This is a genomic window from Bradyrhizobium sp. UFLA06-06 (genome assembly GCF_054820065.1).
In genome coordinates this window covers 1-50,292 of the sequence record NZ_JADFUD010000058.1, presented here as the reverse complement: position 1 = coordinate 50,292, position 50,292 = coordinate 1, and the positions used below count along the sequence as shown (strand labels likewise).

58 protein-coding genes and 1 tRNA gene are annotated in these 50,292 nt (G+C 64.4%); 29 read left to right on the top strand and 30 right to left on the bottom strand.

Going from position 1 to position 50,292, the window contains the following annotated elements; genetic code table 11:
- Positions 1 to 150 precede the first annotated feature (150 nt).
- On the top strand, positions 151 to 576 hold the full coding sequence (locus tag IF803_RS33600) for a hypothetical protein (RefSeq protein WP_304497104.1): 426 nt from the start codon (positions 151 to 153) through the stop codon (positions 574 to 576).
- Positions 573 to 1,994, top strand: coding sequence for an argonaute/piwi family protein (locus tag IF803_RS33595; protein WP_028343463.1), 1,422 nt, complete (start codon positions 573 to 575; stop codon positions 1,992 to 1,994). Before IF803_RS33600 ends, IF803_RS33595 begins: the two co-directional genes overlap by 4 nt.
- Positions 1,995 to 2,075: 81 nt before the next feature.
- Here IF803_RS33595 and IF803_RS33590 read toward each other — a convergent pair whose 3' ends face one another.
- The 6 genes from IF803_RS33590 to mnmA form a co-directional block, all read right to left on the bottom strand.
- Positions 2,076 to 3,008 carry a trypsin-like peptidase domain-containing protein gene (locus tag IF803_RS33590; RefSeq protein ID WP_245288854.1) on the bottom strand — a complete coding sequence of 311 codons (933 nt, stop codon included), beginning with the start codon at positions 3,006 to 3,008 and terminating at the stop codon, positions 2,076 to 2,078.
- A 60-nt stretch (positions 3,009 to 3,068) separates the two neighbouring features.
- Complete coding sequence (locus tag IF803_RS33585; RefSeq protein WP_259244847.1) at positions 3,069 to 3,674, bottom strand: reverse transcriptase family protein; 606 nt, start codon at positions 3,672 to 3,674, stop codon at positions 3,069 to 3,071.
- A gap of 801 nt (positions 3,675 to 4,475) precedes the next feature.
- A tRNA-Met gene (locus IF803_RS33580) sits at positions 4,476 to 4,552 on the bottom strand.
- Between the two features lie 116 nt (positions 4,553 to 4,668).
- Positions 4,669 to 5,034, bottom strand: a complete 366-nt coding sequence (locus IF803_RS33575; RefSeq protein ID WP_461195059.1) for a hypothetical protein — start codon at positions 5,032 to 5,034, stop codon at positions 4,669 to 4,671.
- Between the two features lie 53 nt (positions 5,035 to 5,087).
- Entirely contained in the window at positions 5,088 to 5,726 is a 639-nt protein-coding gene (locus tag IF803_RS33570) for a class I SAM-dependent methyltransferase (RefSeq protein WP_028333443.1), read from the bottom strand.
- A 75-nt stretch (positions 5,727 to 5,801) separates the two neighbouring features.
- Positions 5,802 to 6,998 (bottom strand): tRNA 2-thiouridine(34) synthase MnmA, encoded by a 1,197-nt coding sequence (mnmA, locus tag IF803_RS33565; RefSeq protein WP_461195058.1) that lies wholly within the window; start codon positions 6,996 to 6,998, stop codon positions 5,802 to 5,804.
- Between the two features lie 358 nt (positions 6,999 to 7,356).
- On the opposite strand from mnmA, the gene IF803_RS33560 reads away from it, so the two are divergent.
- The 3 genes from IF803_RS33560 (at position 7,357) to IF803_RS33550 (ending at position 10,254) form a co-directional block, all read left to right on the top strand.
- On the top strand, positions 7,357 to 8,949 hold the full coding sequence (locus IF803_RS33560; protein WP_461195056.1) for a flagellar hook-length control protein FliK: 1,593 nt from the start codon (positions 7,357 to 7,359) through the stop codon (positions 8,947 to 8,949).
- Positions 8,950 to 8,959: 10 nt separating this feature from the next.
- Positions 8,960 to 9,673 carry a flagellar hook assembly protein FlgD gene (locus IF803_RS33555; protein WP_016844363.1) on the top strand — a complete coding sequence of 238 codons (714 nt, stop codon included), beginning with the start codon at positions 8,960 to 8,962 and terminating at the stop codon, positions 9,671 to 9,673.
- Between the two features lie 362 nt (positions 9,674 to 10,035).
- Positions 10,036 to 10,254: a hypothetical protein gene (locus IF803_RS33550; RefSeq protein WP_137483592.1), complete on the top strand. Its 219-nt coding sequence runs from the start codon at positions 10,036 to 10,038 to the stop codon at positions 10,252 to 10,254.
- A gap of 107 nt (positions 10,255 to 10,361) precedes the next feature.
- Here the strand turns inward: IF803_RS33550 and IF803_RS33545 are convergent, their stop codons facing one another.
- The 3 genes from IF803_RS33545 to IF803_RS33535 form a co-directional block, all read right to left on the bottom strand.
- Positions 10,362 to 10,706, bottom strand: coding sequence for a DUF1236 domain-containing protein (locus IF803_RS33545; protein ID WP_028333446.1), 345 nt, complete (start codon positions 10,704 to 10,706; stop codon positions 10,362 to 10,364).
- 114 nt (positions 10,707 to 10,820) lie between these two features.
- Entirely contained in the window at positions 10,821 to 10,997 is a 177-nt protein-coding gene (locus tag IF803_RS33540; RefSeq protein ID WP_461195054.1) for a DUF2934 domain-containing protein, read from the bottom strand.
- A 1-nt stretch (position 10,998) separates the two neighbouring features.
- Positions 10,999 to 11,184 carry a DUF3606 domain-containing protein gene (locus IF803_RS33535; protein WP_137483594.1) on the bottom strand — a complete coding sequence of 62 codons (186 nt, stop codon included), beginning with the start codon at positions 11,182 to 11,184 and terminating at the stop codon, positions 10,999 to 11,001.
- 164 nt (positions 11,185 to 11,348) lie between these two features.
- On the opposite strand from IF803_RS33535, the gene IF803_RS33530 reads away from it, so the two are divergent.
- Genes IF803_RS33530 through IF803_RS33520 form a run of 3 tightly spaced genes read left to right on the top strand, consistent with a single transcriptional unit; the run spans position 11,349 to position 12,076 of the window.
- Positions 11,349 to 11,507 (top strand): hypothetical protein, encoded by a 159-nt coding sequence (locus IF803_RS33530; RefSeq protein WP_196238219.1) that lies wholly within the window; start codon positions 11,349 to 11,351, stop codon positions 11,505 to 11,507.
- Positions 11,508 to 11,729: a DUF6894 family protein gene (locus IF803_RS33525; protein WP_411781244.1), complete on the top strand. Its 222-nt coding sequence runs from the start codon at positions 11,508 to 11,510 to the stop codon at positions 11,727 to 11,729.
- Positions 11,730 to 11,731: 2 nt separating this feature from the next.
- On the top strand, positions 11,732 to 12,076 hold the full coding sequence (locus IF803_RS33520; RefSeq protein WP_369525541.1) for a hypothetical protein: 345 nt from the start codon (positions 11,732 to 11,734) through the stop codon (positions 12,074 to 12,076).
- A gap of 205 nt (positions 12,077 to 12,281) precedes the next feature.
- Here IF803_RS33520 and IF803_RS33515 read toward each other — a convergent pair whose 3' ends face one another.
- Positions 12,282 to 13,259, bottom strand: a complete 978-nt coding sequence (locus IF803_RS33515; RefSeq protein ID WP_461195052.1) for a helix-turn-helix domain-containing protein — start codon at positions 13,257 to 13,259, stop codon at positions 12,282 to 12,284.
- Positions 13,260 to 13,774: 515 nt separating this feature from the next.
- Between IF803_RS33515 and IF803_RS33510 the strand changes: the two genes are divergently transcribed.
- Positions 13,775 to 13,954 (top strand): hypothetical protein, encoded by a 180-nt coding sequence (locus tag IF803_RS33510; protein WP_304497111.1) that lies wholly within the window; start codon positions 13,775 to 13,777, stop codon positions 13,952 to 13,954.
- 122 nt (positions 13,955 to 14,076) lie between these two features.
- Positions 14,077 to 15,297 carry an OpgC domain-containing protein gene (locus tag IF803_RS33505; RefSeq protein WP_461195050.1) on the top strand — a complete coding sequence of 407 codons (1,221 nt, stop codon included), beginning with the start codon at positions 14,077 to 14,079 and terminating at the stop codon, positions 15,295 to 15,297.
- A 118-nt stretch (positions 15,298 to 15,415) separates the two neighbouring features.
- Here IF803_RS33505 and IF803_RS33500 read toward each other — a convergent pair whose 3' ends face one another.
- The 3 genes from IF803_RS33500 to mdcA are packed head-to-tail and all read right to left on the bottom strand — an operon-like array spanning position 15,416 to position 19,149.
- The gene (locus IF803_RS33500; protein ID WP_038382286.1) at positions 15,416 to 16,195 is read right to left on the bottom strand and encodes an alpha/beta fold hydrolase; all 780 of its coding nucleotides are present in this window, start codon (positions 16,193 to 16,195) and stop codon (positions 15,416 to 15,418) included.
- A 35-nt stretch (positions 16,196 to 16,230) separates the two neighbouring features.
- Positions 16,231 to 17,481, bottom strand: a complete 1,251-nt coding sequence (locus tag IF803_RS33495; RefSeq protein ID WP_461195049.1) for a malonyl-CoA decarboxylase domain-containing protein — start codon at positions 17,479 to 17,481, stop codon at positions 16,231 to 16,233.
- A 12-nt stretch (positions 17,482 to 17,493) separates the two neighbouring features.
- Positions 17,494 to 19,149 carry a malonate decarboxylase subunit alpha gene (mdcA, locus tag IF803_RS33490; RefSeq protein ID WP_461195048.1) on the bottom strand — a complete coding sequence of 552 codons (1,656 nt, stop codon included), beginning with the start codon at positions 19,147 to 19,149 and terminating at the stop codon, positions 17,494 to 17,496.
- 80 nt (positions 19,150 to 19,229) lie between these two features.
- On the opposite strand from mdcA, the gene IF803_RS33485 reads away from it, so the two are divergent.
- The 9 genes from IF803_RS33485 to IF803_RS33445 all read left to right on the top strand — a co-directional run bounded on the left by IF803_RS33485 (position 19,230) and on the right by IF803_RS33445 (position 27,057).
- On the top strand, positions 19,230 to 20,090 hold the full coding sequence (locus IF803_RS33485) for a LysR substrate-binding domain-containing protein (protein ID WP_461195046.1): 861 nt from the start codon (positions 19,230 to 19,232) through the stop codon (positions 20,088 to 20,090).
- Positions 20,091 to 20,265: 175 nt separating this feature from the next.
- On the top strand, positions 20,266 to 20,541 hold the full coding sequence (gene sciP, locus IF803_RS33480; protein ID WP_002714638.1) for a CtrA inhibitor SciP: 276 nt from the start codon (positions 20,266 to 20,268) through the stop codon (positions 20,539 to 20,541).
- Between the two features lie 174 nt (positions 20,542 to 20,715).
- Entirely contained in the window at positions 20,716 to 22,344 is a 1,629-nt protein-coding gene (gene fliF / locus IF803_RS33475) for a flagellar basal-body MS-ring/collar protein FliF (RefSeq protein WP_461195044.1), read from the top strand.
- A gap of 1 nt (position 22,345) precedes the next feature.
- Positions 22,346 to 23,431, top strand: a complete 1,086-nt coding sequence (fliG, locus tag IF803_RS33470; RefSeq protein WP_018273552.1) for a flagellar motor switch protein FliG — start codon at positions 22,346 to 22,348, stop codon at positions 23,429 to 23,431.
- Positions 23,431 to 24,054, top strand: a complete 624-nt coding sequence (locus IF803_RS33465; RefSeq protein ID WP_018273553.1) for a FliH/SctL family protein — start codon at positions 23,431 to 23,433, stop codon at positions 24,052 to 24,054. The genes fliG and IF803_RS33465 overlap by 1 nt, the downstream gene beginning before the upstream one ends.
- Positions 24,055 to 24,074: 20 nt before the next feature.
- Positions 24,075 to 24,425 (top strand): flagellar motor switch protein FliN, encoded by a 351-nt coding sequence (gene fliN, locus IF803_RS33460; RefSeq protein ID WP_461195042.1) that lies wholly within the window; start codon positions 24,075 to 24,077, stop codon positions 24,423 to 24,425.
- 54 nt (positions 24,426 to 24,479) lie between these two features.
- Positions 24,480 to 25,865, top strand: a complete 1,386-nt coding sequence (gene flbD / locus IF803_RS33455) for a sigma-54-dependent transcriptional regulator FlbD (RefSeq protein ID WP_028343478.1) — start codon at positions 24,480 to 24,482, stop codon at positions 25,863 to 25,865.
- Between the two features lie 400 nt (positions 25,866 to 26,265).
- The gene (locus tag IF803_RS33450; protein WP_028343479.1) at positions 26,266 to 26,703 is read left to right on the top strand and encodes a hypothetical protein; all 438 of its coding nucleotides are present in this window, start codon (positions 26,266 to 26,268) and stop codon (positions 26,701 to 26,703) included.
- Between the two features lie 177 nt (positions 26,704 to 26,880).
- Complete coding sequence (locus IF803_RS33445) at positions 26,881 to 27,057, top strand: hypothetical protein (protein ID WP_461195041.1); 177 nt, start codon at positions 26,881 to 26,883, stop codon at positions 27,055 to 27,057.
- A gap of 577 nt (positions 27,058 to 27,634) precedes the next feature.
- On the opposite strand, the gene IF803_RS33440 is transcribed toward IF803_RS33445, so the two are convergent.
- Positions 27,635 to 27,790 (bottom strand): hypothetical protein, encoded by a 156-nt coding sequence (locus tag IF803_RS33440; RefSeq protein WP_304497121.1) that lies wholly within the window; start codon positions 27,788 to 27,790, stop codon positions 27,635 to 27,637.
- A 244-nt stretch (positions 27,791 to 28,034) separates the two neighbouring features.
- Here IF803_RS33440 and IF803_RS33435 point away from each other — a divergent pair, with 244 nt between their 5' ends.
- Entirely contained in the window at positions 28,035 to 28,337 is a 303-nt protein-coding gene (locus IF803_RS33435) for a hypothetical protein (RefSeq protein ID WP_461195061.1), read from the top strand.
- 26 nt (positions 28,338 to 28,363) lie between these two features.
- Here the strand turns inward: IF803_RS33435 and IF803_RS33430 are convergent, their stop codons facing one another.
- The 7 genes from IF803_RS33430 to IF803_RS33400 all read right to left on the bottom strand — a co-directional run bounded on the left by IF803_RS33430 (position 28,364) and on the right by IF803_RS33400 (position 35,240).
- Positions 28,364 to 28,954 (bottom strand): flavin reductase family protein, encoded by a 591-nt coding sequence (locus tag IF803_RS33430; protein WP_016844336.1) that lies wholly within the window; start codon positions 28,952 to 28,954, stop codon positions 28,364 to 28,366.
- Between the two features lie 7 nt (positions 28,955 to 28,961).
- Positions 28,962 to 29,801 carry an ATP-binding cassette domain-containing protein gene (locus IF803_RS33425; RefSeq protein WP_461195060.1) on the bottom strand — a complete coding sequence of 280 codons (840 nt, stop codon included), beginning with the start codon at positions 29,799 to 29,801 and terminating at the stop codon, positions 28,962 to 28,964.
- A gap of 8 nt (positions 29,802 to 29,809) precedes the next feature.
- Positions 29,810 to 30,616, bottom strand: a complete 807-nt coding sequence (gene ssuC, locus IF803_RS33420) for an aliphatic sulfonate ABC transporter permease SsuC (protein WP_461195040.1) — start codon at positions 30,614 to 30,616, stop codon at positions 29,810 to 29,812.
- Positions 30,613 to 31,794, bottom strand: a complete 1,182-nt coding sequence (gene ssuD / locus IF803_RS33415) for an FMNH2-dependent alkanesulfonate monooxygenase (RefSeq protein WP_461195039.1) — start codon at positions 31,792 to 31,794, stop codon at positions 30,613 to 30,615. The genes ssuC and ssuD overlap by 4 nt, the downstream gene beginning before the upstream one ends.
- Entirely contained in the window at positions 31,776 to 32,729 is a 954-nt protein-coding gene (locus IF803_RS33410; protein ID WP_461195038.1) for a sulfonate ABC transporter substrate-binding protein, read from the bottom strand. The genes ssuD and IF803_RS33410 overlap by 19 nt, the downstream gene beginning before the upstream one ends.
- Positions 32,730 to 32,769: 40 nt before the next feature.
- Positions 32,770 to 33,720, bottom strand: a complete 951-nt coding sequence (locus tag IF803_RS33405; protein WP_038382278.1) for a sulfonate ABC transporter substrate-binding protein — start codon at positions 33,718 to 33,720, stop codon at positions 32,770 to 32,772.
- A gap of 314 nt (positions 33,721 to 34,034) precedes the next feature.
- A complete protein-coding gene (locus IF803_RS33400) occupies positions 34,035 to 35,240 on the bottom strand; it encodes an LLM class flavin-dependent oxidoreductase (protein ID WP_461195037.1) in 1,206 nt (401 codons plus the stop codon).
- 218 nt (positions 35,241 to 35,458) lie between these two features.
- Between IF803_RS33400 and IF803_RS33395 the strand changes: the two genes are divergently transcribed.
- Entirely contained in the window at positions 35,459 to 36,568 is a 1,110-nt protein-coding gene (locus tag IF803_RS33395) for an ATP-dependent DNA helicase (protein ID WP_038382266.1), read from the top strand.
- A 5-nt stretch (positions 36,569 to 36,573) separates the two neighbouring features.
- Here IF803_RS33395 and IF803_RS33390 read toward each other — a convergent pair whose 3' ends face one another.
- Positions 36,574 to 36,771, bottom strand: a complete 198-nt coding sequence (locus IF803_RS33390; RefSeq protein WP_461195035.1) for a hypothetical protein — start codon at positions 36,769 to 36,771, stop codon at positions 36,574 to 36,576.
- Between the two features lie 50 nt (positions 36,772 to 36,821).
- On the opposite strand from IF803_RS33390, the gene msrA reads away from it, so the two are divergent.
- The 4 genes from msrA (at position 36,822) to IF803_RS33370 (ending at position 38,973) form a co-directional block, all read left to right on the top strand.
- Positions 36,822 to 37,538 carry a peptide-methionine (S)-S-oxide reductase MsrA gene (msrA, locus tag IF803_RS33385; RefSeq protein WP_461195034.1) on the top strand — a complete coding sequence of 239 codons (717 nt, stop codon included), beginning with the start codon at positions 36,822 to 36,824 and terminating at the stop codon, positions 37,536 to 37,538.
- A gap of 146 nt (positions 37,539 to 37,684) precedes the next feature.
- On the top strand, positions 37,685 to 38,098 hold the full coding sequence (gene msrB, locus IF803_RS33380) for a peptide-methionine (R)-S-oxide reductase MsrB (RefSeq protein ID WP_028343489.1): 414 nt from the start codon (positions 37,685 to 37,687) through the stop codon (positions 38,096 to 38,098).
- Positions 38,099 to 38,293: 195 nt separating this feature from the next.
- Positions 38,294 to 38,458 (top strand): DUF3309 family protein, encoded by a 165-nt coding sequence (locus IF803_RS33375; RefSeq protein ID WP_016844323.1) that lies wholly within the window; start codon positions 38,294 to 38,296, stop codon positions 38,456 to 38,458.
- 224 nt (positions 38,459 to 38,682) lie between these two features.
- Positions 38,683 to 38,973, top strand: a complete 291-nt coding sequence (locus tag IF803_RS33370) for a hypothetical protein (RefSeq protein WP_016844322.1) — start codon at positions 38,683 to 38,685, stop codon at positions 38,971 to 38,973.
- Between the two features lie 112 nt (positions 38,974 to 39,085).
- Here the strand turns inward: IF803_RS33370 and IF803_RS33365 are convergent, their stop codons facing one another.
- The 5 genes from IF803_RS33365 to IF803_RS33345 all read right to left on the bottom strand — a co-directional run bounded on the left by IF803_RS33365 (position 39,086) and on the right by IF803_RS33345 (position 43,995).
- The gene (locus IF803_RS33365; protein WP_461195032.1) at positions 39,086 to 39,649 is read right to left on the bottom strand and encodes a DUF4112 domain-containing protein; all 564 of its coding nucleotides are present in this window, start codon (positions 39,647 to 39,649) and stop codon (positions 39,086 to 39,088) included.
- Positions 39,650 to 39,743: 94 nt separating this feature from the next.
- On the bottom strand, positions 39,744 to 40,112 hold the full coding sequence (locus IF803_RS33360; RefSeq protein WP_024582951.1) for a Crp/Fnr family transcriptional regulator: 369 nt from the start codon (positions 40,110 to 40,112) through the stop codon (positions 39,744 to 39,746).
- Between the two features lie 374 nt (positions 40,113 to 40,486).
- Complete coding sequence (locus IF803_RS33355; protein WP_028343492.1) at positions 40,487 to 40,921, bottom strand: DUF5413 family protein; 435 nt, start codon at positions 40,919 to 40,921, stop codon at positions 40,487 to 40,489.
- Positions 40,922 to 41,119: 198 nt separating this feature from the next.
- Entirely contained in the window at positions 41,120 to 42,667 is a 1,548-nt protein-coding gene (locus IF803_RS33350; protein WP_461195030.1) for a hypothetical protein, read from the bottom strand.
- 35 nt (positions 42,668 to 42,702) lie between these two features.
- Positions 42,703 to 43,995 carry an adenylosuccinate synthase gene (locus tag IF803_RS33345; RefSeq protein WP_253590922.1) on the bottom strand — a complete coding sequence of 431 codons (1,293 nt, stop codon included), beginning with the start codon at positions 43,993 to 43,995 and terminating at the stop codon, positions 42,703 to 42,705.
- Positions 43,996 to 44,343: 348 nt separating this feature from the next.
- On the opposite strand from IF803_RS33345, the gene ybaK reads away from it, so the two are divergent.
- Positions 44,344 to 44,826, top strand: coding sequence for a Cys-tRNA(Pro) deacylase (ybaK, locus tag IF803_RS33340; protein ID WP_028343495.1), 483 nt, complete (start codon positions 44,344 to 44,346; stop codon positions 44,824 to 44,826).
- Positions 44,827 to 44,879: 53 nt separating this feature from the next.
- Here ybaK and IF803_RS33335 read toward each other — a convergent pair whose 3' ends face one another.
- The 3 genes from IF803_RS33335 to IF803_RS33325 are packed head-to-tail and all read right to left on the bottom strand — an operon-like array spanning position 44,880 to position 47,117.
- On the bottom strand, positions 44,880 to 45,098 hold the full coding sequence (locus tag IF803_RS33335) for a hypothetical protein (protein ID WP_461195029.1): 219 nt from the start codon (positions 45,096 to 45,098) through the stop codon (positions 44,880 to 44,882).
- A 38-nt stretch (positions 45,099 to 45,136) separates the two neighbouring features.
- On the bottom strand, positions 45,137 to 46,501 hold the full coding sequence (locus IF803_RS33330; RefSeq protein ID WP_461195028.1) for a cytochrome P450: 1,365 nt from the start codon (positions 46,499 to 46,501) through the stop codon (positions 45,137 to 45,139).
- Positions 46,461 to 47,117: an acyl-homoserine-lactone synthase gene (locus IF803_RS33325; RefSeq protein ID WP_080583207.1), complete on the bottom strand. Its 657-nt coding sequence runs from the start codon at positions 47,115 to 47,117 to the stop codon at positions 46,461 to 46,463. The genes IF803_RS33330 and IF803_RS33325 overlap by 41 nt, the downstream gene beginning before the upstream one ends.
- Positions 47,118 to 47,195: 78 nt before the next feature.
- Between IF803_RS33325 and IF803_RS33320 the strand changes: the two genes are divergently transcribed.
- From IF803_RS33320 to IF803_RS33310, 3 genes are all read left to right on the top strand, one after another.
- Positions 47,196 to 47,969 (top strand): helix-turn-helix transcriptional regulator, encoded by a 774-nt coding sequence (locus tag IF803_RS33320; protein ID WP_411784396.1) that lies wholly within the window; start codon positions 47,196 to 47,198, stop codon positions 47,967 to 47,969.
- A gap of 412 nt (positions 47,970 to 48,381) precedes the next feature.
- The gene (locus tag IF803_RS33315; RefSeq protein WP_283068129.1) at positions 48,382 to 48,768 is read left to right on the top strand and encodes a hypothetical protein; all 387 of its coding nucleotides are present in this window, start codon (positions 48,382 to 48,384) and stop codon (positions 48,766 to 48,768) included.
- Between the two features lie 422 nt (positions 48,769 to 49,190).
- A complete protein-coding gene (locus IF803_RS33310) occupies positions 49,191 to 50,123 on the top strand; it encodes a DMT family transporter (RefSeq protein WP_461195026.1) in 933 nt (310 codons plus the stop codon).
- Positions 50,124 to 50,292: the final 169 nt, after the last annotated feature.

The following is a 50,292-nucleotide window of genomic DNA, read 5'->3' as shown; positions in this document are numbered from 1 at the left end:
CTCCCTGCGTCACGAGCCCGGCGAAGCTCTCTCATCCTGATTGACGCTCCACTGTCACCCTGATTGCCGCGCGGCAGATTGCGCTACGAAAGCCAAGAGCGTGGGCTTCTCCGTGAGGCGTTGACCCGCGCGCTGACCCGAACGCATGCGATGACTGCAGATCGTCGCCGAAGCAGCGATCTCTTGACCCCGGCCTCGATCGACGACGCGAAGTGGGGGCCGCTCAAGAAACTGACCGGCAGCCTCGGTGGAACGGTACCGAAGCATCCCGAACTGAGTTGGCGGGAGGGCCTGGGCATCCGGCTGGATTGGGCGGACGAGCGGCTCTGGCTTCTGCTCGAGCCGCGCACCGTGTTCGAAGGCATCACGCAGGGGAACAGAACCGCGGCGACCGATTTTGCCCGCGAGCGCACAGTGAGGCGCTACAATCCGGCGCTCAATGCCCTTCTCTCGTTCTGGTCGACGCTGTTCGCGTGCCCGGAGCGCGATATCCTGGCCCTCGGCATCAGCGCGGGCGTGGATGCGGCCTTCAGGCTCGACGATACGACAGCTTACTCAGGAAGAGGCCGCCCATGACGAGCGAGATATCGCCTCACCTTTTCATCCCGGAAGCCGAGCTCGCATTCCATCCCGAGCGAACATCCGACGTCGACCTGCACCCCCTGCGCGGGCTGTTGCGGTTTGGTCCCTATTCGTCAGGCCTAGTCCCCAACCCCATTCGGATCGCGACGATCGCACCGGCCCGGCAGGGGGCGCGACTCTACGGCTTCATGAAAGAACTCGCGGCCGAGTTCAAGGCGACCGAACGCAAGGACTACCTCCCGGCCTGGCCCGGCTTCCGCAAGGCGTTCAATCTCGATATGCGAGGCGCCGTTAAGGATTGCCACTTCGAGTTGGACGATCGGCTGGAGTTCGAGATGAAGGACTCGGCTAGGCCCCACGTCGTGTTGGCGGATCGGCTGATTCGCGCCATCCAATCTCTCGAGGCGCGTCGGGATGCGTTCGACATTGTCTTCATCTACATCCCGCAAAGCTGGGCCGCGGGCTTCGTGGGGTCCGCCGGCGACGATTTCGACCTCCACGACCACCTCAAGGCGGCGACCGCCGCGCGACGCATTCCGATCCAATTGGTACGCGAAGACCGCGCGCTCGCCTATCCGGACCGCGCAAGCGTCATGTGGCGCATCGGACTTGCGATTTACGCGAAGGCGGGAGGCGTCCCCTGGAAGCTCGCTGACACGGATCCTGAGGCCGCCTATATCGGTCTCTCCTACGCGGTGCGTCCGACCGAATCGGACCGGCCGCGCTTCGTAACATGCTGCAGTCAGGTCTTCGACGCCGAAGGTGCCGGTCTCGAGTTTGTCGCCTACGACGCCCACGAAATCGAAGTTCAGCGAGAAAACCCTTTCATGTCCCGGACCGAGATGTTCCGTGTCATGAGCAGATCGTTGGACCTCTATCGCAGAAGGCACTCGGGCCGCACGCCTCGCAGGGTCACGGTGCACAAGACTACAGAGTTCAAGAAGGAGGAGATCGACGGCTGCATGGAGGCGTTGCATCTCTGCGAGGCGGTCGACTTGGTGCAGGTCGTTGAGGACGTGGGCTGGCGCGGCGTCAGGATCGAACGCGACCGGCAAGGCGGCGCTAAAGGAAAGCCTTTCGGCTATCCAGTTGAACGCGGCACGCTGATCCCGCTCGGGGATCGGGAGTGCCTGCTTTGGATGCACGGCGACGTGAAGGGCGTTGCCGAACGCTCATATTATCAAGGAGGTCGTAGCACGCCGCGCCCGATCCGTCTGGTGCGCCACGCGGGCCATGGTAGTTGGGACGACACGGCGCGTTCGGCTCTCGCTCTCGCGAAGATGGATTGGAACAACGACGCGCTGTACGACATGCTGCCGGTGACGATGGCTTACGCGAAAGTGCTCGCGCGCGTCGTCAAGCGCATGGACGGCCTGGGTTCGACACCGTATCAGTTTCGCTTCTTCATGTAGCGAAATCGCCTAAGTCGTTGTGGGTATCGCCAGGCGCCTGAGTCCGCCCAAGGGCGCCTTGAAGCCATGGTCCGGACATCTCTACGACTTGCTCAGCCAGTCGGTCAGCGCGTTCACGTGCACGGCGAAATCTCTGGCCTCTCCTGGTCCGCCTTTATGATTGACACCGGCGACCGCGCCGTCATCATCGAGCAACGGACCGCCGGACATGCCTTGCGAGAGCTTTTGCGTCACCTCGATCATCGGGACGGCGCTCTTCGTGGGCAACGAGGTTATCGACCCGGATCGGACGTTGATCTTGTCGCCTGGGCCGAAGCTCGGAAATCCAATCGCCGTCGTATTGTCGCCGACCTTGAATGTGCGTTTCGAGATGTCGAACTCGTAGTACTCGGTGACGGGTATTTCGTGTGCGAGCACGGCCAAGTCCCGATGCGCGTCGTTCTTGGCGACCGTCACCTTGAATTTATTCGAAGTCTTGCTGGGGTGATAGACCGCGATCTCTGTCGCCCCCTCCACGCAATGCCAGGCCGTAACGAGACCCACTGACTTCAAGAAGAAAGCCGTGCCCTGCGCGCTGCCTTCCGCTGCGTCATCTGCCCAATGCTCGACTACCCACACCGCGCGCTCCCTGATCTCCAAATTCGTTGGCAGAATTTCGAGTTTCTCGGAAGGGAAGAGCTTGTTGTAGCGCGAGGCCAGACCACGGAAAATCGGGTCCGAAGGTCCCTTGATGTGCCCCACCCAGGATATCCGTCCGCGAAGATGCGACGCGAGCGTCGCTTCGCGACCATACTTGTCTTTGAGAATCTTCTGGGCGACCGCAGCGCCTCGTGTTTCGGTCACGAACAAGGCTGCGCGGGTGTTTCGTACGTATTTTCGGTCGACGTTGACGAACTCGTTGATCTTGAGGCCGGTCACTGTTCGGCGCGAATGCTTGTCGGCGTAGTGGATCTTCTGCGGATTGATCGCGAAGCCGTTGGATCGGAAAGCTCCGCGAAGCCGATCCTTGAGCAAATCGAGCGGGAAATTCCCGGCCGGCGGCGGGGGTCCTTCGAATAGCAAGGTCAGCGGCTGTTAGCTGGAGAAAGTGATATCGTCGGCATACCTGGTGTAGATGCAGCGGCTTTCCTTCGCGATTGTCTGCAATTCCTTGTCCATCCGGAAGCAGATCATGTTGGAAATTACTGGACTGCTAGGCGCGCCTTGGGGCAGGACACCCTCGTTGCAGCAGATCCGCGCCAGGATTTCAGCGACTCGACCGTCGACGCCGAGCGCACCCATTAGGCCGGACACGCGTCCTTCCGTGATGGCCATAAAGAAGCCTTCGATGTCCAAGTTCAACACGAACTTGCTCCGGAGATGAGCCGTAGCGTTCGTTTTGACCGAGCGGCCGTCCACAAAGCCATGAACGGGATTCCGCGGTCTGTATATCGACGCGAGCGAGGACGCGATCTTTGTCTGCAGCATCTTCAATCGGCGGTCCGGTGCGCTTATGACGCGCTTCTTTTGTCCGCCTTTCGAAATCTCGAACTTCTGATACATCCGGCCCCGAAACCACCAAATCTTCTTGAGTTCGGCTGTCGACAGAGCAAGAAACTTCAGCAGCTCGGCTTCGCACGTGAGCTCGTTTGGAACGGTGACCCGGATAGGAGCGCCGAAGAACGATGCAAGGCTGGGCACGAGGTCTCCCTTCCAATCACGCCAGGCATTCAGCGAGCAACGTGGCGCGCACGATCCTTGATTAGACTTTCGCTCTTACGCCGCAGTTACGACAGCGCGCATGCGAGGGGAGACCTCGTAGCATCTTCAATAGCAGCGCATCGCGCTGGCGCCACGTCCTCCTTGGGAAATTCACATGGATATTTGGCCTTAGGTCGCCGACGCTCGCAGATCAACGCTTCCGCCAAATCGGGCTTCGGGATCAGCAGCAGTCTTAGGTGACAGGGAGCATTAGTGACTAATGCCTCCCGCCCAAGGATAGAGAGAGCATGCGGTCGCGACCGCGCCCACGGTAACCATCACCCGGGAACGTTAGCGTGCCACGTCCTCGATTTGTAGGAATCGAAATTCCGACTCTTACCTTCCTGCACGATGACCTGGGCATAAGACGGCATGCAGTGCGCTTCGCTTGGAGCAAGTGCGCCCTCCGCCAACTTCACGAGCTCAGATCCCCGCCCATCTAACCGATGTAGGAGAAGAGAGTGAGCTCCCACGATAGCACGATCAACGCCGTCGATTTGCCCGCCTGAAAAACGGTGCCCATGCCTGTCGCTACCTGCAGCTGCTGCAATGACTAAAGGACGGATGGCGGCGATAAGCCGCCGCCGCTAGGGCGGCACGTTGATCTTGAGCGGCGTTATGTCGTGCGGTGGGTTGGGCCGTGGAATTTGATCAGCGGCCGCTTCGGATGTATCAATGAGACTCCCTCGCGTCGAAACTTCCATCGGCCAAGTCTGGGAAATCAAGGGGTTATGCTGGATCTGGTAGCGGGGGAGGGACTCGAACCCCCGACCCCAGGATTATGATTCCCGTGCTCTAACCAGCTGAGCTACCCCGCCATGAGCTCGCGATCGGCGGCTGGTGAGCCGCGGGTGCGAACGCGCGGCATATAAAGAGTGGCATGCGCGCCTGTCAAGCAAACCCGGACGGGGCAGCAACTTATTGCAGACAGAGGCTATTTCGGCCTCACCGATTGGTCGCCGCCGGGGCTGCCGGGCGGTGGAATCACCGGCGTGTTGCCGCCTTGCGGGGTCGGCGCACGCATTTCGGGATCGACCCCGGCCGGCGGGCACAACACCCCGTCGGATTTGGCGAGCTTGTCGCCCAGCGGCTGGCTGCTCTGCCCGGTGGTGGTTCCTTCCGGAACCACAGCACCGGGATGCGAAGGCTGCTGCGGCGCGCAATTCACGGCGGTGCGCGACGGCGCCGGTGGCGCGGTCTGGGCCGGCGGTGTGGCTGATGTCGGCGGCGCCTGCGCCACGGCCACAGCGGGTGCCATCATCAGCACACAGGATAAAGCGAGTGTTCGATTGATCCTCATGACGAGAAAACCGTGACGGCGCGCCGATGTTCCACGTCAAAATCGCCGCAATCTCACGATTTGCGGAAGCGGATCAGCGAGAAATGCCCCATCGGCGGCATCGGCCGGCGCTCCGCAAGGCTGACCCCGCCATGCTTCGCCGCCCAATTGGTCAGCCGCTCCCATGGAAATTCCGGACGCCAGCCGAGCCGCCGCGCCAGCGGCGCGAAAGCGAGCTCGAAGACGCGGCGCGGGCCGCTCTCGGCGCCGATGTGATTGACCAGGATCAGTTCGCCGCCGGGCTTCAGCACACGGATGAAATCGTCGAGCGTCGCCTCGGGATCCGGCACTGCGGTGATGACATATTGCGCGACCACCGCGTCGAAGAACGCATCCGGAAACGCGAGATTCTTGGCGTCCATCACCGCCAGCGCCTCGACATTGCTGAGGCCCTGCGTGCGCACGCGTTTGAGCGCCCGCCGCAGCATTGGCTCGGATATATCGACGCCGCATAGCTTTGTGGTGCGCTTGTATTCCGACAGCGACAGCCCGGTGCCGACGCCGACGTCGAGCACGCGGCCGCCGATCCGGTCGGCTTCCGCGATCGTCGACTGACGGCCCTGATCGAACACCTTGCCGAACACCAGATCGTAGATCGGCGCCCAGCGGCCATACGCCTTTTCGACCCCTTCGCGGTCGATGTCCCCAGCCATTCCCCTGCCCCGAAGTTACTCTTGTTTGCGCATGATCGTCGCGGAAAACCGGTCCCCACTTTTCCGGATCATGCGCTATCCGCGAACCGCTTCTGCAATCGGCGCCATCGCATCCTGCGTCGCGGCCCGTATTGCGCGGCTTGCGCTTGCACTCCTGATGAAGCCGCCGCCGAGCACACGCGCCTGCCCGGAGGCTGCGTCGTAGAACACGCAGGCCTGGCCGGGCGACACGCCCTCCTCGCCGGCGACGAGCTCGACCTCATAGCCGCCATCGACGGCGCGCAACCACGCCGGCTGCGGCGCGCGCGTCGAGCGCACCCGGACATAGATCTCGATGCCCTCGCCGATCACGCGATCCAGCGCGCCGTCGCCGATCCAGTTGACGTCGCGCAGCGCGATGCGATCCATCCGCAGCGCCTCGCGCGGCCCGACCACGACGCGGCGCGTCGCCGCATCGAGCTTGACCACATAGAGCGGGCTGCCGGAGGCAATGCCCAGCCCCTTGCGCTGGCCGACGGTGAAATGAACGATGCCCTGGTGCTGGCCGATCACATGACCGTTGAGATCGACGATGTCGCCCGGCGCGATCGCGTTCGGCTTCAGCCGTCCGATGATGTCGGTGTAGCGGCCGGTCGGCACGAAACAGATGTCCTGGCTGTCCTGCTTGTCGGCGACCTCGAGATCGAAGCGCCGCGCCAGCTCGCGGGTCTGCGGCTTGGTCATGTCGCCGAGCGGGAAGCGCAGGAAGTCGAGCTGCTCGCGCGTGGTCGCGAACAGGAAATAGCTCTGGTCGCGATCGGCATCCGCGGCGCAAGTGAGCGAGCGCGATCCGTCGGCAAGCCGCCGCGAGGCGACATAGTGGCCGGTGGCAAGCGCCTGCGCCCCGAGCTCGCGCGCGGTCGCGAGCAGATCGCGAAACTTGACCGAACGGTTGCACTCGATGCACGGCACCGGCGTCTCGCCGAGCGCGTAGCTGTCGGCGAAATTGTCGATCACCGATTGCTTGAAGCGGCTTTCGTAGTCGAGCACGTAATGCGGGATGCCGATCCGCTCGGCGACATTGCGCGCATCGTGGATGTCGCGGCCGGCGCAGCAGGCGCCCTTGCGATGGGTCGCGGCGCCGTGGTCGTAGAGTTGCAGCGTGATCCCGACCACGTCATAGCCCTGCGACTTCAACAGCGCAGCCGTCACCGACGAGTCGACGCCGCCGGACATGGCAACGACGATCCGTGTGTCTTCAGGGCGGCCTTCGAGATCCAGACTGTTGAGCATCTTTAAGCGGTCATTGGTCACTGTCGCGGCGAGCTTATGCGCTCCGCGACGATATTGGAAAAAGCCTTTTGTCCAGAGAGCCTTAGAACACGTCCAAGCCGGCTCGGTCGGTTCGGACGCGTCGGAGGCCACCTTTAATATAGGCCGTATTCCGGTGAGGCAATCCGGCGCAAGCTGTGCCGTGCCGCGCGTGGACGGCAAATCTTGCCGCCGGGCAAAAAGGAGACCCGCCGGGAACCCGCTCCAGCCGGCCACGACAGCCAGCAACCCTCTGAAATAACTCATTATTTATTACCATCCGTGGTTGGCCCACTCCTTGCTGACAAAACGCCGGAAGTCTCATTTGCGAGGATTGGCAGTGGTCAGCGTCACGTCGGAAGCATTGGCAGGCCGGTCTTTTCAGGGCGCGACGCAGCGGTCGTCGCGGCCCGATCCCGCTTCGCAGGCGGGGAACGACGGCTTTGCCGCGCTGGTCGACAGCAACACTGCGTCCACAAACGACAGCCGCTACGACTCCCAGCCGGCGCCCTCGCGCCGGTCCGACGATCCGCCCTCGACGACCGAGGCGCGCCCCCGCGACACCAACCCGGGCCCCGACAAGACGTCGCGGGATTCCGGCAGTTCGCGGGACGACAACAAGATCGACAGCGACAGCGACGCGCCGCCCAAGACCAAGTCGAAATCGAAATCGGACGACTCGAAGTCGAGCACCGATACGCAGTCCACCGATGACAAGACGTCTGCGACCCAAGCCGCTGCGCAGCCGGACACATCCGGGGCCACGACTGTCAATGCCGTGATCGCGGCCGCGGCCACTACACCGGCGACCGCTCCGACCGCGACAACCGCCGCGCCGTCGGACCAGCCCACAGCACCACTGGCGATCGCGGCTGCGGCCATCGCGGCAAGCTCCGCCATCGCCGGCGCGGGTGCCGCTGCCGGCAGCGGTGCGCCTGCCGGCGCCGACACCGCTACCGCGGCGACCGCCACGGCGAATGCCGACAAGGTCGCCAAGGCGGCCGGCGTCAAGACCGAGGCGCAAGTCATCACCACCACCGATGCGACGACAGTTCCGGGCGCCGCAACCGCGACCGCCGATGCGACACTCGCCGCTACCGTCGCCGCCGGAACGCCTGCCACCAAGACGACGCCGCAAGCCAAGACACAGGTCGCAGCGAAGGACGCGGCTGCGACGGCGCCTGCCGATCAGGACGGTGCGGCCCAGGGCAGCAACAACAGCGCGCAGGCTGCTCCGAACAACGTCGTTCCTGCAGTCGCGCAGTCGGCCGCGGTTGCCGGCAAGGCAAAGGCCACAGCGGGCGACGCAGCCGATGCCATCAAGGCCGATGCGAAAGGCGACGGCAACGCCGCGCCGACGGTTGGCGGCCAGGCGGCTGCGCAGGCCCAGCTCGCGGCGCCCGATCCCAGCACGCAGGCCGCAAATCCATTCCAGGCTCAATTGACGACCACCCAGACGACGCCGTCAGCGACCACGCAATTGACCGTGACCAACGCCGCGCAAAGCGCCGCCGTGCCGCTCAGCGGGCTTGCGATGCAGATCGCCGCCTCCGCCAAGAGCGGCAAGAGTCGCTTCGAGATCAGGCTCGACCCCGCCGAGCTCGGCCGCATCGACGTCCGCATCGATGTCGATCGCAACGGCCAGGTCACCTCGCATCTCACCGTCGAACGCCCGGAAACGCTGTCGATGCTGCGCCAGGACGCCAACCAGCTGCAGCGCGCGCTCGACAATGCCGGCCTCTCGACCGGCAATGGCGGATTGCAGTTCAGCCTGCGCGACCAGTCGCAGTCGGGCCAGAACAACAATGGCCAGTCCAATCCGAACGCCCATCGTTTGATCGTCACTGAGGAGGACAGCGTTCCCGCCGCAGCGGCGGGCCGCTCCTACGGCCGTGCAACCGGCGCCCTCGGCGGCGTCGATATCAGAGTGTAAGGAGTTCACCATGGCAGTCGATGCAACCATGCCGACGCCCGTCGTCTCTGCACCGGGCACCAGCAACGGAACGAACTCTGGAAGCAGCAGCGGCAGCGGCCTGACGACCTCGTCGCAGGGCATCGCCGACAATTTCCAGACCTTCCTGACGCTGCTGACCACGCAGTTGCAGAACCAGAACCCGCTCGACCCGCTCGACACCAACCAGTTCACCCAGCAGCTGGTGCAGTTCGCCGGCGTCGAGCAGCAGCTGAAATCCAACGATCAGCTGAAGTCACTGATCGAGATCGAGAAGAGCGCGCAGTCCACCCAGGCGCTGGTCTATGTCGGCAACACGGTCGCGGTCGACGGCAGCAAGACGCAGTTCGACAAATCCGCGACCTGGAATCTGGTGTCCCCGCAAGCCACCAGCGCCACCATCACGATCACGAGCGCGACGGGCCAGACCGCCTATTCCGGCAATTTCAGTCTGAAGCAGGGCAATGCCAGCTTCGTCTGGGACGGCAAGGGCAACGACGGCACGCAATGGCCGGCCGGCACCTACACGCTGACCGCCACCGGCAAGGATTCCAAGGGCAACCCGATCGCCATCTCGACCGAGGTGCAGGGCGTCGTCGATTCCGTCGACCTGACCGCCTCCCCGCCGCTGCTCTCGATCGGCGGGCAGACCTACACCACCGACAAGATCAAGCGCGTGGTGCGCGGGGCGACTGGCTCGAGCTGAGCACATTACCACGATCCGTAGCTGCGCGTTGAGCGGGCGACCGCGCTCACCACAATCACCAATGTCGTCCCTGCGAAAGCAGGGACCCATACGCCGCGCGGGTGTTGAGAAGGGGACTCGTCGTCCCAGCATCGTTCAACAATCAGCATTTGTGGTTATGGGTCCCTGCTTTCGCAGGGACGACACCGAATATGTGGTTCGGCCGGTGAGTCAAACATCCGCATTCTCGCGACATGATTTGCCCGAGCTTTGCTGTTCGTTCCGCCTTCTCTGTTGTAGAGGGCGCAGGGAAAGCCGGGTGCCGATCGCGACGGTTCCATGCTATAGCCATATCAATTGGCTGCTTGCTGTGGGGCTCGACAATGCCGATCAATCGCTTGCTGAAGACGGGCGAATACACGCCGGAGCAAATCGATCTCTTCAACAGGGCGTTCAGCCTGGCGCTGCATTCGATGGGTCTGGTTGATCGGAACGATCCGCTTTGCGAGATCGTGGCCCGCAAGGTTATCGAGATCGGCAAGACCGGCGCCCTCGACGCGAAGGGGATCGCGCAAGCGGCTGTGGCCAGCATCGGTCTCTGATCGCGGCCGACGCGGTCGATGGCCGCTGACCGAACGGCGCTTGCCCTCAGGCGTTCCGGCTGAGCGCGGGCCGCCGCCGTTCCCGGCGGCCCGCCGTCACAGCGGCCTCACTCGACTTCCTGCACGACCGTACGGGTGTCGGGATCGACCAGCATCACGCGCTGGCCGGTATAGACATAGCGATATCTGGTGAGCGACGGGCCCCAATCGGCAGGCACCGCTTCAAGCTCGACCTCGCGCGGCACAGGCGAGCCGACGACGATCCTCTCCCGCGTCTCGACGGGACGGATCTTGTGTTCGGTCACATAGCTGTGGATTCGCGTACGGTACTGCGGCTCGATCTGCACGGTGGCGGCATGTCCGGCGCCGGTCGTGCCGACAATCGTGCTCTGGGCGAAAGCGCCGGTCGACGCCAATACGGCGGCAACAGAAATCAGAACCAGCTTTTTCATAACGTCCTCCTCACCGCTCCATGCGGCGTTTCGAGAACCGCGACAGAATGGCAATGTTCCTAATGGAGGAGCCCGATCAATCGCGCCGCCGGCACGCCCCTCGCGCCAAGGCGTTCATCCGGGAATGGTCGTCTTGTTCGGCTGGTCCGGTGTTGGCGCGTCCGGACTTTCGCTCTCCGCATTCAGCTCGACCTCGGCCGCGTGCCAGAATTCCTTGTCCCTGCCGTCGGGCTTTCCGGCCTTCTCCCAGAGCTGCCGCGCGAAATTCCGGATTTGCTGTTCGGTGGCCATGTCATTCCTCGGGAATTCCGAGCTCCTTGCGAACCGTCACGGCGGAGTCACCGACCTTCTCGACGGCTTTACGCAGCTGTTCGCGCGACACGCCGAGGACATGCGTCCAGCATCTCACCTGACGCAGATCGTGCATGTTGATCTTCGATCGATCGAACTGCTCTTTCCTGGTCAGGCGTTTCGTCACCGGACTTCTCGCGTCAGCCGCTCGGCCCGAGCTTCGGCCGTTGCTGGCGATCCAATCTTCCGGACAGTTATTTGTTCCTTTTCCGGATGGGTGGGCTGTCACCCCTCGGAGGAACATTATTCGCGAGCGATACTTCAGTCGTGAGAGATGAACAAAGGTGAGCCATGACAAGCATTGCAGACAGGATCGGCGGACGGGTCAAGCAGCTCATCGCCGAGATCATCAACGATGGCAGGCTTGCCGAGGAAGGCGCGCAGCAGATCAAGAAGGCCGAGAACGCGCCGCCGGCGAAGCCGTTCGGAAATTTGGACAAGCTGACCTAGATGCCCAGATACTTCTTCCATCTCGCGGGCGACATCCCCGCACATGACGTCCTCGGTCACGACTGTGCCGACGACAAGGACGCCAGGGATCACGGCAGCTTCATCGCGCACCGGATCGGGACTGAAAAGCCGGAGATGGTTCGCGACGGCAACTTCATTTCGGTTCGCGATGAGGGCGACAGCGAACTCTTCCGCATCCCCCTGGCTTCGACGAACGTCTGACGGTGAACGGTCGTTCTCAGCTCGGCCCGCCGCATGGCGCTCTCAAGGACGCGGCCAGGACAGACACGCCGCGCCGTTCAATAGGAACAAACGCCGCCGAGCGTGGTTCGGACCTGCACCAGGGTTTGAAAACACCATTTGCACAAATGAAACGCCGCAATCGCTTCAAGCAAACCACGACGCTCGCATACCGCCTCATTCAGCTGGAAGAGGCGGCCCGCATGAGGGCCTCGCACCTGCCTCCCGGCACCGAGCGGGAACGACTTCTCAAGAAGGCCCGCGAGGCCGAGCGCGCCGTCCAGATCGAAGAATGGCTCGCCACTCCGGGAGCGGAGCCGCCGCCGTAGCGCTTCGATTCACATAAGTTGGTTCGATTCACATAAGCTAATGCGCGCATTGCCCCGAGAGGCGCTCGAGGCTCGAGCCTGCCCACCGCCGGTTTGACCTAACCAGACTTGTAGCCGGCGCCAACCCACCTCGCCCTCCGCTCCGGAGCGGTCACCCCCAAGGCAGCATCTCGCGCCCATCCTGATCAGCGCGGTGCGGCGCGGCTCAGTGAGAGCCCTTTCGTGCGAGCCGGACACCGCGTGGCGAATCGCCGAAACGGGTTCGGAACAGACGGTTGAAATACGAAACATCCGAGAAGCCGACCTCGAGCGCGATATCGGAAATTCGCCGACGGCCGGCATCGGACTCGGTGAGCAATTTGAGCGCGCGCTGGAGCCGCAATTCATTCATGCGCTCGGTGAATGATGGTCCCGATGACGCCATCAGGCGCTGCAGATAGCGCGACGAGATGCCCTGGCGACGTGCAACCGCCTGAACGCTGAGCCCGGGCTCCTGAAAGTGACTGGCAATGTAGTCGAGCACTGCACTGTGCCGCGCCGCGACGACGGCGCTCGCGCTGCTCTCGCCCAGTGCAGGACACTCGCCGATTGCAAGCGCGACGAGATCGTGGATATGGGTCACGACCGTATCGCGAAGCTTCGGTGCGCTCAGCGCTCGCGTTCTAAGCACCGATTTCAGATATGAGGTGAACAATCGGAATGCTTCTGTCCGGTGCGAAATCGGCCGCATGGCCAGGCCTTCGACGTCGGTCACGCGCTGCGCAAGCGCCTCGCGCGGCACGGCCAGACCGAATTGCGACCCGTCGATATAGGTGACGCTGACGGGCTCGGAGTGCAGAATTGCGATCGCATCGCCGGCGCGAAGGTCAGCTTCCCGGCCACGCTGCGATAGCTGACTTTTGCCCGGAGAGCAGAAAATCACGCCGATGGAGTCATCGCCATCGGCAAGGTTCGCTTGCAAACGCTTGAAACGCATCGACGTGCCTTTCAGCGCCAGCATGCGCAAACCCTGGACCGCCCGCAGCGACGCATCGGCCTGGAAGGCAATGTCCGATAGCGGCTCGATATCGGCGTGCACAATGCAGCGGCCAAAGTGCTCGCGCCATAGCGGGATACGAATGCGTTCCGGAAGGTCGCGCGTCGAAAATCGATACGATGCGAAATTGGCTGCGTCCGTCGGCATGGGGACCTCCAGCCTTCACAAAACACACCAGAATGAAATGCTGCGGCACACCACAGTCGGTATCTGCATTTTGCGATTCACGCACCGGCCTTCGTATGACCGGTGCGCATCAGTCCAAGAAGCCACGCTATCGGTCTGCTAGTCTCGTTCGCCTGTGATTGATAGTGATGTGAACTGGTTCACTTGGTGATTAGAATATTACGTGTATAATGCTTATGAAAATCGCGGCGAAATTTCCCCTTTAAGAAGACGCGGTCGCGATCGCTCTATTTATAATTGCTGCCATCGGATTCATTTCAAAAATTCCGGGCAGCGTGCAAGCGCAAATCAGTGTCATGCCCCTGTACGCGGTTTTCTGGCTAAGACGCCACGCGCAGGCCATTCAGTAGAACGACTGACATCGATTTTGGTTGCGTCGGACTGCCTGCGGCACTGTCGGTTATCGCCGCCGGTTGAAATGGTCGAAATCTGTCACGTGGGAAAGTCAACCTAAGTGATCAAGAAGGCGTTCGATCATGTCCACCATATTCGACATGCTTTATCATGAGTACTGTCGTGCCCGCCTCGCCGAAATGCGAAAGCAGCATTTGTTGCCGGCCATCGGCGAAACCGTGCAGGCTCCGTCGGAGGAAAGCGATCCTCCCGGCCCCCGTGATTGCGGTTGGCCGGCGGAAGCGCCGCCAACCCTCGGGTAGCTGGAGCGCACCATCATACAGGTTGGCCGGAGGCTAGTCCGGCACGCGCACGCCTCGGAGCATCCGAGCCTCTCATCGACCCATGTCCGATGAGGCCGCGCGCACGCCGGACAGATCGACAGATGCACGATCGGACCCACAACTCGAAGCGATTGCTCGGCGAGATTCCGCCGGAGTTCAGATCGACCGGCCGCGACCCGCGCATCGATGTCTGTCGCGGGATCGCGTTATGGTGGATCTTTCTCGATCACATTCCAGACAACGTCGGAAGCTGGCTGACCCTGCGCAACTACGGCTTCTGTGATGCCGCCGAAATATTCATGTTCATCTCGGGCGTCACCTGCGCTCTGGCCTACGGCAGGGCGCGTCAGCGCGACGGCTGGCGCGGCATGATCGGCCGTTCGCTGCGGCGGGGATGGGATATCTATGCCGCCTTTCTGCTGCTGACGCTCGCCTGCGCGATCCTCGTCTACCTCGCGGGCAGCGATCGTCTCGCCGACGACAGCAATACGCGGGTTCTGTTCGAACGTCCGGGCGCAGCGCTTGCGCACGCCGCAGTCCTGCAATTCCACCCCGTCAATACCGACGTGCTGCCGGTCTTTGTGATCTGTCACGTGTTGTTCGCACCGCTGCTGTGGCTGCTGCTGCGAGCGCCGAACCTGGCGCTTGGCCTTTCGCTGTTGCTTTATGCGCTGGTGCACGTCTTCGGCTGGAGCATTCCCGCCTGGCCCGACGGCGTCTGGTTCTTCAACCCGCTGGCCTGGCAGCTTCCGGTCGTGCTGGGCGCATGGTACATCATCGAGGGAAGGACCATCCAGGGATGGGTGACGTCGCGCCCCGCGCTTGTTCTGTCCGCGCTCTATCTTGTGTTCGGCCTGGTCGTTGCGCTCGGCCACGGCATCAAGCCGCCGCTGCTGCCGCAGGCACTGACCGACCTGCTGTTTCCAATGGACAAGTCGAATCTGAGTCCGTTGCGGCTGCTGCATTTTCTAGCGCTTGCAATCCTGGCGTCATGGCTCGTTCCCGCGGGCTGGCGAGGGCTGTCGACGCCTATGCTGCGCAGCGCGAGGCGTTGTGGCGAGAATTCGCTGCCGATCTATTGTCTCGGCGTCTTGCTGGCGCTCGCCAGCCAATGCGACCTGTTCGACATCTCGAACCGGCTCTCGATGCAGATCGGGCTCAGTCTTGCCGGTGTCGTTGCGATGGCCGCGGTCGCGACGCTGCTGAACATGCTCGGCGCCAAGCGCGCCCGGTCGCTGGATGTCGACACCGCCGGACATGATCTTGTGCCGCGCGCCGGCGATCGCGGCATTTTCGACGGTCATGGCGCGCATATCCTCTAAAGCGCGCCGACCGGTCTGGCGCTAAGCGGTCCCAGGAAGCGTCACTACGTCCCCACGCGATTTCGTCATCGTGCGCGGGAGAGGCAGATGCTCTCCCACGCACGGTCAACGCCGAGACTCAGCTCGACTGCCGCGCGGCGTCGAGGATCAGCCGCGCGATCGCGTCCGGCTGCGAGATCAGCGCGAGATGGCTGGCCTTCACCTCGATCGTGGTGGCGCCCATCCGCTTGGCCATGAAGCGCTCGAGATCCGGATTGATGGTCCGGTCCTCGGTCGAGACGGCGTAGTAGCTCGGTTTGCTGCGCCAGGCCGCATGGCTGGTCTTGCCGGCCAGCAGTTGCTTGTGGAACGGCTGCTGCACGGCATAGAGCACCTTCGCCTTCGCCTCCGGCAAGTCGCCGGCGAAATCGCGCAGGAACGCTTGTTCGCTGAGCCGGCCCTCGTCGCCGTCGAACACGATGCCGGCGCTCGCGGGCGGCGTCGGATAGGTTTTTGCCAGCGCGGTGTAGTCCTCGTCCGCATCGGGTGCACGCGCCGCGACATAGACCAGCGCCGAGACATTCGGATGCACGCCGGCCTCGGTGACGATCATGCCGGAGAAGGAATGGCCGACCAGCACGGTCGGACCATCCTGGCGATCGAGCACCCGCTGCGCGGAGGCAACCGCTTCGGGCAGCGTGGTCAGCGGATTTTGCACCGACGTCACATTGAGCCCGGCGGCCTGCAGGCGCGGGATGACCTCGGACCAGCAGGAGCCGTCGGCGAACAGGCCGTGCACCAGCACGACGTTGCGCGCCTTGACCGGCGGTGTGGTGGCGGCCATGCCGCGCGTGGACACCAGTGAAGCCGCAGCTCCAGCGAGCAAGGCGGTCGAGAAGGCGCGTCTGTTCATCATCATGTTACTGCTCCGTTGTTTGAATGGTGAGTTGAAAATCAGAGAAGCGCGTCCACCTGCGGTGAACGGACAATCTCTCCTACGCGCGCAAAGGCCTCGTGGTTACGCTCGATGCTGTCGTGATCGTAAAGATAGTTGACCATGATGCCGAAGGATTCCGCCATCGCGCGATCGGCCGTGTTGCCGAGCCAATTGATCCGCTCCAATCGGGCACCGTTGCCGAGATGGAAGCGCGCCACCGGATCGATGCGATTCCCGGACGCCGGCGAGCGCGTGAGATATTGCGCGCACAGCCTCATCAGGACCGGACGCCAGGTCTCGCAGGTCGCCGCGTCGTGCCACCAGCCTTCGCGGTCCAGCACCGCGACGTCATTGCCGCCGGATTTCGGCTGCTGGCCGAGCCAGCGCCGGAAGCCCGGTATCGGCGACAGCGTGGAGAAGCGCTTCAGCTGCGGAAATTCCGTTTGCAGCTCCTCGACCACCTGCTTGATCAGGAAATTGCCGAACGACACGCCGCGCAATCCGTCCTGGCAGTTGGAGATCGAATAGAAGATCGCGGTGTCGGCATGCGCGGCCCTGAGGCCTGCGCTGTCTTGATCCGTGTCCAGCACCAGCAGCGGCGGCACGGCGGTGGCCAATCCCTGTACCAGCGCGACCTCGACGAAGATCAGCGGCTCGCCGGGCAGCGCGGGATGGAAGAAGGCAAAGCAGCGGCGGTCGGGCGCAAGGCGGCGGCGCAGATCGTCCCAGCCCTCGATCTCGTGCACCGCCTCATAGGCGATCAGCTTCTCGAGCACGGCGGCCGGCGACTGCCAGTCGATGCGGCGAAGCTCGAGGAAGCCGCGGTTGAACCATGAGACGAACAGATGCTTGAGGTCGGCATCGAGCAGCTTCAGCTCCGGTTCGGAGCCAAGACGGCCGGCGATCTCGCTGCGCATCGCGATCAGGCTCGCCGTGCCGCCGGGCGCCATGTTCATCCGCCGCAACACCTCCTGCCGCGGCGGATCGGCGGCGTCGGCCAAAGCGGCTGCGGCTGCCGCGGTGCTGTCGGCAAGATAACGCTTCGCCGCATCCTGCGGCGCCGCCGCGTCGGGCTGAAACGCGCTCGCCAGATAGCGTTGAAAGCCGTGCCGGCCGTCGGCATCGAGCGCGCGCATGGTCTGCTGCAATCGGCGCGCGATCAGAGCGCCCGACGCTTCGCCGCGCTCGGACAACAATGCCGCGGCTAGCTGCCTCGCTTGATCGAGCGAGGCCGGTGGGTGGCTCGGGATGTGCTCGGCGTGGGTCATGGGAGCCTCCTGCTAGCGGCGGAATTTGGCGGGCGGCGCGTAGAGGCTGCCCGATGCGGCGACGAGGTCGTCGATCGATTTCGCGGCGAGCCAGTCGCGCGTCGCCGTCGCGACGTCGAGGCCGAGATCGGACGGCAGCATCACGATGCCGCGGCGGCGCAGGCCGTCGGTCGTCCCGGCGTCCTGCCGCCGGCCGAACTCGGTGTCGCCGGCGACCGCGCGCAGGGCGGCCTCGCGCTCCTGCGGCGAGCGGCAACGCAACAGGTTGCAGACGCCGCGCTCGGTGATCACGTGGCTGACGTCGTCGCCATAGATCATGACGGGCGGCAGCGCGAAGCCGGCCGAGGCCGCGAGGTCGAACGCGTCAAGGCGCTCGACGAAGCTCGGCGCGCCGTTCGGCTGACGGGTCTGGACCATCTGCACCACCAGCTTGCGGCCGCGCAGGCGCTCGCCTGCTTCCTCGCCGGCGCGCAGCCAGGCAACGCTGTCGTGGCGCCGGCCGCGCGGATCGGCGCCCATGTTCGGCGCGCCGCCGAAGCCGGTGATGCGGTCCTTGGTGGCGGTCGAGCTGTTGCCCTCCGGATCGATCTGCAAGGTGCCGCCGACGAACAGATCGCAGGCATATTGTCCGGCGACCTGCGCCAGCGCGCGGTTGGAGCGCAGATTGCCGTCGGCGCCGACCGGAAACACATCGGGACGGCTGGCGACATAGCGCTCCATGCCGAGCTCCGAGCCGAAGCAATAGACGTTGTTGACGAAGCCGGCTTCGATGGCGGGGATCAGCGTCGGATGCGGGTTGAGCACGAAATTCCGCGCGACCTTGCCCTTCAGCCCGCGCTTGGCGGCAAAGGTCGGCAGGATCAGCTCGATCGCCGCGGTGGCATAGCCGATGCCGTGATTGAGCCGTGTCACCTGATAAGGTTCATACACCGCTGCGATCGCCATCATCGCCATCAGGACGTTCTCGTCCCTGACCTTGGCGGGATCGCGCGTGAACAGCGGATCGATCGCATACGGCTTCGGACCGGGCACCACGACATCGACCCAGTCGCCGGGGATGTCGACGCGCGGCAGGCGATCGACGATTTCGTTGACCTGCGCCACGACGACGCCACCGCGGAACGCCGCGGCCTCGGCGATGGTCGGCGTGTCCTCGGTGTTCGGACCGGTGTACAGATTGCCGTCGCGATCGGCCTTGTCGGCAACGATGAGCGCAACCTGCGGCGTCAGGTCCACCAGCATCCGCGCGTAAAGCTCGAGATAGGTATGGATCGCGCCGATCCGCAGCGCCTTGGCGGCGACGAGCTCGGCGAGGCGGCGGCTCTGCGGGCCGGCAAAGGCGAAGTCCAGGCGGTTGGCGATGCCGCGTTCGAACACCGCGAGATGATCGGGAAGCGCGAGCACCGACTGCACCATGTGCAGATCATGCACCCGCGCCGGGTTCACCCCGGCGAGGCACGCGGCCAGGAAGTCCGCCTGCTTCTGGTTGTCGCCCTCGAGCGCCACCCGGTCGCCGGATGCGATGACCGCCTCCAGCAGCTCGATGGCGCGGTCGGGCGGGCAGACCTTTCCACTCGCGCCGCAGACAGCTCGCGCACGCGCCAGGCGCGCCGTGCGATCGGTTCGTTGTGTCGTCTCCGACATGATGGCCTCTCCTTGCTTGATCATCTGAAGCGAAGGTAGGCGGCCGGCATTGATAACAAAAACGATATTCTATAATATGATTGATTATGAATATGGATTAATCGATGCTCGACCTCGAACTTTTGCGGGCCTTCGTCGCGGTCGCCGATTGCGGCGGCTTCCACCGCGCCGCCGAGCAATTGCATCTGACCCAGTCGACCATCAGCCAGCAGATCAAGCGGCTCGAGCTCGAGACCCGGCGGCCGCTGTTCCGGCGCACGACGCGCAGTGTCGCATTGACCGATGAAGGCGAGATGCTGCTCGGGGATGCGCGGCGTTTGCTGCAGCTCGAGGAGGCGGCGCGGCAGCGGCTGGTGGCGCCGCGGCTGTCCGGCTCGGTCCGTCTCGGCGTGGTCGAGGAAGTCGCCGGCGGCTCATTGCCGTCGGCGCTGGGCCGCTTCGCCGCGCTGCATCGCGGGGTCAAGCTCGAGGTGCAGATCGGCGTCAGCGCCGAATTGATCGAGCAGCTCAATGCGGGCCGGCTCGATCTGGTGTTTGCCAAGCGGCCGCTCGGAACGTCGAAGGGCCGCCTGGTGTGGCGCGAGCCGCTGGTGTGGACTGCGGCGGACACGTTCGATCTCGTTCCCGGCGCGCCGCTGCCGCTGGCGCTGTACCGCGAACGCTCGGTGTCGCGCGACGCCGCGCTCTCCGCGCTGCGCGACGGCGAGCTCGGCTGGGAGATCGTCTATACCAGCCCGAGCCTGACCGGCGTCCGCGCCGCCGCCGTCGCCGGACTTGCCGTCACCCCGCTGCCGCTCAGCGCGGTCACCCCGGGCCTGCGCATTCTCGGAATGGGCGACGGCCTGCCGCCGCTTCCCGATCTGGAATTCGCCATCTACGAGAAAAGACGGCCGGACAAGGCCGCGGAGGCACTCGCCGATGCCTTGCTGACGCTGGCGCGCGGTCCCCTGCGCCCCACGATCTGAGCGCGCCGAACCCCAAATTGCGCCGCGCGCCGGTCTGCCTGCCGGCGGGCAGCCCCCGCTGTTCCCGGCCGTTCCAACGAGATTCGTATTGAACGCTTGGGCTTAGGCAAATTTTAAACCGGGAGGCGTAGCTTACCCCTTGCGAGTTCAGTGGTTGAGAGTTTGTGAGTACGCCATGACAGAACCCCATCGCCCGAGGGTGAAATACGTCATCGGGCCTGACGGCAGCCCGTTAACGATTGCGGATTTGCCGGCCCCCGGTACCAAACGGTGGGTCATCCGCCGCAAGGCCGAAGTCGTCGCTGCGGTCCGCGGCGGCCTGCTCTCCCTCGAGGAGGCCTGCAGCCGCTACACATTGACCGTCGATGAATTCCTTTCCTGGCAGTTCTCGATCGACCAGCACGGTCTGGCCGGGCTGCGCACCACCCGCATCCAGCAATATCGGCAGTAATTCGGCGCCGATCCTGTGGCATTTGACGAAAACCGGCCTCGCCTTGCGAAGCCGGTTTTTTTCATGTCCGCGATTTTGCCGCGGTTCTTAACCTTCGTTAACCATATGGAAACCATACCCTAGGCAATATTTGCCCAGTCGGACCCGCGCGGGCCGAATCCCTGGGGGCCGTTGGTGCAAAGTCTGGTTGCTTTCCTGAGAGGTCTTGGTGCGGCCCGCCTCGCGGCCATGGTTGCGGTCACCGCGGCCCTGATCGGCTTCTTCGCCTTCGTCATCATGCGCGTCACCACGCCACAGATGACCACCCTCTTCACCGACCTGTCGACCGAGGATTCCTCTGGAATCATCAAGGAGCTGGAGCGCCAGGCGATCCCGTTCGAGCTGCGCAATGACGGCGCTGCGATCATGGTGCCGAAGGACAAGGTGACGCGGCTCAGGATGAAGCTCGCCGAGGGCGGCATGCCCAAGGGCGGCGGCGTCGGCTACGAGATCTTCGACAAGTCGGATGCCTTGGGCACCACGAGCTTCGTCCAGAACATCAACCATCTGCGGGCGCTGGAGGGCGAACTCGCCCGCACCATCCGTGCCATCGACCGCGTCCAGGCCGCGCGCGTCCACCTCGTGCTGCCGGAGAAGCCGCTGTTCTCGCGCGAGACGCCGGAGCCATCCGCCTCGATCGTGCTCAGGGTGCGCGGCGCGCTGGAGCCGCAGCAGATCCGGGCGATCCGCCACGTCGTCGCCTCCGCGGTCAACGGGCTGAAGCCGCAGCGGGTCTCGATCGTTGACGAGGCCGGCCAGCTGCTGGCCGACGGTGCCCAGTCCGATGCCGACGCCGCGGTCGGCGACGAGCGCCGCGCCGCCTTCGAGAAGCGGATGCGCAAGCAGGTCGAGGACATCGTCTCCTCGGTGGTCGGCGCCGGCCGCGCCCGCGTCCAGCTCTCCGCCGACTTCGACTACAACAAGATCACCCAGACCTCGGACAAGTTCGACCCCGAGGGTCGCGTGCTGCGCTCGACCCAGACCCGCGAGGAATCGAGCCTCACCGCCGACAATTCCGGCCAGGTCACCGTCGCCAACGAGCTGCCGGGCAGCCAGAACCAGGACAATGCCGCCCGCGCCCGCGACCAGAGCAAGAAGAGCGAAGAAACCAACAATTACGAGATTTCCCGCACCACCAAGACCGAGGTGACCGAGGCCGGCCGCGTCAACCGCATCTCGGTCGCGGTGCTGGTCGACGGCAGCTACTCCAAGAACGAAAAGGGCGAGCTGGTCTATCAGGACCGCACCAAGGAGCAGCTCGACCGCATCGCCGCTTTGGTCCGCTCCGCGATCGGCTTCGACCAGAAGCGCGGCGACCAGGTCGAGGTCGTCAACCTGCGCTTCGCCGAGCCGCCCGCCGCGCAGCCGATCGCCGAGCCGACCGGCCTGCTCGGCATGCTGCAATTCACCAAGGATGACGTGATGTACGTCATCGAGCTCGGCGTCATGATGATGCTCGGCCTGGTCGTGCTGTTCATGGTGGTCCGTCCGCTGGTCAAGCGCATCGTCGCGGCCGACGTCATTCCGGCGCTGACCGGCGCGGGCATGCCCGCGCTGGCGGAAGCCCATGCCGAGAGCGCCGCAACGCCCGGTCAGGCGCTGATCCCGAGCGGCGGCGGCGCGGCGCAATTGATCGACGTCGCCCAGATCCAGGGCCAGGTCCACGCCCAGGCCGTGCACCGGGTCGGCGAGCTCGCCGAACGCAATCCGAACGAAACCGTCTCCATCGTCCGTCAATGGCTGAGCGAGCCGGTAGAGAACTGACATGGCCGCCGTACCCCAGACCACCAACGCCAACGACATCGCCACCGTCCTCTCGACGCTGGCGAACCGGCAAAGCGCCCGGCCCAAGGGCAAGCCGCTGCCCGGCCCGAAGCGGGCGGCGATCCTGATGCTCGCGCTCGGCGAGCAGTATGGCGGCAAGATCTGGTCGATGCTCGACGACGAGGAAGTCCGCGAGCTGTCGGTCCACATGTCGACCCTCGGCACCGTCGAGGCCGACGTGGTCGAGGACCTGATGCTGGAATTCGTCTCGCGGATGTCGGCCTCCGGCGCGCTGATGGGCAATTTCGACGCCACCGAACGGCTGTTGCAGCAATATCTGCCGGCCGAGCGCGTCTCCGGCATCATGGACGAGATCCGCGGTCCGGCCGGCCGCAACATGTGGGAGAAGCTCTCCAACGTGCAGGAAGAGGTGCTCGCCAACTACCTCAAGAACGAATACCCGCAGACCATCGCCGTGGTGCTGTCGAAGCTGAAGCCGGAGCACGCCGCGCGCGTGCTCGCGATCCTGCCCGAGGACATCGCGCTCGACGTGGTCGGCCGCATGCTGCGGATGGAGGCGGTGCAGAAGGAAGTCATCGAGCGCGTCGAGCAGACGCTGCGCACCGAATTCATGTCGAACCTGTCGCAGACCCGCCGCCGCGACGCCCATGAGGTGATGGCCGAGATCTTCAACAATTTCGACCGCCAGACCGAGACCCGCTTCATCACCTCGCTGGAAGAGGAAAACCGCGAATCCGCCGAGCGCATCAAGGCGCTGATGTTCACCTTCGACGATTTGATCAAGCTTGATACCGCCTCGGCCCAGACGCTGATGCGCAACATCGACAAGGACAAGCTCGGCGTCGCGCTGAAGAGCGCCAACGAGGAGGTGCGCAGCTTCTTCCTCGGCAACATGTCCTCGCGTGCCGGCAAGATGCTGATGGACGACATGGCCGCGATGGGCCCGGTGCGGCTGCGCGATGTCGACGAGGCGCAAGCGCTTCTGGTCAACCTCGCCAAGGACCTCGCCGCTCGCGGCGAGATCACGCTGACCAAGAACCGCGCCGACGACGAGCTGGTGTATTGATGGCCGCGCCCGCAAAATTCCTGTTCGACACGGATTTCTCGGCGCCGGACCGCGCGCGCGAACGCGCGCCGACGCCGGCCGAGGTCGCGCAGAAGGTCGCCGACGCCGAGGCACGGGCCTATCGCGCCGGCTACGAGGCCGCGCTGCGCGAGGCCAAGGTCGAGAGCGACCGCCGCGCCGCGCAGGCGCTGGAGGAGATCGGCACCGCGATCAAGGGTATCGCGGCGCGCTTCGCCGGCATCGAGACGCGGATGGAGACCGAGGCGGTGGACGTCGCGGTGGCGGTCGCCCGCAAGCTTTGTTCCGAGCTGATCGCGCGCGAGCCGCTCGGCGAGATCACCGCGCTGGTCTCCGACTGCTTCTCGCATCTGGTGGCGACGCCGCATCTCGTGGTCCGCATCAATGACGCGCTCTACGAGGCGGCGCATGACAATATCGAGCGGATGGCGGCGCATTCCGGCTTTCAGGGCCGGCTGGTGATCCTGGCCGAGCCGACGATTGCGACCGGCGACTGCCGGATCGAATGGGCCGATGGCGGCGTCGTGCTGGAACGCGCCGCGATCGAAGGCAAGATCAACGAACTCGTCGGGCGCTATCTGGCGTCCCGCGGCCAGGCCGGCTGAAGGCGATTGAGGGCTGAACCATGAGCGACACCGACACCCAAGTCCCGCTTCCCGATCTCAACTCCGCCGAGGCGCCCACCATCGACGACATCGGCTACAACGAGGATGAGCATGCCGCGCGCATCGCGGCCGATCTCGAGGCTGTGTTCGACGTGCCGGTGCAGGTCTCGGCGGTGCTCGGCCGCTCCAAGATGGACGTTGGCGACCTCTTGAAACTCGGACCGGGCACCGTGCTCGAACTCGACCGCCGCGTCGGCGAGGCGATCGACATCTACGTCAACAACCGCCTGGTGGCGCGTGGCGAAGTGGTGCTGGTGGAAGACAAGCTCGGCGTGACCATGACCGAAATCATCAAGGCAGAACGCTCTTAATAACTCAGGCGGTAGCGCGCGGGACCTGCGCGACCAGACGAACAGGAGATCATCATGCGGCTTCTCATCGTTGGCACCCTGAAGGGCCAGCTCACGACCGCGACCAAGATCGCGATGGACAACGGCGCCTCCGTGACCCACGCCGAGGCCGCCGAACAGGCGATGAACGTGCTGCGCGGCGGCAAGGGCGCCGACCTCCTGCTGGTCGATGTCGGTCTCGACATCCGCGACCTCGTGATGCGACTCGACGCCGAGCACATCCACGTGCCGATCGTCGCCTGCGGCATCTCCAACGACGCCCGCGCCGCGGTCGCCGCGATCCATGCCGGCGCCAAGGAATACATCCCGCTGCCGCCGGACCCCGAGCTGATCGCAGCGGTGCTGGCCGCGGTCGCCAACGACGCGCGCGATTTGATCTACCGCGACGAGGCGATGGGCCGGGTGATCAAGCTGGCGCAGCAGATCGCAGGCTCGGACGCCTCCGTCATGATCACCGGCGAGTCCGGCACCGGCAAGGAAGTGCTGGCGCGCTACGTCCATTCCCGCTCGGCCCGCGCCAAGCGGCCGTTCATCTCGATCAACTGCGCCGCGATCCCCGAGCACCTCCTGGAATCCGAGCTGTTCGGCCATGAGAAGGGCGCCTTCACCGGCGCGGTGGCGCGCCGCATCGGCAAGTTCGAGGAAGCGACCGGCGGCACGCTGCTGCTCGACGAAATCTCCGAGATGGACGTTCGGCTGCAATCCAAGCTGCTGCGCGCGATCCAGGAGCGCGTGATCGACCGCGTCGGCGGCACCAGGCCGGTCCCGGTCGACATCCGCATCATCGCGACCTCGAACCGCAACCTGTCGGAGGCGGTGCGCGAAGGCACCTTCCGCGAAGACCTGCTGTTCCGCCTCAACGTCGTCAACCTGAAGATTCCGCCGCTGCGCGACCGCCCGGCCGACATCCTCGAGCTGGCGCAGCATTTCGCCAGGAAATATGCCGAGGCCAACGGCATGCCGGTCCGTCCGATCTCGACTGATGCCCGCCGCGTCCTGACCGCGAACCGCTGGCAGGGCAACGTCCGCGAGCTCGAGAACACCATCCATCGCTCGGTCCTGATGGCGCAGGGCGACGAGATTGGTGCGGACGCGATCCTGACCCCCGACGGCGACCGGCTCGACCTCGCCAAGACCGCACCTGCGGTTGCGCACGCGACGCTTGCCGCCGAGCAGGTCACCCGCGCGCTGGTCGGCCGCACCGTCGCCGATGTCGAGCGCGACCTGATCCTGGAAACGCTGAAGCACTGCCTCGGCAACCGCACCCATGCCGCCAACATCCTCGGCATCTCGATCCGCACGCTGCGCAACAAGCTGAACGAATATGCCGACGGCGGCATTCCGATCACCCCGGCCGGCAATGGCGCGCCCGACTATCAACGGATGGCGAACGCCGGCTGAGGACCGCGAGCGGCAGGGTGCTCCTGCCGCGACTAAAGGCAATTGCGCCTGCGAGTGCTCACCATTGAGCCCGGCAGGCATATCGGCATGCACAGCCACAAGGACCGACCATCGGTTGTTTATTTCCCCTGCAGGGCGCGGACACAGTTACCCGCGATGATGGCAGTTCGCAGACCTTCCACCCGGGGGACACGACCGGTGAGCCCGGGACCACGTTGCATTGGCATAAGAATGATGGAAAGGACGACATCGTCCTTGTCACCGCCGACATCGTCAAGGCGGAGCCATCCAAATAGGGCGCCGCAAACAGTTAGAAGCTTCCGTTCTTGATCGCGATGCTCCGTGCTTGCGCAGCTGACCGAGTTTTGCTGCGTATTCTCAATTTCGGCGAGGTCCCCTTATGGAAGATGGCAAGCGGCGTCTGCTTTGGCGCGGGATGTTCCTTTTTCTGCTTGGCTTGCTGACCGGCTTCGTTGAAGCGAGCTTTCAAAACCAACGCATGGGACTTGCGGCACATCTTGAAAGTGTCATGAACGGCACGTTTGTTATTGCGCTGGGCGCCATATGGTCCGAAGTGAAATTGCAGACGCGCCAGAAAGCGATAACTTATTGGACAGTGCTGTACGGCACGTATGGCAATCGGGCCTTCACGACCCTGGCGGCGATCTTTGGGACGGCCGCGCTCTCGCCGATTACCGCTGCCGGTCACAGCGGTCGGCCATGGCGAGAAGCGCTTGTGACGCTTGGGTTCATCTCTGTCGGGCTGACCATTGTATTGGCTTCAGTCACGGTGCTGTGGGGACTGCGAAGGTCTGCGGTAAGTGAGGCCGGCCTATAGTCGACGGTCGAGGACGGCTTAGTCCGGTTTTGGCCCGAATCCGACGAACTCGAAGACTTATCTCAGGGTCGTCTGACAGGGATAAACCGGACCTCGACCGCGCCGGCCGCCAATTCCGTGTCTGCCCCTCCGAAAAAGGGGTAAAGTGCCCCAGGGTCACATCCGAGGAGCAACAACATGACCCTACAAATCGCCGAGGTAATTCCCACCAGGTTCGACCGGCGTGTCTTCGCGATCATGGGCAACACGATGCCACCCCGAGATCCTGATGACGACGAAGAGGACGAAGAGCAAGACGACGAAGAGAACCGAACCGACGAACCGCCGGTCGTGCGCGAGCCGGACGAAGACTGAGCAGGATGCTTATGATTGTCGTAGCCTGAGCTTCGGAGAACGTGATCCCCAGCCTACGTGCAGCGCGCTGGCGCGTCCGGCGGCTTTCAAGGTCGTTCTAATTTCGAGAGCAGCGGGCAGACGTTGAACGGACCACGGTTCCCGGCGGAGCAACCTGTTGGCGTTCACTGGTGCAGGAGGAGAGCATGACCCTCATATGGCTTGGTGTGCTCCTTGTTTTCGGCGGCGTGCTCCAGATGGCGTATCAGCCAATCTGGCGAGGCCGATTCAGCGGTGGAAGGTGGCTTCGCTCGGGGCGTGACACGCTGGAACCTGAAAGACCGGGTAGCGGTTTCGGCATCAAATCGAATTGGCCTGGACTTGTGATGGTCGCGCTTGGCGGCGCTTTCTTGCTAGCAGGAGCTGCCGTCTGAGTTGGACGAATGTCTCAGGCGATGCCCGTTATCTAGCCCGGCCATGTGCTAGAGCCATGTCTGCGACCTCCGGCGACGTCCGCTATTCCGCTGCTATGGGCGGGCAAGCGGACATCAGTCGTCCCCTTACCCTACCGATTTATGAGTACATGGCCTGTCGCGCCTCACGAATAGCTTGGGGCGTCGGGCTTGCGGAAGATCCGGATCGGATCGCCGGGCGTGACGTCGCGACCGGTGAACGTCACATAGGCATAGAGCGCGAGATAGGCGACGGCGATCGCACCGACGAGATAGAACAACCAGGTTCCCACGCGCTTCATCGAACGGTCACCTCTCCGAAACATCCGCGCCATTTAATGCGCCGATTGGGAAAGCGCCACGGCCAACATGCCGCGCCGGCTTCGGCGCCGTTCATCCCTTGAATCTTGCGGCAGGTTGCCTTATTCAATCTCTTATTGCGTTTTCATTTTTAGACAACTGGAGAGTGATATGGCTCTTTATGCGCAGACCAGCGGCACCCTGTCCACGACTTCCGCGACTTTAACGCCGATGCAAGGCCTCAGCCTGACGATTCCGGAGGGCGTCGGCACCACCGCGATCATCACCCTTAACGTTCCGAATCCCTACGCCACGGGCAACGATATTCCGGGCGGCGTGTTCGGCGTCACCGTCAATGGCACGGTCTCGCCGGTCGTCGCAAGCTTCACCTATAACGAGACCCCGTCGAGCTTTGGCCGTATCCCGACCACGCTCGTCGTTGGCATTCCGCTCACCAATGCAGCTCAGACCGTCCAGGCTGTATGGGCTGGCGTCCGCGGCAGCAATGTGATCATCGACAGCCCGGCATCGCTGAGCGCAGTTTTCTAAAGTCCGATCCGGATAAGCACGGCGCGCTAGCGCGGCCCTCGCACGTGAACATGACGCGACGGCAGGCTGACCTCAGCCAGCCGTGCGGCGTCTTCCTCATGGTCGATCGCGACATACTCGCCGTGCCAGTACGCCAGCGCGGCAGTACGCTCCGACGCAATCACGTCGAGCACGCGGCCGATGACGATCACGTGCGAATGCCGTTCGATGGTCTCCTCGACCTCGCAATCAACCGCGGCAAGCGCGCCGACCAGCAGCGGGACGCCTGACGCGCGCGTCGTCCACTCGGCCCCGGTGAAGCGGTCGGCGCCCTTCAGGCCGCCCTTGCCGGTGAAGCGCTCGGCGATGTCGCGTTGATCCGCGGCCAGGATGTTGACGCCGAACACGCCATGGCGCGCGATCAGCGGCCATGACGAGGCCGCGCGGTTGATGCTGACGATCAAGGACGGCGGCTCGACCGAGAGCGACGACACCGAGGTTACCGTCATTCCCGAAATATCCTTAGCCCGACCGGCCGTGATCACGCTGACGCCGCCGGTGAGGTGACGCATCGCGCCGCGGAATTCGGCGGCCGCAACCGCGGGCTCGATCGAAACATTGCGGACGACGGAATTCATGGCGACCTCACAGACTGTCTTCGCTGCCTTCGAGCAGATGCTTCAGGATCTCGCCCTCCAGCGCGGCGAGCTCGGCCGACCCGCGCCGGCGCGGCCGCGGCAGGTCGATCGTGACATCCTCGGCGATGCGGCCGTCCTCGATGACCAGCACGCGGTCGGCGAGCGCGACCGCCTCGGCGACGTCATGCGTCACCAGGATCGCGGTGAAGCCCTGGTCGCGCCAGACCCGCTCCAGCAATTGCTGCATCGATATCCGGGTCAGCGCGTCGAGTGCGCCGAGCGGTTCGTCGAATGCCAGCGCGCGCGGCTGGCTGACCAGCGCCCGCGCCAGCGCCACGCGCTGCTTCTGCCCACCCGACAGCACCGACGGCCACTGGGTGCGCTTGTCGCCGAGCCCGACCTCGACCAGCGCGCGTTCGGCGCGCGCCTGCGCATCAGCAGACGAGCGCTCGCGCCCCAGCCCGACCTCGACATTGGACAGCACCCGCGCCCAGGGCAGCAGCCGCGGTTCCTGGAACATGACGCGGACGTCCTGCGCCCGCGGCTGTTCGCCGAACGCGATGCTTCCCGCCGTCGGCGCGTCGAGGCCGGCGACCAGGCGCAGCAGCGTGCTCTTGCCGCAGCCGCTGCGGCCGACGATCGCGACGAACTGGCCGGCCGGGATGTGCAAGTCGATGCCGCGCAGCACCTCATTGTCGCCGAACGCCTTGCGCAGGCCGCGGATGGTCAGCGACAGGCCGCGGGCCGCGCCTTCGGGCACGCGCCGCAACTGCCGCGCCTTCACGACGATCTCGGTGCGGTCGACCGGCTCGGCTTCAGCGGTTTCGAAACGAAGCGCTTCTTGCATTCTCATTCTCACTTCTTCTGGAAGGCGGGATGCCACGACAGGGTCAGCCGCTCCAGCGCCCGCGAGGCGCTGTCGGCGAGCTTGCCGAGCAAGGCGTAGATCAGGATCGAGAGCACGACGACGTCGATCAGCATGAACTCGCGCGCCTGCATCGCCATGTAGCCGAGGCCCGACGAGGCCGCGATGGTCTCGGCGACGATCAAGGTCAGCCACATGATGCCGAGCGCAAAGCGCAGCCCGACGAAGATCGAGGGCAGCGCGCCGGGGAAGATCACCCGGCGGAACAATTCGCCGTCGGTCATGCCGTAGATGCGGCCCATCTCGATCAGCTGCGGGTCGACGGTGCGGATGCCGTGCAGCGTGTTGAGATAGATCGGGAAGAACACGCCGAGCGCCACCAAAAACAGCTTTGCCGACTCGTCGATGCCGAACCACAGGATGACGAGCGGGATCAGCGCCAAATGCGGAATGTTGCGCACCATCTGCAACGTGGTGTCGGTGAGCTTTGCCGACAGCTGCGACAGCCCGTTGGCGAGGCCGAACGCAAAGCCGATGCCGCCGCCGATCAAGAAGCCGATCGAGGCGCGCCAGAAGCTGACCCAGATGTTGCGGACCAATTCGCCGGACAGCAGCAGCTTCCATCCCGCCAGCGCGACGTCGGTCGGCGCCGGCAACACCCGCGAGGGCACGTAGCCCGTGACGCAGGCAAGCTGCCACACCAGCACGATTCCCAGCGGCACGATCCACGGAATCAGGCCGTCGACTTTGGGGAGTTTGGGCGCGCCGACGCGCGGGAGACTGTCGATAAGACTCATGATTGCGATGCCTGCTTCTGCGGACGGTAGTCGTTGCCGATGGTCTCACCGAACGGCCCGGTGTTGACGCGGATCGGCGTCACGTTGCCGCCCTGTGCCAGCGACAACAGCGGGAACACCAATTCGGCGAAGCGATAGGCTTCCTCGAGGTGCGGGTAGCCCGACATGATGAAGGTATCGACGCCGATATCCTGATACTCCTTGATCCGCGCGGCGACGGTCTCGGGATCGCCGACCAGCGCGGTGCCGGCCCCGCCGCGCACCAGGCCGACGCCGGCCCACAGGTTCGGGCTGATCTCGAGCTTGTCGCGGCGGCCGCCATGCAGTTGCGCCATGCGCTGCTGGCCGACCGAATCCATCCGCGCAAAGATCTTTTGCGCGGCGGCCACCGTGTCGTCGGTGACGTATTGGATCAGCTCGTCGGCGGCCTTCCAAGCTTCCGCATTGGTCTCGCGCACGATCACATGCAGGCGGATGCCGAACGAGAGCTTGCGGCCGCGCTGCGCCGCCACCGCCTTCACCTTGGCGATCTTCTCGGCGACCTGCGCCGGCGGCTCGCCCCAGGTCAGATATTTGTCGACGGTGTCGACCGCGACGTCGATGCCGGCATCCGAGGAGCCGCCGAAATACAGCGGCGGTCGCGGCGACTGCACCGGATTGAACAGCAGGCGGCCGTCCTCGATCCGGATGTGCTCGCCTTCGACATTCACGGTCTTGCCCGCCAGCAGATCGCTGTAGACGTTGAGGAACTCGCGGGTCACGGCGTAGCGCTCGTCATGATCGAGGAAAATGCCGTCGCCCTTGTTCTCGATCGGATCGCCGCCGGTGACGACGTTGATCAAAAGGCGACCGTTCGACAGCCGGTCCAGCGTCGCGGTCATCCGTGCGGCGACGCTCGGCGACTGCAGGCCGGGCCTGACCGCCACGAGATAGCGCAGGCGTTCGGTCCAGGGCGCGACGGCCGAGGCCACCACCCAGGAATCCTCGCAGCTCCGCCCGGTCGGCAGCAGCACGCCGTAATAGCCGAGCTGGTCCGCCGCCTGCGCGATCTGGCGCAGATAATTGAAGTTCACCTCGCGGCCGCCGATCGACGTGCCGAGATAGCGGCTGTCGCCGTGGGTCGGCAGGAACCAGAGGATGTTGGCGTTGGTTGGGGTGCTCACGTGCCCGGTCTCCATGCGACATCGGAAATCTTGATTTGTTTCGGGATCAGGCCGAGCGCGAAGAACGTGTCGGCGACCTGCTGCTGATCCGCGACCACCGCGTCAGTGACCGGCTTGATGCCGTAGGCCTGCCGCTTCAACGCGACCTCGACCACCGGCACCGACAGGCCGATGCTCGGCGCCAGCTGCTCGGCAACGGCGTGGATGTCGCCCTTGGCCCAGTCGTCGACCTCGCTCAGCTGCGCCAGCACGAGCTCGACGATTTTCGGATCGGCCTGCAGGAATTTCTTCGAGGCGAAGTAGAACTGATAGTTCGCGACGATGCCGGTGCCGTCGGCGACGGTGCGGGCGCCGGTCGCAGCCTCGGCCGCGGCCTGGAACGGATCCCAGATCACCCAGGCATCGACCGCGCCGCGCTCGAACGCCGCGCGGGCATCGGCCGGTGCCAGGAACACCGGCTCGATCTCGGAATATTTGACGCCGGCCTTCTCCAGCGCCTTCACCAGGAGATAGTGGACGTTGGAGCCCTTGTTCAGCGCGACCTTCTTGCCCTTCAGGTCGGCGACCGACTTGATGGCACTGTCCTTCGGCACCAGGATCGCCTCGCCCTTCGGCGCCGGCGGCTCGTAGGCGACATACTGGATCGGCGCGCCGGCGGCCTGCGCGAAGATCGGCGGCGCCTCGCCGGTGTTGCCGAAATCGATCGCGCCGACATTGAGCGCCTCGAGCAGCGGCGGCCCGGACGGAAACTCGGTCCACACCACCTTGGTGCCGACCGCCTTCAGCTTTTCCTCGAGCGAGCCCTTGCTCTTGAGCAGCACCAGCTTGCCGTATTTCTGGTAACCGATACGGACGACCTTCTCCTCGCCGTAGGAGGCGCTGACGGTTGCGGCGACGATGCTGACCGACAGCACCGCGCGGGCGACCCAGCGTCGAAATAAACGCGTCATGGGACTATCCTCTGCATTGAAATGACCAAACGTGCGCCGATCAGGTCTGGGGATTGCGCCAGACGATGTCGCGGATCGCGATCTGCTTCGGGATCAGGCCGAGCTTGAAGAAGCGGTCGGCGACGCCCTGCTGGGTCGCGATGATGTCGTCGGTCACGGGTCCGACCGAGAAGCCCGCCCGCTTCGCCGCGATGGTCTGGATATCGAGCGGCACGCCGGTGACCGCGGCCAGCGATTTGGCGACCTCATCGGGATGCGCCTGCGCCCATGCCGCGCTCGACGTCGTGACATCGACGATCTGCTGCAGGATCGCGCCGCGATTGCGGGCGAAGTCGCGGTTGGCGATGTAGAACGAGTTGGTCTTGGTGATGTCGCGCGTCTTGACCAGAATGCGGCCGTTCTGCTTGGTCTCGGCGATCGCGAAATACGGATCCCAGATCGCCCAGGCATCGATGCCACCATTGGCGAAAGCGGGGCCGGCGTCCGGCGGCGTCAGATAGACCGGCGTGATGTCGTCATAGGTGAGCCCGGCCTTCTCCAGCGTCTGGATCACGACGTTATGGGCGCTCGATCCCTTGGTGAAGCCGACGCGCTTGCCTTTGAGATCGGCGATTGACGTGATCGCCGAATTCTGCGGCACCAGGATGCCGGAGCCGTTGATGATGGGCTGAGCCGCGGCGTAGACGATGGCGGCGCCCGCGGCCTGCGCGAAGATCGGCGGGGAATCGCCGACCGCGCCGTAGTCGACGCTGCCGACATTCATCGCTTCCATCATCGGCGGGCCCGAGGAGAACTCGACCCATTTCACGCTGATGCCCTGCGGCTTGAAATGATTTTCCAAGGCCTCGCGCTGCCGCGTGATAACGAGCACGCCGTTCTTCTGATAGCCGATACGAATTTCCTTCGCGTCCGCCTGCGCCTGCGCACCGCGTGACAGCGCTGCGGCGGCGGCTGTGACGAGCGACAGCTGGAGGAACTCACGACGCTTCATTCCAAAATTCTCCTGACGATCAAGCGCGCTATCGCGCTGCACGATCATGCGATGTCAGGATGATGGGGCGCGCGAATGAAGCTGTCGAGCACCGCACAAAAATAGCGATGCCAGCACTTCGGTGCCGGCATCGCGCGTGCCGTTTCTTTTAAGGCGCGGATCGCGCGTAGCGAATTATTTTCCTCACGGAAACGCGAGGTCGCTGTACAGAAGCGTTTTCGAGCGAAGTGGGTACCGGTTCGCGTAAAAAAACGCGTCCAACAAGAATCTGGAACATCGGCTCTGATTATCAGAGCCGATGCTCCAGCAATCGATCAGCCCGCGGCGGCAGCTTTCGACCCGACATTGACCGCGAGTTTACCATAGCGGTCCGTGAACGCCTGGGTGTCGATCTCCTCGAGCTGGATCGAGCCGTCCAGCACGCCCTTCTTCCAGGCATCGTGCTCGGGATCGTGCTGGAACTCCGGCATCACCTCCTTGGCGAACAGCTCGAGCGACTCGCAGATGTGCTCATGCGTGTTCTTGCCGGCCTGGTTGAGCAGGATCACCTGATCGATATGCGAGGAACGGAAGCGCCGCAGCTTCTTGCGCAAGGTCTCGGGCGAGCCGATCAGGCCGCCGCGCAGCGCGGCCTCCTGCGCCTCCGGATTGTCGCGCTTCCACTTGTTGTACTCGTCCCACATGTTGACGGTGCCGGGCGCCGGCCGCTGCCGGTTCTGCGCCTGGCCGTAATAGCGCAGCGCGAACTGGAAGAAGGTCGCGCCGTCGGCGCGCCGGCGCGCTTCCTCGTCGGTCTTCGCGCACATGAAGAACGAGACCAGCGCCATGTTGGGATTGATCTCGTAGTCGGCGAGCTTCTTCAGCCGCTTGGTGATCGCGTTGTAATAGGCGTGCACCCAGGCATGCGCCGCCTCGGCGCTGACGAACTGAAAGCCGAGCGCGCCAAACCCGTTCTGCCCGGCGCGTTCGATGGTCGGCAATTGCGAGCACGCCATCCAGAGCGGCGGATGCGGCTTCTGCACCGGCTTCGGCACGACATTGCGCAAGGGTATATCGAAATAGTTGCCGTGATGCTCGGTGCCGACCTTGGTGAACATCGGGAAGATCGCCTGCACGGCTTCCTCGAACACCTCGCGCTTGGTCTCCATGTCGCGGCCGAACGGCGTCAGCTCGGTGATCGAGGCGCTCTCGCCCATGCCGAACTCGCAGCGGCCATTGCTCAAGAGATCGAGCACCGCGACCCGCTCGGCGACGCGGGCCGGATGATTGGTGGTGAGCTGGAAGATGCCGTGGCCGAGCCGGATGTTCTTGGTGCGCTGGCTCGCGGCGGCAAGGAAGGATTCCGGCGCCGGCGAGTGCGAATATTCCTCGAGGAAGTGGTGCTCCACGACCCAGGCGTAGTCGTAGGCGAGCCGGTCGGCGGTTTCCAGTTGCGTCAGCGCGTTCTGGTAGAGCCTGAGCTCGTCGCCGTCGTTCCAGGGGCGCGGCAATTGCAGCTCGTAAAAGATGCCGAATTTCATGGAGTCACTCCCAAGGTCGCTTCCTCGACCACGTGTCGTGGTCCCGACCGCTTGTTGTTTTGGGGCAGTCTAGTGGCGCCCCGGATCAAGTCTAGCCTCGGGGGCGAAACCCCAATTCCGCGCAGCGGGAGACGGCTTGATCGGAACGCATGAATGTTTAGCTTGTGCTGGCCTGAGTCGCGGCGCTATCGGTCGCGCGCTCACGCTTCCGAAAGCTCATGACCACCTTCACGCCGCATCAGGACACTGCGCTGAAAGCCGTCGCCGACTGGCTGAAGGCCAAGCCCGGCCAGAATGGCACGCCGCCGGTGTTCCGCCTGTTCGGCTATGCCGGAACCGGCAAGACCACGCTCGCCCGCCACATCGCCGAAGGCGTCGACGGCGAGGTAAAGTTCGCGGCCTTCACCGGCAAGGCGGCGCTCGTCATGCGCAACAAGGGCTGCGACAGCGCCTCCACGATCCATTCGCTGATCTACCGCGCCCGCGAGTCCGGCGTCGAGCAGCCGAGCTTCGAGCTCTGGGACGACGCGCCGGCATCGAAGGCGAAGCTGATCGTGATCGACGAGTGCTCGATGGTCGATGCCGAGCTCGGCCGCGATTTGATGTCGTTCGACTGCCCGCTGCTGGTGCTCGGCGATCCCGCGCAATTGCCGCCGATCCAGGGCGGCGGCTTCTTCACCGATGCCGAGCCCGACGCGATGCTGACCGAGGTGCACCGCCAGGCGCAGGACGATCCGATCGTGCGGATGTCGATGGATATCCGCGAGGGCCGCGAGCTCGAGATCGGCCGCCACGGCGAGAGCGAGGTGGTGTCGCGCAAGGAGCTCGATCCGGACCGCGTGATGAGCGCCGACCAGGTGCTGGTCGGCCGCAACAACACCCGGCGCGCCTACAACATGCGGGTGCGGCAGCGGCAGAACATCGAGGATCCGCTGCCGGTTGCCGGCGACAAGCTGGTCTGCCTGCGCAACAACCGCAAGAAGGGCCTGTTCAACGGCGGGCTGTGGCGGGTCAAGGCGCGCGCGCAGTCGAAATCCAAGATCATCACCATGCGCGTGATGCCGGACGAGGATTTCGGCTACAAGGTCACCAAGGTCTCGGTGCGCGGCGAATGCTTCGATGGCGGCGTCGAGGGCGTGCCGTGGGAGCAGCGCAAGCCCTATGACGAGTTCGACTACGGCTATGTGCTGACCGTGCACAAGTCGCAGGGCTCGCAATGGGACGACGTCGTGCTGTTCGACGAGAGTTTTGCATTTCAGGACTCGCGCGCGCGGTGGCTCTACACGGGGATCACGCGGGCAGCGAAAAGATTGAGTATCGTCGTTTAAGGTTGTCATTCCGGGATGGTCCGAAGGACCAGACCCGGAATCTCGAGATTCTCGGTGCGCAATTGCGCACCTGAGGGTTCGATGCTTTCGCATCGCCCCGGAATGACGTTCTCCTTCTCACGAAACCGTGTGGCCGGCGCCGTAACAAAACGCCCCCTCGCCCGTATTTTGAAGCGTCGGAGCTGCCCGGCCTGATTGGCCAATGGCGGCTCCCGCTCTAGACTGGCCCCACTTGCGATCCCACGAGGAACCCATGCCCAAAAGCTCCCTCAGCCGCCTCTCGCTTTGCGCCGCCGCGATCGGCGCGCTGGCAGTCACAGCTTTTGCCGTTGCGCCCTCGCTTGCCGCCGAGGACGCCGTGATCATCCCGCCGCCGGCCGCGAGCGCGCCGGAAACCGGCATCAAGACCGCGGTGCTCGCCGGCGGCTGCTTCTGGGGCGTGCAGGGCGTGTTCCAGCACACCGCCGGCATCGTCAGCGCGGTGTCCGGCTACTCCGGCGGCAGCAAGGCAAACGCCGATTACGAGAAGGTCTCGACCGGCACCACCGACCATGCGGAATCGGTCGAGATCAAGTACGACCCGCAGAAGATCTCCTACGGCAAGATCCTGCAGATCTTCTTCTCCGTCGTGCATGACCCGACCCAGCTGAACCGGCAGGGCCCGGATTCCGGCACGCAATATCGCTCGGCGATCTTCACCACCAGCGACGAGCAGAAGAAGGTTGCAGACGCCTATATCGCCCAGCTCAACGCCGCCAAGGTCTACAAGAAGCCGATCGTCACCAAGGTCGGCGCGCTGGAGGCGTTCTATCCGGCGGAGGGCTACCACCAGGACTATCTGACGCTGCACCCGAACCAGCCCTATATTGCCTATAACGACATCCCGAAGGTCGAGAACCTGAAGAAGATCTTCGCGGAGACTTACATCGAGAAGCCGACGCTGGTGGGCAGCACCAAGGTCACCAACTGACGGAACAATCACCGTCATTGCGAGCGAAGCGAAGCAATCCATAGTGCCGCAAGCGGATAGATGGATTGCTTCGTCGCTTCAGCGCAAAATTGCCTTGCAATTTTGTCGCGAGCTCCTCGCAATGACGATCAAACCGAGGAGGTTGAATGTCCGATACCAAGACCGACGGCAAGGTCCGCAAGAGCGAGGCCGAGTGGCGCAAGGAATTGACGCCGATGCAGTACGCCGTGCTGCGCGAGAAAGCGACCGAGCGGCCCTTCACCGGCGAGTACGAGCATGATCCCCGCAAGGGCACCTATGTCTGCGCCGGCTGCGGGCAGACGCTGTTCGAGTCCGACCAGAAGTTCGATTCCGGCTGCGGCTGGCCGAGCTTCTCCAAGCCCTCGGTCGAGAGCCATGTCGACGAGGAGCGCGACATGAGCCACGGCATGATCCGCACCGAGGTGCTGTGCTCGAAATGCGACGGCCATCTCGGCCACGTCTTCAACGACGGCCCCGGCCCGACCGGCCTGCGCTACTGCATCAACTCGGCGGCGCTGAAGCTCGACGAGAAGAAGTAACGCCGCCCACCACGCCGCGCCCCACGCGACCAACAGGCCGGTCGCGCGGGGCTTCGTTTTGGCTCCGGCCCCCGCAACATCCTCGTGATCGGCTGACGGCCTTAACGACTCGCAGGCCGGAATGTGCTTTGCTCGGTGTTCGCGGGGCCGTAGGCGTCTCGCCGTGCGGCTGCCGCCTGTTCTGAGGAGGGCGCCATGTCGCTTGGACTGATCCTCATCATCCTTCTGCTGATTATCCTGCTGGGCGGCTATAGCGGCCGAATTCGCGGCTATGGCTATGGCCTCGGCCACTCCGGAATGGGCCTTTTCGGGGTGATTTTGATCGTGGTCGCGATCCTGGCCTGGCTCGACAAGATTTGAGCGCCATAAGTCATTGAAACAAAATGACTTATCTGGCCGGACCCCGTGCTATGCGCGGATTCAGCATGTGCCCTGTCAGGGGCTCTTCTGGGGTCGCATTTTTGTCAAAGAGGCCTATATTAGGGGTCGAAATGACATGTACGGCGCGCCGCCGATAATAGGCCGCCGTCCCCCAAAATCCCTTTCGCAACGCCAACTGAAAAGAACACAAGAGGTCGTCGACCATGCGTCCCCTGCGTCCGTTCAACTATAACACATCCGCCGAACTGTTCCCCGCCGCGATCCGCAAGAAGAAGCGGGCGGGTTTCGCCTACCGCCGTTTCGGCACCGCTGCCGAGGCCGTGCAGTTCGCGATGGAGCAGCTGCCGGCGGACTCGCTGAACGGCGCCTATCTCCAGGTCGAGGAAGCCCGTTTCGACCAGAACGGCATCCGCTCGCTCTATGAGAGCGAGGCCTTCCCGCTGCCGCGTCGTCCGCGCCCGGCCGCCAGCCAGACCGACGCTGACGCCGCATAAGCTTTCTGCTCTTCGCCCAACGAAAAGCCCTCGGATCGATCCGGGGGCTTTTGTTTTGAGAGGGATTTATTTGCGCATGATCTGACGGAAAACCGCTGCACACTTTTCCGGATCATGCGCGCCTCGGCTGCTTGTCGAGCCAGCGCCGCAGCATCCGCACATTGCGGATATTGGCGCGGAACATCACGTCGAAGGCATCGCCCGCCACCGGCACCATGCCGATCACGCCGTCGACGGCGACGTTGGCGAGCATCCGCGCGGTGATGTGCCAGGGCGCGCCCAGCAAGCGGGCCTCGCGCACCAGCCACAGCGAGATCGCGGTGGTGATGATATCGCCGACCACGGGGATCAGGCCGATCAGCCCGTCGATGCCGTAGCGCACATTGGTGCCCGGCACGATGAAGGCGACGTCGAGCAGCTTTGCGACCATCTCCAGCCGCTGTAGCCGCTCCTCGCGGGTCAGATTGCCGAACGGATTGGCGGTGGAGTTGCGGAAGTCGAACTGGAAGCCTTCCTGAAAGGCTCCCTGAAAACCTTGGAACTGCGGATGCAGCGGGCCATCGGCGAGCTCGCGCCCGTCCTGGTCGATGACCTTGCTGCGCGCCTGCGCGCCGCCAAAAGGCGGCCGCGATCTCGCGGCGTGGGGCGTGAAGATGTCGTCCTCGGGCATGGCCATCACATGGTAACGCAGGCAGGCGGTTCAAGTTGCGTCACATTACCACTGTGTCACCTTCAAGGCCTGTCACCTCGAGGCTCTGCCGTGCTCGCGTTCAGTAGACGCCCTTGTTCATGGTTCTCAGGCGCTGCGCCAGCGTCCGCATGACCTTCAGGGCAAAATGCGGCGTCTGGCTCACGAGGAAGAGAAACTGCTTTTCCGAGACCGGGACGAGCTCGACATCCGTGAGCGCCGTGGCGGTCGCGCTCCTCGGCTCGTTGTCGATCAACGCCATCTCGCCAAAGATCGTGTCGGGCGCCAGATCCGCCATGGTCTTGTTGCCGACCTGAATGCGCACATAGCCGCTCTTGATTACGAAGAGCTCGTTGGCCTGCTCGCCCTCGCGAAAAATAATGCCGCCGGCTCGGACCAGGCGCGTTTCGATACTGTTGCCCGTCAGAAGGCTGAAGCTTGCATCTGCCACTCGAAATTCCTTTCCCGAATCCGGACGCAGACCCCGTACGTCCCGGCCGTCTGCAGCGACGGCTGAAATAAATGCGCGAACACAGAATACAGCAGGCCCGAGATCGGCACCGCCGCTGCCCCGGGCGGCTGCGGGTCGCGAGGACGACGCGGGCATGACATTGGGACTACGTTTGCGTGACGATGATATGACAGTTATGTGAAGTACGCTGGCCGTCCGGCCGTCTGGTGCGCGGACAAGACTACCGCAACGGGTAATCTATTCCGCGCCGTGCGTTAAGCGCGGCCCTGTCCGATCCCGATGCGATCATTCGCCGTTGAGCCAGAACTCGCCGATCGCGATTTCTGCTTTTCCCTTGGTAAAGAGTTAGACGCCTAGTGCTGCGAAGCCGGCTGCGCCGGCGCGTGCAGCTCTTCGGCATATTTGTGCGCCAGCCAGGACGTGATCACGCCCGGGATGAAGCCGACCATTCCGTACAGGATGAATTGCACCGCGCCGCTCTCGGAGCCGTGCGAGGCGTAGGTCAGCGCGGCGCCAACGAACGCCACCGCGCCGACGAGCAGCATCCGCACCACCGGCGCGATCCGCCTCACATGCATCAGGATGTCGTCGATCGCACCGAACATCAGCGACGGCACGATGCCGAACAGATAATTGTATTGCAGTGACTTCACGAACACGACGAGCAGCTTGGTCACCTCGCCGCCACTGGTCTCGGTCCAGTAGCCGGACTGATAGGTGGTCATGAGCAGCAGCAGGAAGCCGCCGATGAACGGCCCGATGGCTGCGAAGATCAGATAGCGTTTCATGGCGTGCCCCTGCCCGACGTCAGCCAAGTGTAACGCGGTCGCGCGACGGTTCTAGGGAAAAATCGAAAGCTGCGGCGATGTTCCGGAGTTCTGCGCGTCGAATGCGCTGCAACAGCCGCTGATCTTGCTGCGATACGGAATCGCCCGGACGAAGCCGGGCGATGACATTGCTGGCAACCGAGGCGAGAGCTAAGGCCGCTACTCACCCCACGCGGCGAACGCCTCGTTGAAGGCGCGCTCGCCGGGGGCGCCCTTTTCGATCGCGATGATGGCGCGGCGCTGGTTGGTGTAGACCAGCGGCACGTCGAACCACGAGCGCTCCTTCAAGAGCTGCAGGTTGCGCGAGCGGTCGGCGTCGACATTGGAGAGGCCGACCAGGAAGAAGCCGTCGGTGACCTTGACCGCGAGCCCGGCCAGCGGCGTGCCGCGCGCCTGCTCGTTCGACTTCATCAGGATGCCCGGCACGTTGCCGACGCCGCCATTGGCGAAGTCCTGCGGCAGGATGAAGGTCAATTCCGCGGTATGGCTCGCCGGCAGCGATGAATCGGTGTTGCGGCGGAACGACATCGTCATCTTGAACTTGCGATCGGGGATGTCGATGTCGGCGCGCACGGCGATGTCGGGCTTCTGGTTGCCCGATCCCTTGACCTGCTCGGTGCGCCAGACCACCGAACCGACATACTGCTTGCCCTTCGGATCCGACGGATCCTCGTCATACAGCACCACGCGCTGCGCCACCGGGGCGACCGTCTCACCCGACGACGAGGGCTGGCCGACGCGGTCAGTGATCTTCTTGCTCGCAGGCGTCGACGCGGCATCCTTCGGCGCCTCGACCGGGGCCGAGGATTTGAACAGGCTGCTGACAAGGGTCATGGCCTGCTGCCGGAACAGGATGCCGGTGCCGACCAGGATCAGCAGGATGCCGATCACGATCGCGGTCTTGAACGGGAACATCGACCCGACGCGCGGCGGCTTCTTCGGCTCGCGCTCGCCGTTGCCGGCCCGCGACCGCTGCGGCGGCGGACCCTGCGGCGGCTGCGGGGTGTAGCGCTCGGCCTCCTCGATCGACTCGTCGTAGGAATACGGCGCCTCGGGATCGCCGCCGCGATTCTCCAGGCTCGGCTCGAGCCGGTCGAATTCCGGCGAGGGCGACGGCACGTTGGCGTAGGTCTTGCGCGCGTTGCGGCTGGCTTGCGCCGCGGCCCGACCGAGATCGTCGGCATCGGCGGTGATGTCGCGGAAGCCGCGCACGCCCGGCGCGGCCGGCGGCACCGGCGACGGCGCGCCTTCCGGACCGCGGCGGGGCGGGCCCGGCCGGGCCGGCGGCGCCTGGGTCTCGGGACCCGGCGGGTTCTGCGGCCGCGGCGGGACCGGCGGCGGCGCATCGGGGCGCAAATTACGCGGCGGACGGGGTTCGGCCGGGGGCCGCGGGCGCGCGGCAGTGTCGGTGGGGCCGGCCTCGGGCGGCCGGGCATTGGCGCGGCTGCCGCGGGCAGCGGCCGCGCCACCGGGACGCGACGCCTCGCGGGCGCGCTGCGCGGCCTCGGACTCGACCTTGCGAACCGCCTCTTCCAGCGACAGCCGTTCGCGGGTGATCTCGGATTCGGAGAGCGGCGGCTGCACGCCGCGGAGCTGCTGGATCAACGCCGTTCGCGCCCGCGCATACAGCGCACGGCGGGCTTCGCCGGGGGCGTTGGGGTCCAATCCGGCGATGGCGCGGGCGATCAGCGGGTAGTAGTCAGCCATTTCCACACAATTGGAGGGATATAGGTAATATCCCGTTAAGCCTCGAACGGATTCTGTACCAGAATAGTATCTTCACGCTCCGGGCTGGTGGACAGCAGGGCGATCGGACACCCCACCAGTTCTTCGACCCGGCGAACGTATTTGATGGCCTGGGCCGGCAGATCCGCCCAGGACCGCGCATTGGCCGTCGGCTGCTTCCAGCCCTCGATGATCTCATAGATCGGCTCGACCCGGGCCTGTGCGCCCTCACCCGCCGGCAGATGGTCGATTTCCTTGCCGTCGAGCTTGTAGCCGATGCAGACCTTGATGCTGTCGAACCCGTCGAGAATATCGAGCTTGGTCAGCGCCAGCCCGGCAATTCCGCAGGTGCGGACAGTCTGTCGCACCAGCATGGCATCGAACCAGCCGACCCGGCGCTTGCGCCCGGTATTGACGCCGAATTCCTTGCCGCGACGGCCGATTTCCTCGCCGATCTCGTCGTTCAGCTCGGTCGGGAACGGACCCTGGCCGACCCGGGTGGTGTAGGCCTTGCAGATGCCCAGCACATAGCCGACCGCGCCGGGGCCGAGGCCGGTGCCGGTCGCGGCCTGCGCCGCCACCGTGTTGGACGACGTCACATAGGGATAGGTGCCGTGGTCGACGTCGAGCAGCGCGCCCTGCGCGCCCTCGAACAGGATGCGCTTGCCCTCGCGGCGCTTCAGGTCCAGGAGCCGCCACACCGTCTCGGCATAGGGCAACAGCTTCGGCGCCATCGCCGACAGCTCGCTCAGGATGCTCTTGCCGTCGATCTCCGCGAGGTTGAGGCCGCGGCGCAGCGCATTGTGATGCGCCAGCAGGCGTTCGATCTTGTGCGGCAGGGTGTCGAGGTCGGCGAGGTCCATCAGGCGGATGGCGCGGCGGCCGACCTTGTCCTCATAGGCCGGGCCGATGCCGCGGCGGGTGGTGCCGATCGAGGTGATGGCGTTACCGGATTCGCGCAAGGCGTCGAGCTCGCGATGCAGCGGCAGGATCAGCGTGACGTTCTCGGCGATCCGCAGATTGTCCGGTCCGACCGCAACGCCCTGCCCCTTCAGCTTGGCGACTTCGTCGAGGAAGGCCTGCGGATCGAACACCACGCCATTGCCGATCACCGCGAGCTTGTTCGGGCGCAGCACGCCGGAGGGCAGCAACGCCAGCTTGTAGGTCTCGCCATTGATCACGAGCGTATGGCCGGCATTGTGGCCGCCCTGGAAGCGCACGACGATGTCGGCCTGTTCCGACAGCCAGTCGACGATCTTGCCCTTCCCTTCGTCACCCCATTGGGCGCCGACGACGACAACATTGGCCATTGCGAAGATGTTCCCTTCAGGTGTTTTCAGACCATGATCGCGGCGAAAACGCGTCCGCCCACAGCGACCTGCATTGATATGCCCAGCCTAAATCGCGGCGCCCGGCCGCGCGCACGCAAGGCGCCTACCGGATAAAGGAAGCGGATCGGCTGCGCAAGCAAGAAGGGGCCTGTTTACGCCTTTTAGACGAGCTACAACCCTTTGATATCCCCATTAAATTCCATGCTGCGCCCGGCCGCGCCGGGCTGGCGGGAATTTAATGTTACGGCAACGTGACGCCAGACGTGCTGCGGATTGATCGCAGCTCTTATTACGGCGATCATTCACCTAGATTAACCGGCAGGGTCCATGCCCAATTCGACACAAGCGACGATGGCGCTGCGCAAGCTCGGCATTGCCTTCAAGCTTCACACCTATGTCTACGATTCCAGCGCCGAGAGCATCGGGCTGCAGGCGGCCGAGGCGCTCGGCGTCGACCCGAACCGCATGCTCAAGACGCTGATGGCGGAGGTCGACGGCAAGCCGGTCTGCGCCGTGGTGCCGTCCGACTGCGAGGTCAGCATGAAGAAGCTTGCCGCCGCCCTTGGCGGCAAGTCGGCCAGGATGATGCGCCCGGCCGATGCCGAGCGGCTGACCGGCTATCATGTCGGCGGCATCAGCCCGTTCGGCCAGAAGAAGAAGGTCCCGACCGCGATCGACGAGACCGCCCTCACCCACGTCACCGTCTTCGTCAATGGCGGCCAGCGCGGCCTGCAGATCGAAATCGATCCGAACGACGCCGCGCTTGCCGCCGGCGCCATGATGAAGCCGCTGGTGGCGACGCAGGACTGAACCTGCGCAAGACTGATCCTACGCAAGACTGATCGGAAGACCGATCGCCGCGATCAATGCGAGGACTTGTCCCTCGTGAACTCCGCGCCGACGAAGTCGGACAGACCGGATAATTCCTCCGCCGAAATATCGTTGACGTTGAGCCGCAGCTGCATGATCGCGAGGTCGAGCAGATGCGCGGCGAAGCTTGCGCCGGCAGCCCTCACGATGCTGCGCTGCTCGATCAAGACAGCGATGACGTCGCGCAAACTGCGCACTTGCACTTGATCCATGGCCCTTTGCCCGGCGCTGGCCGTTGTTAGCTGAGTTGTCATTGGGATACCGATTGTAGTGTGCTGATGGACGCCGCACCCACGGCTGGGATGTACGGCAGATGCTCGGCTTCCTCGCCGAGATGCGGGATGCGCGAGCGCGTCTCGCGGATTTCGATGTCGATGGTCATCGGCGGGGGAATCAGCGTCACCGAGGCTTTCGGCCACGGCGCCGGATTCGGGCTGACGCCGGTGAAGCGATAGGCCGCGGCGATCTCGAGCGCGAGCAGTTGCAGCTCGAGCATCGCAACCCCCATCCCGGCGCAGGCGCGCGGGCCGGCGCCGAACGGGATGTAGGCGTCGGTGTTGTAGCGCCGCGTCATCAGGAAGCGGTCCGGATCCTCGAAATGCCTGGGATCGCGCTGCAGCTGCCAGGGGCAGATCAGAAGCGAGGTGCCGACCTTGAGATCGCGCCCGCCGATCGTCACCGGCTGCATCACCTCGCGCGAGAACCACCAGGCGCTGGGATAGAGCCGGCAGACCTCCTTGACCAGCGTCGCGCTCAGATTGGCGCGCTTCACCGCGTCAAGTCGCAGCTCGCCGTCGTCGCCGAGGCACTCCGCCGCCTCGTCGGCAATCTCGTCCATCAGGGCGGGATCGGCAGCCATCTGGTAGAACATCCACGCCGCAGTCGAACCTGTGGTGTGATGGCCGGCCAGCAGCAATGTCAGGATCTCGTCCTCGAGATCGCGATCGGTCAGACCGAGCGCCTCGAGATCGCGCAGCGCGCTGCTCGAGCCCGCCTTGCGGCGCAGGCGCTGTACCACCGTCGACATGGCAAGCTTGGCACAGACCCGGTTCTTGCGCCGCCGATACCAGGCCACCGGACCGAACGGCAACGCGCGGAACATCTCTTCCGCCAGATCGTCCTCGATCGCACCCACGGCCTGAACCAGGGCTTCCTCGTCGCCGGACGACATCACCTGGGAGCCGAAGATCGCGACGCAGATCGTCCGCAGCGCCAGCATCGCGGTGACATGGTGCGGATCGAACGATCCGAGCCGCGCCAGGCTGGCGCCGACCGCGCGGATCTCGGCGCACATATGCGGCAGGAATTTCTCGACGCTGCCCTTGGCCATGTGCTTCTGCAGCACCGCCCGCCGCCGCTTGTGCTCCTCGCCGCTCAGCATCAGCGAGCTGCGGCCGAGCACCGGCGAAAGCTTCTTGATCAGCTTGCCCTTTCCGATGTCGGTCTCCGGCGCCTTCAGGATCGGACGCAGCAGATCGGGATCGTTCACCAGGAAGACGGGCGCAGGACCGAGCCGCAGCGGCACCAGCCCCGGCGCGGACTCGTTGCCGCGCGTCAACAGCAGACGCAGCGGATCACGCTGGAATGCTCGAACGTCCGAGAACATGTGAGGCATCGTGGATCTCCAATTGCCGTCCAAGGTCGAGGAATTTGGTCAGGCCGGGATTGGCGGCGAGACCGAGCGGGATTTCTCCGGCGAGCGCCGTCAGCGGGCGGCCCATGCGATCATTGCCGATCACCTGCGGCGGGCCGTAGCGGCGGGTGCGGATGTCCATGCGGGTGAGAAAACGCTCATAGGAAAGGTCGGCCAGCGCCACCAGCGCCTTCGCTCCGCGCAGCTCGGCGAAGCGGAACATCAGCGCATAGGTCACGCGTGCGGTCTGCGACCTCGCGACACCAGGCAGCACGCCGAAGCGGCTGATCTCCCAGGCATCGCGACGGCTCGGAAAGCGGCGCACCGCAAGCTGCGGGAAGACCGACGCGGTGAGGTAGGGATAATCGGTGCGGATCGCCCGGAAGCCACCGACGAGCTCGACGCCGGAGAACAACAGGCAGTGCTCGGTATACCAACAGTCGAACTGATCGCGTTCGGCATCCCCGACCGTGGTCAGAAGCCAGCCGCAATGATCGACGAACAGGCGTTTGCGCAGCCGCAACATCGCCCCGACATGCGCCGGATCAAGCTCTTCCCTGGTGATGAGTGCATGATAGCCGTCCAATAAATGCGGCATTATCCCTTCCTCCAAATGCGGAACATCTGGAACGAAAGGGGTTAACTGTGGTACCCCCGGAAACCGGGGGTTTTAGTAATGGGCCTGGTAGACGCGATTTCGACCATCGAGGCGTCGGATACCATCGACGAGCTCAGCTCGTCATTGCATCGCGTTGTCCAGAATTACGGCTTCTCGGGCTTTGCCTTTGTCGATGCCGGCCGGCCCGACCTCGATCTGCCCTATCATATCGGCACATTTCCCGACGCCTGGAAGCGGGCGTATGTGCAGAACGAGTTCGTTCATGCCGATCCGGCGCTGGCGCGGTCACGACGCACCAACACGCCGTTCAGCTGGAGCAGCCTGAAGCTGCCGGAGCGAAGCGGACGCAAGCGACCGCCCGAGGTCAAGACGATGGACGCCGCCCGGGAGTTCGGATTCAAGGACGGCTTCGTCGTGCCGTTCCACTATCGCGACCGGCTCGGCGCCGTACATTCGAGCTCGACGGTGTTCTTCTGGGAAGACGAGCGGCGCGACTTCGACAAGCTGTTCGTCTGCCATCGCCATGAACTGCATCTGTTGATGATCTACTGGGTGCAACGGGCGATGGATATCGTCAACCGCGACCAGCGCAACGCGCCGACCATCCTCAAGCCCGCGGACGCCGCCGAGACCATCAAGCTCACCGGGCGGGAGAAGGAAGTGATCGCCTGGGCGGCGCGCGGCAAGACCGTGGCCGACACCGCGCAGATCCTCGGCATTTCGCCGGAGACGGTGGAAGGCTTCATCAAGCAGGCGCTGCGCAAGCTCGAGGCTTCCAACAAGACCCACGGGGTAGCCAAGAGCATCGCGCTCGGGATCATCGATTTGTGAGCGGCGCCGCGCAGCCATGGCGGTGCTCCCGGGGCTGCCGCCATGCCGACTGCATCGCCCTGCCAGGACCAAACACCGCGATCTGTGGCGCGGTCACACAGCCGGGTTGGGTTCGTCTTCCCGGTCGCCCCCTGATTGCATTCGCGCACGGTCTTGATAATAAGGCCAGGGCCGGATGACGCTGACGCGCGCATCCCAGACCAGGGTGCGCACTCCGGTGCCCGTCCGGCGCGACTGCCCGGCTGGCGTAAAGACGCGGATCATCCTGCACGTTGCCCGGTACGGCAGGACCCGTCGTCCAGCCGCATGATCCGTAGAAGTCCCATCGCGACGAACCGCTGGTTCATTTGCTACCAACTTTCGTAGCGGAAATGCTGTCCACGGACCGAGCTGGAGATGGTCTGAACGCATCATGAGCACATCACAGGACGACCAGATCGACCAATTGGTGCAGGCGCGCTGGCGCGCAATCGGGCTGTCGCAGGCGGATCTCGCCGCGATCCTGTGCGCCGGCGCCTCTCTGCAAAAGAACGGCGTCGACGGCACGGTGAAAATCGATACCGGTCGCCTGGCGACCGTCGCCGAGATGCTCGGAATCGCCGCCGACATCCTCAATCGCCGGCCGGTCACGGCAGCGCCGACGCAAGCCGGGCAGACGGCGGAATCGCTGCAGTCCCTGCTCGAACTGCGCATGCTGCGGGTGTTTCGCGACGTGCAGGACCCCGACACCAAGCGGATCCTGATCGAACTCGCCGAGCAGATCGTCAAGCGCCAGACCACACCGCCGGAGACCGGCTAGGGCGGGATAAGTCTTGGTTGAATCGGCTTGGCACGATCTCGGTTCACCTCTCCCCGTTGGGGAGAGGTCGGATTGCGCCTGGCGATGCGAAGCATCGTCCAGTGCAATCCGGGTGAGGGTTCTTGCTCTCTCGATAGAGCGTAACCCCTCACCCGATTTGCTGCGCAAATCGACCTCTCCCAAGGGAGAGGTGAACTTCCGATGCCGCCAACCTTGTCTCATCAGGCCTTAGAGGCGCACGCCGGCCCGAGCAAAGCGCCGCCATGTTGCCTCGGTGAAGGGGTCTTCGCGCATGGTCGCGATGCGTCTATCCCCATTGATGGAATGGCGGAATCCGTGTCTGTGATCCGAGCCGGGGAGATCCATACCGGCCCGGCGGTGCCAGCCGGGCAGGCCGCGGCGCTGCGAACCCGGGCCCTTTTATGTCTGCCTCCGATTCCACCACATCAACGCCTGCGGCCGGCTCCTGGATCGCTAACCAGCCCTATCTGCTGCTCTGCATCACCGCGACGTGCTGGGCCGGCAATGCGATCGTCGGCCGCCTCGCCGCCGGCCACATTCCGCCGGTGACGCTGTCGTTCCTGCGCTGGTCGGCGGCCTTCCTGATCATCCTGCCGTTTGCCTGGAAACACCTCGTCCGCGACTGGCCCGTGATCCGCAACAATCTCGGCATCATGGTGCTGATGTCGATCACCGGCATCAGCGCCTTCAACACGCTGCAATACTGGGCGCTGGAGCACACCCAGGCGCTCAACACGCTGCTGCTGCAATCCGCGGCACCGCTGGTGGTCGCTCTGTGGTCGCTGATCCTGCTCGGCGCACGGCTGACGCTGGCGCAATTGTTCGGCGTGCTGCTGTCGCTCGCCGGCGTGCTGGTGATCCTGCTGCACGGCGATCTCACGACGCTGTCGAAGATCGAATTCAACAAGGGCGATCTGATCTTCATCGTCGCGTTGGTGATCTTCGCGCTGTATTCGGTGCTGACCCTGAAGCGGCCCAAAATCCACGGCCTGTCGGTCGCCGCCTTCACCTTCGGCTGCGGCGCGCTGGTCCTGACCCCGCTCTACATCTGGGAACTCGGCGCGCGTCCGGTGATGCAGCTCACGATCAACAATCTGCTGTCGCTGTTCTATGTCGCGGTGTTCCCCTCGACACTGGCCTATCTGTGCTTCAACCGCGGTGTGCAGCTGATCGGCGCCAACCGGGCCGCACCGTTCTTCCACATGGTTCCGGTGTTCGGCACCATCATGTCGATCGTGTTCATCGGCGAGCATCCGCAGGCCTTCCACTTCCTCGGCTTCGCGCTGGTGCTGGCCGGCGTCTTCGCGGCGTCGCGGAAGCAGTCGGCGGCGTGACTGCCGGAAGAGCACGTCTCCATCGTTCCCTCTCCCCGTTCTTACGGGGAGAGGGTCAGGGTGAGGGGCTCGCTCCGCGAGGACAGCGAGAGACTAAAGCGGGATGGGTTTAGGTTGAATCGATTTGGGATTCCCAAATCAGTGTGTTTCTGATTCACCATGCTGGCTG

Excerpts from the sequence above, each read along its gene's own strand:
- IF803_RS33600 (WP_304497104.1), top strand. The coding sequence starts at position 151 with ATGACTGCAGATCGTCGCCGAAGCAGCGATCTCTTGACCCCGGCCTCG.
- IF803_RS33595 (WP_028343463.1), top strand. The coding sequence starts at position 573 with ATGACGAGCGAGATATCGCCTCACCTTTTCATCCCGGAAGCCGAGCTC.
- IF803_RS33575 (WP_461195059.1), bottom strand. The coding sequence starts at position 5,034 with ATGAGGATCAATCGAACACTCGCTTTATCCTGTGTGCTGATGATGGCA.
- IF803_RS33570 (WP_028333443.1), bottom strand. The coding sequence starts at position 5,726 with ATGGCTGGGGACATCGACCGCGAAGGGGTCGAAAAGGCGTATGGCCGC.
- mnmA (WP_461195058.1), bottom strand. The coding sequence starts at position 6,998 with ATGCTCAACAGTCTGGATCTCGAAGGCCGCCCTGAAGACACACGGATC.
- IF803_RS33555 (WP_016844363.1), top strand. The coding sequence starts at position 8,960 with ATGGCAGTCGATGCAACCATGCCGACGCCCGTCGTCTCTGCACCGGGC.
- IF803_RS33550 (WP_137483592.1), top strand. The coding sequence starts at position 10,036 with ATGCCGATCAATCGCTTGCTGAAGACGGGCGAATACACGCCGGAGCAA.
- IF803_RS33545 (WP_028333446.1), bottom strand. The coding sequence starts at position 10,706 with ATGAAAAAGCTGGTTCTGATTTCTGTTGCCGCCGTATTGGCGTCGACC.
- IF803_RS33540 (WP_461195054.1), bottom strand. The coding sequence starts at position 10,997 with ATGGCCACCGAACAGCAAATCCGGAATTTCGCGCGGCAGCTCTGGGAG.
- IF803_RS33530 (WP_196238219.1), top strand. The coding sequence starts at position 11,349 with ATGACAAGCATTGCAGACAGGATCGGCGGACGGGTCAAGCAGCTCATC.
- IF803_RS33525 (WP_411781244.1), top strand. The coding sequence starts at position 11,508 with ATGCCCAGATACTTCTTCCATCTCGCGGGCGACATCCCCGCACATGAC.
- IF803_RS33515 (WP_461195052.1), bottom strand. The coding sequence starts at position 13,259 with ATGCCGACGGACGCAGCCAATTTCGCATCGTATCGATTTTCGACGCGC.
- IF803_RS33510 (WP_304497111.1), top strand. The coding sequence starts at position 13,775 with ATGTCCACCATATTCGACATGCTTTATCATGAGTACTGTCGTGCCCGC.
- IF803_RS33505 (WP_461195050.1), top strand. The coding sequence starts at position 14,077 with ATGCACGATCGGACCCACAACTCGAAGCGATTGCTCGGCGAGATTCCG.
- IF803_RS33500 (WP_038382286.1), bottom strand. The coding sequence starts at position 16,195 with ATGATGATGAACAGACGCGCCTTCTCGACCGCCTTGCTCGCTGGAGCT.
- IF803_RS33495 (WP_461195049.1), bottom strand. The coding sequence starts at position 17,481 with ATGACCCACGCCGAGCACATCCCGAGCCACCCACCGGCCTCGCTCGAT.
- mdcA (WP_461195048.1), bottom strand. The coding sequence starts at position 19,149 with ATGATCAAGCAAGGAGAGGCCATCATGTCGGAGACGACACAACGAACC.
- IF803_RS33485 (WP_461195046.1), top strand. The coding sequence starts at position 19,230 with ATGCTCGACCTCGAACTTTTGCGGGCCTTCGTCGCGGTCGCCGATTGC.
- sciP (WP_002714638.1), top strand. The coding sequence starts at position 20,266 with ATGACAGAACCCCATCGCCCGAGGGTGAAATACGTCATCGGGCCTGAC.
- fliG (WP_018273552.1), top strand. The coding sequence starts at position 22,346 with ATGGCCGCCGTACCCCAGACCACCAACGCCAACGACATCGCCACCGTC.
- IF803_RS33465 (WP_018273553.1), top strand. The coding sequence starts at position 23,431 with ATGGCCGCGCCCGCAAAATTCCTGTTCGACACGGATTTCTCGGCGCCG.
- fliN (WP_461195042.1), top strand. The coding sequence starts at position 24,075 with ATGAGCGACACCGACACCCAAGTCCCGCTTCCCGATCTCAACTCCGCC.
- flbD (WP_028343478.1), top strand. The coding sequence starts at position 24,480 with ATGCGGCTTCTCATCGTTGGCACCCTGAAGGGCCAGCTCACGACCGCG.
- IF803_RS33450 (WP_028343479.1), top strand. The coding sequence starts at position 26,266 with ATGGAAGATGGCAAGCGGCGTCTGCTTTGGCGCGGGATGTTCCTTTTT.
- IF803_RS33445 (WP_461195041.1), top strand. The coding sequence starts at position 26,881 with ATGACCCTACAAATCGCCGAGGTAATTCCCACCAGGTTCGACCGGCGT.
- IF803_RS33440 (WP_304497121.1), bottom strand. The coding sequence starts at position 27,790 with ATGAAGCGCGTGGGAACCTGGTTGTTCTATCTCGTCGGTGCGATCGCC.
- IF803_RS33430 (WP_016844336.1), bottom strand. The coding sequence starts at position 28,954 with ATGAATTCCGTCGTCCGCAATGTTTCGATCGAGCCCGCGGTTGCGGCC.
- IF803_RS33425 (WP_461195060.1), bottom strand. The coding sequence starts at position 29,801 with ATGCAAGAAGCGCTTCGTTTCGAAACCGCTGAAGCCGAGCCGGTCGAC.
- ssuC (WP_461195040.1), bottom strand. The coding sequence starts at position 30,616 with ATGAGTCTTATCGACAGTCTCCCGCGCGTCGGCGCGCCCAAACTCCCC.
- ssuD (WP_461195039.1), bottom strand. The coding sequence starts at position 31,794 with ATGGAGACCGGGCACGTGAGCACCCCAACCAACGCCAACATCCTCTGG.
- IF803_RS33410 (WP_461195038.1), bottom strand. The coding sequence starts at position 32,729 with ATGACGCGTTTATTTCGACGCTGGGTCGCCCGCGCGGTGCTGTCGGTC.
- IF803_RS33405 (WP_038382278.1), bottom strand. The coding sequence starts at position 33,720 with ATGAAGCGTCGTGAGTTCCTCCAGCTGTCGCTCGTCACAGCCGCCGCC.
- IF803_RS33400 (WP_461195037.1), bottom strand. The coding sequence starts at position 35,240 with ATGAAATTCGGCATCTTTTACGAGCTGCAATTGCCGCGCCCCTGGAAC.
- IF803_RS33395 (WP_038382266.1), top strand. The coding sequence starts at position 35,459 with ATGACCACCTTCACGCCGCATCAGGACACTGCGCTGAAAGCCGTCGCC.
- msrA (WP_461195034.1), top strand. The coding sequence starts at position 36,822 with ATGCCCAAAAGCTCCCTCAGCCGCCTCTCGCTTTGCGCCGCCGCGATC.
- msrB (WP_028343489.1), top strand. The coding sequence starts at position 37,685 with ATGTCCGATACCAAGACCGACGGCAAGGTCCGCAAGAGCGAGGCCGAG.
- IF803_RS33375 (WP_016844323.1), top strand. The coding sequence starts at position 38,294 with ATGTCGCTTGGACTGATCCTCATCATCCTTCTGCTGATTATCCTGCTG.
- IF803_RS33370 (WP_016844322.1), top strand. The coding sequence starts at position 38,683 with ATGCGTCCCCTGCGTCCGTTCAACTATAACACATCCGCCGAACTGTTC.
- IF803_RS33365 (WP_461195032.1), bottom strand. The coding sequence starts at position 39,649 with ATGGCCATGCCCGAGGACGACATCTTCACGCCCCACGCCGCGAGATCG.
- IF803_RS33355 (WP_028343492.1), bottom strand. The coding sequence starts at position 40,921 with ATGAAACGCTATCTGATCTTCGCAGCCATCGGGCCGTTCATCGGCGGC.
- IF803_RS33350 (WP_461195030.1), bottom strand. The coding sequence starts at position 42,667 with ATGGCTGACTACTACCCGCTGATCGCCCGCGCCATCGCCGGATTGGAC.
- IF803_RS33345 (WP_253590922.1), bottom strand. The coding sequence starts at position 43,995 with ATGGCCAATGTTGTCGTCGTCGGCGCCCAATGGGGTGACGAAGGGAAG.
- ybaK (WP_028343495.1), top strand. The coding sequence starts at position 44,344 with ATGCCCAATTCGACACAAGCGACGATGGCGCTGCGCAAGCTCGGCATT.
- IF803_RS33335 (WP_461195029.1), bottom strand. The coding sequence starts at position 45,098 with ATGGATCAAGTGCAAGTGCGCAGTTTGCGCGACGTCATCGCTGTCTTG.
- IF803_RS33330 (WP_461195028.1), bottom strand. The coding sequence starts at position 46,501 with ATGCCTCACATGTTCTCGGACGTTCGAGCATTCCAGCGTGATCCGCTG.
- IF803_RS33325 (WP_080583207.1), bottom strand. The coding sequence starts at position 47,117 with ATGCCGCATTTATTGGACGGCTATCATGCACTCATCACCAGGGAAGAG.
- IF803_RS33320 (WP_411784396.1), top strand. The coding sequence starts at position 47,196 with ATGGGCCTGGTAGACGCGATTTCGACCATCGAGGCGTCGGATACCATC.
- IF803_RS33315 (WP_283068129.1), top strand. The coding sequence starts at position 48,382 with ATGAGCACATCACAGGACGACCAGATCGACCAATTGGTGCAGGCGCGC.
- IF803_RS33310 (WP_461195026.1), top strand. The coding sequence starts at position 49,191 with ATGTCTGCCTCCGATTCCACCACATCAACGCCTGCGGCCGGCTCCTGG.